Origin of the sequence: Pseudomonas fluorescens (genome assembly GCF_000730425.1) — a bacterium.
GTDB lineage: Bacteria > Pseudomonadota > Gammaproteobacteria > Pseudomonadales > Pseudomonadaceae > Aquipseudomonas > Aquipseudomonas fluorescens_X.
Map to the genome: position 1 here is coordinate 397,097 of NZ_CP008896.1, position 56,543 is coordinate 453,639.

Annotated in this window: 55 protein-coding genes, 1 tRNA gene and 1 pseudogene (2 of these 57 running past the window's edge); 32 read left to right on the forward strand and 25 right to left on the reverse strand. The window is 59.9% G+C overall.

Going from position 1 to position 56,543, the window contains the following annotated elements:
• Positions 1-165 carry the end of a fimbrial protein gene (locus HZ99_RS28250; RefSeq protein WP_144243140.1) on the forward strand. The gene continues 201 nt to the left of window position 1, outside the view, so the window shows 165 of its 366 coding nt (coding positions 202-366); its start codon lies off the left edge, out of view; the stop codon is at positions 163-165.
• A 150-nt stretch (positions 166-315) separates the two neighbouring features.
• Here HZ99_RS28250 and HZ99_RS01600 read toward each other — a convergent pair whose 3' ends face one another.
• A complete protein-coding gene (locus HZ99_RS01600) occupies positions 316-1,233 on the reverse strand; it encodes a LysR family transcriptional regulator (RefSeq protein ID WP_038440847.1) in 918 nt (305 codons plus the stop codon).
• A gap of 66 nt (positions 1,234-1,299) precedes the next feature.
• Between HZ99_RS01600 and HZ99_RS01605 the strand changes: the two genes are divergently transcribed.
• The 4 genes from HZ99_RS01605 (at position 1,300) to HZ99_RS28265 (ending at position 4,052) form a co-directional block, all read left to right on the forward strand.
• On the forward strand, positions 1,300-1,917 hold the full coding sequence (locus tag HZ99_RS01605; protein ID WP_038440849.1) for a LysE family translocator: 618 nt from the start codon (positions 1,300-1,302) through the stop codon (positions 1,915-1,917).
• 569 nt (positions 1,918-2,486) lie between these two features.
• Positions 2,487-3,095: a LysE family translocator gene (locus tag HZ99_RS01610; protein ID WP_038440851.1), complete on the forward strand. Its 609-nt coding sequence runs from the start codon at positions 2,487-2,489 to the stop codon at positions 3,093-3,095.
• Positions 3,096-3,284: 189 nt separating this feature from the next.
• Positions 3,285-3,731: a hypothetical protein gene (locus tag HZ99_RS01615; RefSeq protein WP_038440852.1), complete on the forward strand. Its 447-nt coding sequence runs from the start codon at positions 3,285-3,287 to the stop codon at positions 3,729-3,731.
• 78 nt (positions 3,732-3,809) lie between these two features.
• A complete protein-coding gene (locus tag HZ99_RS28265) occupies positions 3,810-4,052 on the forward strand; it encodes a hypothetical protein (protein WP_144243141.1) in 243 nt (80 codons plus the stop codon).
• Here HZ99_RS28265 and HZ99_RS01620 read toward each other — a convergent pair.
• Together HZ99_RS01620 and HZ99_RS01625 are read right to left on the reverse strand one after the other, a co-directional pair.
• A complete protein-coding gene (locus HZ99_RS01620) occupies positions 4,043-4,387 on the reverse strand; it encodes an antibiotic biosynthesis monooxygenase family protein (protein WP_038440854.1) in 345 nt (114 codons plus the stop codon). The genes HZ99_RS28265 and HZ99_RS01620 overlap by 10 nt on opposite strands.
• Positions 4,384-5,544: a cytochrome P450 gene (locus HZ99_RS01625; protein ID WP_200876627.1), complete on the reverse strand. Its 1,161-nt coding sequence runs from the start codon at positions 5,542-5,544 to the stop codon at positions 4,384-4,386. The genes HZ99_RS01620 and HZ99_RS01625 overlap by 4 nt, the downstream gene beginning before the upstream one ends.
• A 74-nt stretch (positions 5,545-5,618) precedes the next feature.
• On the opposite strand from HZ99_RS01625, the gene HZ99_RS01630 reads away from it, so the two are divergent.
• Positions 5,619-6,389: an ArsR/SmtB family transcription factor gene (locus HZ99_RS01630; protein WP_038440858.1), complete on the forward strand. Its 771-nt coding sequence runs from the start codon at positions 5,619-5,621 to the stop codon at positions 6,387-6,389.
• A 350-nt stretch (positions 6,390-6,739) separates the two neighbouring features.
• Here the strand turns inward: HZ99_RS01630 and HZ99_RS28270 are convergent, their stop codons facing one another.
• Positions 6,740-7,099, reverse strand: a complete 360-nt coding sequence (locus HZ99_RS28270; RefSeq protein WP_115284147.1) for a hypothetical protein — start codon at positions 7,097-7,099, stop codon at positions 6,740-6,742.
• A 288-nt stretch (positions 7,100-7,387) separates the two neighbouring features.
• Here HZ99_RS28270 and HZ99_RS01640 point away from each other — a divergent pair, with 288 nt between their 5' ends.
• From HZ99_RS01640 to HZ99_RS01665, 6 genes are all read left to right on the forward strand, one after another.
• Positions 7,388-8,062 carry a response regulator transcription factor gene (locus HZ99_RS01640; protein ID WP_038440862.1) on the forward strand — a complete coding sequence of 225 codons (675 nt, stop codon included), beginning with the start codon at positions 7,388-7,390 and terminating at the stop codon, positions 8,060-8,062.
• On the forward strand, positions 8,055-9,374 hold the full coding sequence (locus HZ99_RS01645; RefSeq protein ID WP_038440864.1) for a sensor histidine kinase: 1,320 nt from the start codon (positions 8,055-8,057) through the stop codon (positions 9,372-9,374). Before HZ99_RS01640 ends, HZ99_RS01645 begins: the two co-directional genes overlap by 8 nt.
• Positions 9,375-9,568: 194 nt before the next feature.
• On the forward strand, positions 9,569-10,357 hold the full coding sequence (locus HZ99_RS01650) for an APH(3') family aminoglycoside O-phosphotransferase (protein ID WP_038440866.1): 789 nt from the start codon (positions 9,569-9,571) through the stop codon (positions 10,355-10,357).
• 68 nt (positions 10,358-10,425) lie between these two features.
• Positions 10,426-11,281 (forward strand): IS5 family transposase gene (locus HZ99_RS27510; protein ID WP_115284148.1). Its coding sequence is split into 2 segments (ribosomal slippage): positions 10,426-10,779 and positions 10,781-11,281, totalling 855 coding nucleotides; the frame shifts between segments, so codons are not numbered across the junction.
• 252 nt (positions 11,282-11,533) lie between these two features.
• Positions 11,534-11,800: an IS66 family transposase gene (locus tag HZ99_RS27515; protein ID WP_404942446.1), complete on the forward strand. Its 267-nt coding sequence runs from the start codon at positions 11,534-11,536 to the stop codon at positions 11,798-11,800.
• A gap of 328 nt (positions 11,801-12,128) precedes the next feature.
• Complete coding sequence (locus HZ99_RS01665; RefSeq protein WP_038440870.1) at positions 12,129-12,527, forward strand: MliC family protein; 399 nt, start codon at positions 12,129-12,131, stop codon at positions 12,525-12,527.
• 392 nt (positions 12,528-12,919) lie between these two features.
• Here HZ99_RS01665 and HZ99_RS01670 read toward each other — a convergent pair whose 3' ends face one another.
• Positions 12,920-13,231 (reverse strand): co-regulatory protein PtrA N-terminal domain-containing protein, encoded by a 312-nt coding sequence (locus tag HZ99_RS01670; RefSeq protein WP_051902995.1) that lies wholly within the window; start codon positions 13,229-13,231, stop codon positions 12,920-12,922.
• A gap of 223 nt (positions 13,232-13,454) precedes the next feature.
• Here HZ99_RS01670 and HZ99_RS28275 point away from each other — a divergent pair.
• Positions 13,455-13,593, forward strand: a pseudogene (locus HZ99_RS28275) (DUF4113 domain-containing protein); the annotation flags it as partial.
• 100 nt (positions 13,594-13,693) lie between these two features.
• Here HZ99_RS28275 and HZ99_RS01675 read toward each other — a convergent pair.
• Positions 13,694-13,780: transfer RNA gene (locus tag HZ99_RS01675), tRNA-Leu, on the reverse strand.
• Positions 13,781-14,161: 381 nt separating this feature from the next.
• Between HZ99_RS01675 and HZ99_RS01680 the strand changes: the two genes are divergently transcribed.
• Genes HZ99_RS01680 through HZ99_RS01690 form a run of 3 tightly spaced genes read left to right on the forward strand, consistent with a single transcriptional unit; the run spans position 14,162 to position 16,591 of the window.
• Positions 14,162-15,349: an NAD(P)/FAD-dependent oxidoreductase gene (locus HZ99_RS01680; RefSeq protein WP_115284149.1), complete on the forward strand. Its 1,188-nt coding sequence runs from the start codon at positions 14,162-14,164 to the stop codon at positions 15,347-15,349.
• 27 nt (positions 15,350-15,376) lie between these two features.
• A complete protein-coding gene (locus HZ99_RS01685; RefSeq protein WP_038440874.1) occupies positions 15,377-15,751 on the forward strand; it encodes a hypothetical protein in 375 nt (124 codons plus the stop codon).
• A 21-nt stretch (positions 15,752-15,772) separates the two neighbouring features.
• Complete coding sequence (locus HZ99_RS01690; RefSeq protein ID WP_038440876.1) at positions 15,773-16,591, forward strand: methyltransferase domain-containing protein; 819 nt, start codon at positions 15,773-15,775, stop codon at positions 16,589-16,591.
• Positions 16,592-16,621: 30 nt separating this feature from the next.
• Here the strand turns inward: HZ99_RS01690 and HZ99_RS01695 are convergent, their stop codons facing one another.
• Positions 16,622-17,233: a TetR/AcrR family transcriptional regulator gene (locus HZ99_RS01695; RefSeq protein WP_038440878.1), complete on the reverse strand. Its 612-nt coding sequence runs from the start codon at positions 17,231-17,233 to the stop codon at positions 16,622-16,624.
• A gap of 15 nt (positions 17,234-17,248) precedes the next feature.
• The gene (locus tag HZ99_RS01700; RefSeq protein ID WP_038440880.1) at positions 17,249-18,469 is read right to left on the reverse strand and encodes a multidrug effflux MFS transporter; all 1,221 of its coding nucleotides are present in this window, start codon (positions 18,467-18,469) and stop codon (positions 17,249-17,251) included.
• A 262-nt stretch (positions 18,470-18,731) separates the two neighbouring features.
• On the opposite strand from HZ99_RS01700, the gene HZ99_RS01705 reads away from it, so the two are divergent.
• The 10 genes from HZ99_RS01705 to HZ99_RS27340 all read left to right on the forward strand — a co-directional run bounded on the left by HZ99_RS01705 (position 18,732) and on the right by HZ99_RS27340 (position 31,960).
• On the forward strand, positions 18,732-20,792 hold the full coding sequence (locus tag HZ99_RS01705) for a TonB-dependent receptor (RefSeq protein WP_038440881.1): 2,061 nt from the start codon (positions 18,732-18,734) through the stop codon (positions 20,790-20,792).
• 265 nt (positions 20,793-21,057) lie between these two features.
• The gene (locus HZ99_RS01710; protein WP_235205551.1) at positions 21,058-21,594 is read left to right on the forward strand and encodes a fimbrial protein; all 537 of its coding nucleotides are present in this window, start codon (positions 21,058-21,060) and stop codon (positions 21,592-21,594) included.
• 99 nt (positions 21,595-21,693) lie between these two features.
• Positions 21,694-22,344 (forward strand): molecular chaperone, encoded by a 651-nt coding sequence (locus HZ99_RS01715; protein WP_235205552.1) that lies wholly within the window; start codon positions 21,694-21,696, stop codon positions 22,342-22,344.
• A 63-nt stretch (positions 22,345-22,407) separates the two neighbouring features.
• The gene (locus tag HZ99_RS01720; protein WP_258869456.1) at positions 22,408-24,963 is read left to right on the forward strand and encodes a fimbria/pilus outer membrane usher protein; all 2,556 of its coding nucleotides are present in this window, start codon (positions 22,408-22,410) and stop codon (positions 24,961-24,963) included.
• A complete protein-coding gene (locus HZ99_RS01725; protein ID WP_038440885.1) occupies positions 24,960-26,015 on the forward strand; it encodes a fimbrial protein in 1,056 nt (351 codons plus the stop codon). The genes HZ99_RS01720 and HZ99_RS01725 overlap by 4 nt, the downstream gene beginning before the upstream one ends.
• 28 nt (positions 26,016-26,043) lie before the next feature.
• A complete protein-coding gene (locus tag HZ99_RS01730; RefSeq protein ID WP_038440886.1) occupies positions 26,044-27,216 on the forward strand; it encodes an EAL domain-containing protein in 1,173 nt (390 codons plus the stop codon).
• 144 nt (positions 27,217-27,360) lie between these two features.
• Positions 27,361-27,987, forward strand: coding sequence for a response regulator transcription factor (locus HZ99_RS01735; RefSeq protein WP_038440888.1), 627 nt, complete (start codon positions 27,361-27,363; stop codon positions 27,985-27,987).
• 161 nt (positions 27,988-28,148) lie between these two features.
• Positions 28,149-30,020, forward strand: a complete 1,872-nt coding sequence (locus tag HZ99_RS01740) for an ATP-binding protein (RefSeq protein ID WP_235205553.1) — start codon at positions 28,149-28,151, stop codon at positions 30,018-30,020.
• A gap of 280 nt (positions 30,021-30,300) precedes the next feature.
• On the forward strand, positions 30,301-31,515 hold the full coding sequence (locus tag HZ99_RS01745; protein ID WP_038440890.1) for an EAL domain-containing protein: 1,215 nt from the start codon (positions 30,301-30,303) through the stop codon (positions 31,513-31,515).
• 22 nt (positions 31,516-31,537) lie between these two features.
• Positions 31,538-31,960, forward strand: a complete 423-nt coding sequence (locus HZ99_RS27340; RefSeq protein ID WP_144243142.1) for a histidine kinase — start codon at positions 31,538-31,540, stop codon at positions 31,958-31,960.
• Between the two features lie 69 nt (positions 31,961-32,029).
• Here HZ99_RS27340 and HZ99_RS01755 read toward each other — a convergent pair whose 3' ends face one another.
• Complete coding sequence (locus HZ99_RS01755) at positions 32,030-32,887, reverse strand: hypothetical protein (RefSeq protein ID WP_144243143.1); 858 nt, start codon at positions 32,885-32,887, stop codon at positions 32,030-32,032.
• A 206-nt stretch (positions 32,888-33,093) separates the two neighbouring features.
• Between HZ99_RS01755 and HZ99_RS01760 the strand changes: the two genes are divergently transcribed.
• Positions 33,094-34,221 carry a GGDEF domain-containing protein gene (locus tag HZ99_RS01760; protein WP_051903001.1) on the forward strand — a complete coding sequence of 376 codons (1,128 nt, stop codon included), beginning with the start codon at positions 33,094-33,096 and terminating at the stop codon, positions 34,219-34,221.
• Between the two features lie 2 nt (positions 34,222-34,223).
• Here HZ99_RS01760 and HZ99_RS01765 read toward each other — a convergent pair whose 3' ends face one another.
• The 6 genes from HZ99_RS01765 to HZ99_RS01790 all read right to left on the reverse strand — a co-directional run bounded on the left by HZ99_RS01765 (position 34,224) and on the right by HZ99_RS01790 (position 42,232).
• Positions 34,224-36,410 (reverse strand): GAF domain-containing protein, encoded by a 2,187-nt coding sequence (locus HZ99_RS01765; RefSeq protein WP_038440895.1) that lies wholly within the window; start codon positions 36,408-36,410, stop codon positions 34,224-34,226.
• 85 nt (positions 36,411-36,495) lie between these two features.
• Positions 36,496-37,347, reverse strand: a complete 852-nt coding sequence (locus HZ99_RS01770) for a CAP domain-containing protein (RefSeq protein WP_038440897.1) — start codon at positions 37,345-37,347, stop codon at positions 36,496-36,498.
• A gap of 80 nt (positions 37,348-37,427) precedes the next feature.
• Positions 37,428-38,756, reverse strand: coding sequence for an MFS transporter (locus tag HZ99_RS01775; protein WP_038440899.1), 1,329 nt, complete (start codon positions 38,754-38,756; stop codon positions 37,428-37,430).
• Positions 38,757-38,940: 184 nt separating this feature from the next.
• A complete protein-coding gene (gene lhgO / locus HZ99_RS01780) occupies positions 38,941-40,134 on the reverse strand; it encodes an L-2-hydroxyglutarate oxidase (protein ID WP_038440901.1) in 1,194 nt (397 codons plus the stop codon).
• A 112-nt stretch (positions 40,135-40,246) separates the two neighbouring features.
• Positions 40,247-40,957 carry a FadR/GntR family transcriptional regulator gene (locus HZ99_RS01785; RefSeq protein ID WP_038440903.1) on the reverse strand — a complete coding sequence of 237 codons (711 nt, stop codon included), beginning with the start codon at positions 40,955-40,957 and terminating at the stop codon, positions 40,247-40,249.
• Between the two features lie 54 nt (positions 40,958-41,011).
• Positions 41,012-42,232, reverse strand: coding sequence for an MFS transporter (locus HZ99_RS01790; protein WP_038440905.1), 1,221 nt, complete (start codon positions 42,230-42,232; stop codon positions 41,012-41,014).
• Positions 42,233-42,351: 119 nt separating this feature from the next.
• Between HZ99_RS01790 and HZ99_RS01795 the strand changes: the two genes are divergently transcribed.
• Positions 42,352-43,257 (forward strand): LysR family transcriptional regulator, encoded by a 906-nt coding sequence (locus HZ99_RS01795; RefSeq protein WP_038440906.1) that lies wholly within the window; start codon positions 42,352-42,354, stop codon positions 43,255-43,257.
• A gap of 27 nt (positions 43,258-43,284) precedes the next feature.
• Entirely contained in the window at positions 43,285-43,968 is a 684-nt protein-coding gene (locus HZ99_RS01800) for a GNAT family N-acetyltransferase (protein WP_038440908.1), read from the forward strand.
• A gap of 74 nt (positions 43,969-44,042) precedes the next feature.
• On the opposite strand, the gene HZ99_RS01805 is transcribed toward HZ99_RS01800, so the two are convergent.
• The 6 genes from HZ99_RS01805 to HZ99_RS01830 all read right to left on the reverse strand — a co-directional run bounded on the left by HZ99_RS01805 (position 44,043) and on the right by HZ99_RS01830 (position 48,315).
• Positions 44,043-44,441 (reverse strand): hypothetical protein, encoded by a 399-nt coding sequence (locus HZ99_RS01805; RefSeq protein ID WP_038440910.1) that lies wholly within the window; start codon positions 44,439-44,441, stop codon positions 44,043-44,045.
• A 32-nt stretch (positions 44,442-44,473) separates the two neighbouring features.
• Positions 44,474-45,730 (reverse strand): 3-phosphoshikimate 1-carboxyvinyltransferase, encoded by a 1,257-nt coding sequence (locus tag HZ99_RS01810; RefSeq protein WP_038440911.1) that lies wholly within the window; start codon positions 45,728-45,730, stop codon positions 44,474-44,476.
• A 101-nt stretch (positions 45,731-45,831) separates the two neighbouring features.
• A complete protein-coding gene (locus tag HZ99_RS01815; protein ID WP_038440913.1) occupies positions 45,832-46,389 on the reverse strand; it encodes a UPF0149 family protein in 558 nt (185 codons plus the stop codon).
• Positions 46,390-46,473: 84 nt separating this feature from the next.
• Positions 46,474-47,166, reverse strand: coding sequence for an anti-sigma factor (locus tag HZ99_RS01820; protein WP_038440915.1), 693 nt, complete (start codon positions 47,164-47,166; stop codon positions 46,474-46,476).
• A complete protein-coding gene (locus HZ99_RS01825; RefSeq protein WP_038440917.1) occupies positions 47,163-47,702 on the reverse strand; it encodes a sigma-70 family RNA polymerase sigma factor in 540 nt (179 codons plus the stop codon). The genes HZ99_RS01820 and HZ99_RS01825 overlap by 4 nt, the downstream gene beginning before the upstream one ends.
• A 91-nt stretch (positions 47,703-47,793) precedes the next feature.
• On the reverse strand, positions 47,794-48,315 hold the full coding sequence (locus HZ99_RS01830) for a DUF3455 domain-containing protein (protein ID WP_038440919.1): 522 nt from the start codon (positions 48,313-48,315) through the stop codon (positions 47,794-47,796).
• Between the two features lie 203 nt (positions 48,316-48,518).
• Between HZ99_RS01830 and HZ99_RS01835 the strand changes: the two genes are divergently transcribed.
• Entirely contained in the window at positions 48,519-49,304 is a 786-nt protein-coding gene (locus tag HZ99_RS01835; protein WP_038440920.1) for a sulfite exporter TauE/SafE family protein, read from the forward strand.
• A gap of 149 nt (positions 49,305-49,453) precedes the next feature.
• Here the strand turns inward: HZ99_RS01835 and pcsA are convergent, their stop codons facing one another.
• Together pcsA and HZ99_RS01845 are read right to left on the reverse strand one after the other, a co-directional pair.
• Positions 49,454-50,173 (reverse strand): phosphatidylcholine synthase, encoded by a 720-nt coding sequence (gene pcsA / locus HZ99_RS01840; RefSeq protein WP_038440921.1) that lies wholly within the window; start codon positions 50,171-50,173, stop codon positions 49,454-49,456.
• 151 nt (positions 50,174-50,324) lie between these two features.
• Positions 50,325-51,263, reverse strand: a complete 939-nt coding sequence (locus tag HZ99_RS01845) for a class I SAM-dependent methyltransferase (RefSeq protein ID WP_038440922.1) — start codon at positions 51,261-51,263, stop codon at positions 50,325-50,327.
• 192 nt (positions 51,264-51,455) lie between these two features.
• On the opposite strand from HZ99_RS01845, the gene mdeB reads away from it, so the two are divergent.
• On the forward strand, positions 51,456-54,134 hold the full coding sequence (gene mdeB / locus HZ99_RS01850) for an alpha-ketoglutarate dehydrogenase (protein WP_038440923.1): 2,679 nt from the start codon (positions 51,456-51,458) through the stop codon (positions 54,132-54,134).
• A 147-nt stretch (positions 54,135-54,281) separates the two neighbouring features.
• Here mdeB and HZ99_RS01855 read toward each other — a convergent pair whose 3' ends face one another.
• Positions 54,282-54,770: a DUF1289 domain-containing protein gene (locus tag HZ99_RS01855; protein ID WP_038440924.1), complete on the reverse strand. Its 489-nt coding sequence runs from the start codon at positions 54,768-54,770 to the stop codon at positions 54,282-54,284.
• Between the two features lie 36 nt (positions 54,771-54,806).
• Positions 54,807-55,697, reverse strand: coding sequence for a LysR family transcriptional regulator (locus HZ99_RS01860; protein WP_038447780.1), 891 nt, complete (start codon positions 55,695-55,697; stop codon positions 54,807-54,809).
• Between the two features lie 112 nt (positions 55,698-55,809).
• Between HZ99_RS01860 and HZ99_RS01865 the strand changes: the two genes are divergently transcribed.
• Positions 55,810-56,543, forward strand: the 5' portion of a protein-coding gene (locus HZ99_RS01865; protein WP_038440925.1) for a zinc-binding alcohol dehydrogenase family protein. It continues 277 nt past the right edge of the window; the window shows 734 of its 1,011 coding nt (coding positions 1-734); the start codon lies at positions 55,810-55,812; its stop codon lies beyond the right edge, outside the window.

A 56,543-nucleotide genomic window follows, 5' to 3' on the forward strand; every position in this document is an offset into this window, starting at 1 on the left:
CCTGCCTTTTATGGCGCTAATCCGAGAGATGAAACTGGATGGAGCATTCCGCTGAATGGCAGCGGCATAGCAGCCCACGGCTCGGCTTCTCACCAAAGCAACACTATCCAAGTGAACCTGATCGGTACGCTCTTTATTCCGAGCTGGGAGTTTTGCTGGGGCTGACTTAGGTGAAATGGAGAGACCAATGGCAGAACCAGCGAGTACTGTCGCCAGCGAAGTGCTGGTGAAGCACGGCGTGGCCATGGCTGCATTTATCAGTTCGATCCTGTCCTTGGGTTTTCTGAAAAGACCTAGCGCGAGGGCATCCTTGTTTCAACCCGCCCCCTGCAACCATTCAAGCAGTTCCATTTCCACGCTGCCTGGCTTGGGAGGGGAGGGAGACAGCAGGCAGTACCGTGAGCCATCTTCAACAAACCCCAATGGCGCGGCTAGCACACCGCTTTGGATTTCATCACGCACCAAGTGCCAAGGGCCAATGGCTACCCCAAGGCCTGCAACGGCTGCCTGGATGCTGAAATAGAAGTGCTCAAACGATTGCATTTCCACCGTTGGCGTGGGCAGTCCTGTTGCGTGAGCCCACTCCTGCCAAGCCGTTGGCCGGCTAGTGGTTTGCAGCAGTGGGGCCGAGGGGAGCAGGGATTTACTGTTTTTGCCAAACCACTGCTCTACCTTTTCTGGCCGGCAGACGGGGCCGACTTTCTCTGGGAATAGTGCCTCGGCATGATAGCCGGCAGGCCGGGGAAAATCGTCGCGGCGAATGGCCAGATCGATGCCCTGGTTGAATGAGAAGGGGCCGCCGCCGGCCACCAGATGAATGTCCAGCCCTCGATGCTGGCTTTGGAAGTCGCTCCAGCGAGGGATCAACCAGCGCATCAGCAGCGTAGGCTCGCAAGACAGGACAAGCTGACGAGCTCGGCGGGCGTCGTGGCGTATGTCGCGAACGGCCTGGTTCATCAGCCCCAGTCCTTCATTGACGGCTTTTGCCAGGCGCCGCCCGGTATTCGTTAGAAAAACCCTTCGGCTACGCCGCTCAAACAGGTCAACGCCCAACTCTTCTTCAAGCAGGCGCACTGCGCGGCTAATAGCGCCGGGCGTCAGGTGCAGCTCGTCAGCCGCACGGGCGAAGTTTTCGAAGCGTGCGGCTGATTCAAAACAGCGCAAGGCGAGCAGAGAAGGTAGGCGCGCCTCAGAAATCAGTGAGTTGTAGTCACTATTTTCTTCAGAAATCATCGTTATTACCAAGGCAGAGGATCTGTAAATATTGCCTTACACCACCAGTCATTCAAAGGGTACAGCATGGGCGAATGGATAGCAGTAATCACCATCACACTACTTGCATGCATCAGTCCAGGACCGGATTTCGCCATGGTGTCTCGTAACGGGTTGCTCCTGTCGCGAAGGGCGGGCGTTCTCACCGCGCTGGGAATTGGCTTGGGCGTGCTCGTGCACGTGGGCTACACCCTGCTCGGCTTGGGGTTGGTGCTGCAACAGACGCCTTGGTTGTTCAATGTGTTGAAGCTGGCGGGAGCGGCCTACCTCGTTTACCTGGGGATCAAGATGCTTCGCTCAAAGCCTGCAAATGAACAGCTGGATGCACCACCTCCCGCCATGTCTGATCGGGAAGCGCTGCGTACGGGATTTTTCACAAATGCGTTGAATCCTAAAACCTCGATCTTCATCGTCAGCCTGTTCATGGGAGTGGTACGACCGGACACCACTTTGGCAGTGCAGATCGGGTATGGGCTATTTATCGCAGGGGCGCATGTCATGTGGTTCAGCCTCGTTGCGCTGTGTTTTTCCGCTGGGACGGTGCGCGCGAAATTATTGGCCGCGCGACAATGGGTTGATCGGATTTTCGGCGTGCTGCTTGTGAGTTTCGGGATAATGCTGACAATCACTCAATATTCGGGATGAGTGGGGGGATACTGCTGAAGTCACTGTTTTTTGCCTTGCCGATTTTTATCGCCCCCATTGCCTGGGCCCGGGCGCTGCGCTGGACTGGCAACACAAGGGAAGCTATCGACCTGGCGATCTCAATAAACCGCAAGACACGCTCGTCAGGCAGCTCTCGGGACGCAATGCAGCAATCATAAGAAACTACAATAAATTCAAATCCGTATGGGTCAAGTTCGACGACAACGGCCAGGTCCGTCAGGTGTTAATCGTACCTGAGGGAAGACTGACTACTGGGCAAAGCGCGAAAATCCTGCAGGTCTGGTACCCCCATGCCTATGGGGATTTTGACTGTGGGGAGAGGTAGAAACAGAGGGGCTGATCTCCATACGTTTTCAGCGCCGCAGCCCATGTCCGATGAATCACGCAGTGTTCTCCAGCGTTGTGTCCATCGCACGTGGTTCGACAGCCCCAATGTTTGATCGTGGGTGATTTTAATTGTATCTCTCGATCTGCCCCTAGCTGTACGGGGCGAGGCGCCGCAGAACCCTCTACTGTCAAGGCGACAATAATTCGCCGGATGACGCACCATGTTCATGTCCACCAGCTTGCTTTCTGCCTTCGCGCTGTTTGCCTTCGTCTCTTCGATTACCCCGGGGCCCAATAACACGATGTTGTTGGCGTCGGGCGTGAACTTCGGTTTTCGCCGCTCGATTCCCCATGCCCTCGGGATCAGTGTGGGCTTTATGGTGTTGGTGATTTCGGTCGGCCTGGGCCTGGGGGAAGTGTTCAAGGCGCTGCCTTGGGCCTACACCGCACTGCGTTATATCGGGGCGACTTACTTGTTGTACCTGGCGTGGAAGATCGCGACCTCCAGCGCGATGTCGGACGACACGGACGGCAAGCGCAAACCCATGACCTTTCTCGCCGCCGCAGTGTTCCAGTGGGTCAACCCCAAGGCCTGGGTCATGGCGTTGGGGGCGATCACCACCTATACGCCGGCGGAAGGTTACTTCACCAATGTGCTGGTCATCGCCGTGGTGTTTGCACTGGTCAACCTGCCGAGTGTGTGCGTGTGGGCGGGGTGTGGCACCGGCCTGCGCAATGTCTTGCGCGAGCCGCGCTGGTTGAAGCTGTTCAACTGGTCGATGGCCGGGCTGTTGGTGCTGTCGTTGTACCCGATGTTTTTCCTCGGGTGACAGGTTCGGGATATAAACCCGCCGGGCCTATCGTGAAACACTCTAATGAACTGTGAGAATTGACAGTACCGGGCAGCCAGTGTTTTGCGCACTATTAATTGCTGTCTACGGTTTTCGGGCCTTCCAGTGAATGTTGCTTTCTTGGGGCGGCGTTAAACCATCAATTTTGAGTCAATGGAGTGTCACCCAATGTCGAAAGAAATCAGCCCGCCAGGCCCGCAAGCGTTGCAAGCCAATCCTGAAGTTGGAGGCTCTGCAGAGGCTTTGAAAGCCCCGCCATCTCAGTTGGCCTATCTCAAGGACAGCTCCGTTAATCCATCCAGGTATTTGATGATGGCCAACGGATACGTCATGACCACCAAGGATATCAACCAGGCCTCGAAATTCCTGGTCATCAGTTATGGCGACGGAAACTGGTACATCATGACCGTCGATAGCGCGGAGTACCTGTCATTTACCGATCGCAGCTACCTCTATGCTTATTCGGCCTGGAGCAATGCCAGATACGTGACCCTTGACCCCGTGAGCTTTAAAAGATACCCCGGGCTCTACCTGCATAATGGTTACGTCTGCTGCAATGGCGTGAAGGACAAGCCAGATAGCCTGATGAGCGTCCACCCCGAACTGATTCAGTAACGGTTTGACAGACGCCAGACTGTGCGCCTGATAAGTATGCGTCCGGCCAAGTCGTCTATCTGCGTTGAGATCCAGCACTTGCGTGGCACTGTCAAAGTGATCGGGCCAACAGAAAATGCTGCTGCTTGCGTGACCTTTCTTCGAGACCTGCTGTGCTTATTTGCCAACCGCCGCGCCACGCGCATGAAAGTTCTTGTGCATGCACAGCTTGAAACGCTGGGCAGCGCTGTCGCGCTACCTCGACTTTATTGCCGCATAACTGGCTTGCGCCAAGGTGCCGTTGAAGTGGAAAAGATCACGAAGCAGTTCTTTCATTCATGAGCTTCTTTGCTATCGCTCGGCGCTTGGACACGATCCTCAAGACTATAATCTCGAACTACTTGGGCTATACGCAGGTGATAGTCATCGAAAACCTGCCTGCGGCCAGCCAATTGGGCCGCACGATGTAGCTCAAGGCCGCGCCACCGCTTAATAGCTTCCTCGTCACGCCAAAATGACAGTGAGAGAACCTTTCCTGGTTCACTAAGGCTTTGGAAACGCTCAACTGAGATGAAACCATCCAGCTCTGCTAGCAATGGTTTCAGTTCAGCGGCCAGGTCAAGATAGCGCTGGTATTGCTCCTCGTGGGGCCATGCTTCAAAAATTACTGCGATCATTGCTGAGTTTCCCGATCACGATAGAACTGAGGGATGCGACCATTTAGGGAGGGCAAATAAATCCACCGATAAAGACGAGCAGATGAGGCGGGTTGTCGATGCAGCCATGCCAAAATCGCCTCAGAGGCGATCGTCAATGCAAGTTGCTGGCCTGGACATTCATGTCTTCCTGAGCCGAAGCTGAAGGTTCGTCGTTGCGTTCGTTTGACCAAGAGGCTATCGGGGTCTGGGTTCGCGTAGGAATCCCTATTGGCTGAAGCGAGCAACACTAGAACAGTATCACCTGCCTCCAAGACGCTGCCCCCGATAGTGCATCGCTTCGCAACGAATCGCCGGGTGTTTTGCACGGGCGAGTCGTAGCGCGCTACCTCTTCCACCAAGTCTGCAACGAGCATCGGCGTAGGTTGCATGTCTTTAATCAGATCAGGGTTTCGATGGAGCGCTACAAGGGTATTGCCGATCAGGCCCGCGGTGGCTTCGCAGGTCTGTGACAACAGGCCGATCAGGTTAGCGATCAATGCATCATGATCTCTCCAGGCGGTGGCTTCGCATCCGCTACGGATATGGCTCAAGAAGCGGCTACGGTCATCGTCGTTACTCAGCAGCGCGCTGAATAATTGACTAAGCCGAGTGGCGCTGGAATTAGCTTCGCCGAGTTGAATTTCATCGCTTAACGGCGACAGGCAGGCGACAAAATCCCGTGTCAGCCTCGCTACTTCCTGTAGCCGGCTGGATGGAAGGCCTATCAACGCGGCAATGACGGAAACCGGTAACGTGAACATCAACTCATCTAGGTTTTCGACCGGGTTATCGAGGGTCTCGACCACGCGTGACACGATGTCTGCGATGCTTTCTGTCCCGACAGAGGCCAAGGCCGGTTCGATAGCCATCCTGGGGCACAGGTGCTGCGGACCCTCGTTCATGCGCATCAAACGACCGAAAATCATTCCTGCCACGCCTTGCGCAATGGCAGGAGGAATCGGCTCGTTTAGCGGACGCACCCGACAGTCGGGATGCCCCAGAATGACTTCGACAGCTTTGGCACTACTTGCAATCCATAAACGAAGATCTGCATCGAATAACAGGCCGTTTTGTCGCCTGAGGCCTGAGTAATAAACGTAGGGATCAGCATGGGTAGCTGCTTCAAAAGGCGTCATTTCGCAAGTCCTGTTCAAAGAGAACAGCTACTATCGAGCACTCTTCATGGCGACGATTCGCTCAGGAACGAAATATGGACGCTCAAAGCAATGACATCGCGATTTCTCGGGTAGCCGGCGCTATAGCCGAACCTGCGAGGACGAAAATGCTTTGTTCGCTGATGGACGGCCACGCCCGTACCAGTACCGAAATGGCCGTAATCGCCGACGTGAGTGCATCCACGGCGAGCGCGCATTTGGCAAGGCTAAAAGAGGACGGGTTGGTAAAGTTGCACACGCAGGGCAGGCATCGCTACTACAGTCTGGCTGACGCGCAAGTGGCCCAGGCTATTGAGGCCCTCATGGCGATCAGCCAAAACGCAGATACGCGATATGTGACCACGACCCCAACCCGATTGCAGTTCGCGCGTACCTGTTATGACCACATGGCAGGAACACTGGCTGTACAACTGCACGATCATTTCATGGCGTCAGGCTGGTTAACCGTGCCGGTTTCTGGGGAGGGTATGTATCAGCTTACGATGAGCGGCGAAAAAGCCATGGCCGGTCTCGGTATCGAGATAGAAAATGTAAGGGCACAGCGGCGTCGTTTCGCGTGCTCCTGCCTGGACTGGAGCATGCGGCGCCCTCATCTTGCCGGAGCACTTGGAGCGGCTTTTCTACAGACTGTCATAAGCCGTAAGTGGGTTATCCAAGACCTTGATAGTCGGGCACTCGCCTTGACATCCAAGGGACGAAAGGAGCTGTCTGGCCGATTCGGGATCATGCTGGAAAACAAAGAGATGGAGAGATCAGTGGTGCGGAATGCGATACGCCCCACCGAGCCGGCTTTGCCGGCACGATAATGACTGATCCCTTCAACGTGTATTAGCGGGACGCTTACCCTGATAAAGCAATGCCAGTAGTACCGTTGTGCATCACGCGCACTTTGCCTCCCATCTAAGTGTCAGACCGGTGAAATGGTGGCCAGCAGGCCAATCCCAATGGTCAGTGCCAGAAACCCGAACAGAAAAATTGCCATCTTAGCCATGGGGCCTCCAAAAGGCAGAAGGGTGGCAGGAAGGGGTCCTGCCGATGAGCCATTGTCGGGGTTACGATCTGTTTGGTACAGATGCAGGTGATAAAGAAAAAAGCGTATCAGATGCAGCGTGCAGGCTTGTGCGCTGGGGGTTTGGCTGGGCCTTGGAGGTGCCGATCAGACTGCTCGGGGCAGTTTTTTGGCACTTTGGGCGGGTTCAACTGTTGGCAGGATGTAGTTGAGCCATTGCGCGCCACGTGAGCCTGGCAGGCTCTGCATCGGGGCGGTGTTTGTCGATTCCGTTCCATTGATTGGGTAGCAATTGTCACTGCTGCGCCTGCCGTCGGGGTAGACAATAAAGCCCCCGCGACCGCTGTCACAGTGGTGCAGATGCACCGGCGACAGTTCTCGTTGCTTATCAATGCGAGCATTCAGATGGACGATATAGACCCCCATCGCAATCGACACACTCACAATCAGCCCCAGGCATATCGCTAACTGCCAGGTGTAACTGGCGCTCGCGTTATTGGAGTGCATGGGTGACACCGCATGCAGCCGCCTGCTCGATACTCTGGCCCACCAGCAACCGGCTACCGCCTAATTGCCCGCGAGACGGAAGGATGCTGGCTATCAGGCCGAGGAGAATCAAGGCCAGCAGGACTCTTTTGACCATCGCATAAAGGTTCATGGCAGTGATGACCTCGGGATATGAAGGCACCAGCTTAGGGAGTGCAGGGTTAACGCGAGGTAAACATCCACGGGAAATCGCTCGACTTCCGTTATCCTTCAGGCCTCTGCGCAACACCTGTCCGAGGGGACTTTCCCGTGCATATTCACTTGCTGCTGGTCGAGGACAACCTTGACCTGGCCACCACCGTCATCGAGTACCTGGAGATCAGCGGCATGGTCTGCGACCACGTCAGTAATGGCCAGGCCGGTCTTAACCTGGCGCTCGACCAGCATTACGACGTCATTCTCCTGGACATCATGTTGCCGCGTCTCGACGGCCAGCAGGTGTGTGAGCGGCTGCGTCAGCAAGGCAGCCAGACGCCGATCCTGATGCTCACTTCACTGGACGCCCTCTCGGACAAGCTCGCCAGCTTTGCGGCGGGCGCCGACGACTATCTGGTCAAGCCATTCGAGCTGGCCGAGCTGGTGGCCAGGATTCGCGCCCTGAGCATGCGCCGCAGCAGCCAGACCAGCCGCCTGCAGGTGGACGACCTGGTGATGGACCTCACCACCCGCAAAGTCAGCCGCGCCGGTCAGGTGCTGCACTTGTCGCCGATCTGCTGGAGCTTGCTGGAATACCTGATGCGCGCCAGCCCTGAACCCGTCCCCCGGGAACGCCTGGAAACCACAATCTGGGGCGATGAGCTACCGGACAGCAATACCCTCAAAGTCCACATGCATCGGTTGCGCAAGGCGGTAGACAAACCCTTCGGCCGGCCACTGATCCACACCCTGCCTGGGGTCGGTATCCAGGTGAAGCCAGATGCGTAACGGCCTGAGCCTGAAGTGGGTGATCAGCGGCAGCTTCCTGCTACTGATTGCGGTGGTGTTACTGATCTACAGCCAACTGCTGCCGGTGTACACCGTGCGTGGCCTGCTCTATACCGCCAGCGCGATGATGGAGGAAGAGGCCCAGTATTTTGTCAGGCATTACAAGAAGGACCCGAGCACGCCCCCCCCGGACAACTACTTCTTTAAATCTGCCATCGGCAAGGAGGCCTTGCCGGCCAGTGTGCGTCAGATGCTTGAGGCGCCGCCGAGCATGTCTTTCGGCGCCGTCCAGGTGTTCGGTGATCTGGATTCCGATGATGAAGACGCTGACGTGCGGGCGGTCCTCTCCCAACCCCTGGGTGATGGCAAGACCCTGTACATGTATGACATCGACCATGATCACGAAGAGGGCGGTGAGGTCGAGACGCCGCTGTCGGATGCCTACTTTGACCAGGTGCTGCAGGGAGTCACGTTCATCAGCCTGGCGGTGTTCGTGCCGGCGCTGATCATCATCGCCCTGCTGGTCTGGTGGTTGGTGCGACCGCTGGGGCGCCTGGCGCAGTGGTCCAGTACCCTGAAAAATCCGCACGCTATGGCCGGTGAGCGCCCGGATTTCAGCTTCAAGGAGTTCAACATGCTGGCGCACGCCCTGGCTGAAAGCGTTGAGCAGGTGCAGGCCGCCAGCCAGCGTGAAAGCCGCCTGCTGCGCTACACCAGCCACGAACTGCGAACCCCGCTGGCAGTGCTCAAGGCCAATATAGAGCTGCTGACCCTGCAATCGGGCGGTGTCCTGCCGTCCTCTTTGCAACGTATTGAGCGCTCGGTGCTGAACATGCAGCTGATCGCCGAAACCTTACTGTGGATGAGCCGCGAGCGTCCCGAGCCATTGCCGGAGGAGGAGATTGATCTCAGTGCGTTGGTGGCCGACCTGATTGACAAACATCGCTACTTGATCGGCAACCGGGATATCGAGCTGCTTATCGATATCCACCACGAACCTTGTCGACTGCCCCCCACCGCATGCCGCATCGTGATCGGCAACTTCCTGCGCAACGCGCTGCAATACGCGGAAGAAGGCCAGGTAGAAATCAGCTTCAACTACCCCCGGCTGCAGATTGCCAACCTCATCAGGGAGGCCAAGCCGATGGAGGAGTCCAGCGATTTTGGCTACGGTCTGGGGCTGCAACTGATGCGTCAGTTATGCGCGAAGCTGGGCTGGCATATTGAAGTGGTCCTTGAGCAGCAACGTTTTACGGTCGTTCTTGAATTCACGACGTTGCAAGCCATCGAGAGCCAGGGCCCAATGGCTTGAAACGTTCATGGATAGCGTTCGCCGGTTGCTACCCAGATCAAAGGGGGGAGGCCGACTAGTAGGTTCCAGTTAAATTTAGTTAAAAGAGCACTAGGCTCTGTACGAAAAATCTCGAAATATTATTTCATAGCGACGGCTTCCGGTTCACTGTAAAGCGGTCTGCGTATTCACCTTGTATCCACCGTTCCGAGTACATGTCATTGCAGACTCCTTTCGAGTTACCCGTCGCCATTGCCCAATTTATTGGTAGTAATCAACTTGTAGCCGACGAGGTGGGCGAGTCTCCCGCCAACGTTTACGGCTTCACCCGAGGCAATGAACGTTTTTTCCTTAAAACCTGCGCTGCGGTCTATACGCCCACGACCTACAGCGTCTTGCGTGAAGCTCGCGTGCTGCAATGGCTGGATGGCCGGCTGAGCGTTCCCGAGGTTGCAGTCGTTGCCGAAAGCGATGCAGGGGAGTTCATGATCACGCGTTGTGTGCCTGGAGAACCGATACAAGCACGCTGCGACGATCAGGACGCAATGTTGGCGCTGTTGCGCGAGGCACTGCGGCAACTGCAGGCTGTGCCGATCACCAATTGCCCGTTTGACTCAAGTGTTTCGGTGCGCCTGAATGAACTGGGGTATCTCATCGCTCGCGAACTGTGTGCTGATGATGTCGACCTGGAGCAATGGCCGAGCCTCGGCACACCCAGGAAATTGCTGGCCCACCTGCACGCCACACGACCGGTCGAGGAGAAGGTGTTCAGTCATGGCGACCTATGTGACACCAATGTTTTCGTCGACGCCCATGAGCAGTTGCATTTCATCGATCTGGGGCGTGGCGGTATCGCGGATCGCTGGCTGGACATTGCGTTTGCTCATCGAAACCTGCGCGAAGATGTTTCGGACAATGCTGCAAACAACTTTCTTCGGGGGCTTGGCGAGCCCGACCAGTCCGCGAAGCGTGTATTTTTCGAGCAGTTGGATGAGTTGTTCTAGGTTTTGAACGAAAACCCTTGAAACACCAAAATGGGTAAAATCGCCGCCATCAACGGCAGGAGCCCCTGATGACCAAGCGATACAAACTCAGCGATTCATTTTGGGAAATGATCGAAGATCTCATCACCCAGGATCAGAAAACGGGACGTCCACGACACGATGACCGACTGATGCTCAACGGCATCTTGTGGGTGCTCTGCTCAGGTGCCGCATGGCGCGATATGCCCGAACGTTTTGGCCCTTGGTCGACGGTTTATCAGCGCTTTCGCGACTGGCGAAATCAAGGCACGTTTGACCAAATGCTCAAGCGCCTGCATATCAGGCTCAACGAGCAAGGGTTGATCGATCTGGACACCTGGATGATCGACTCCACCGCGGTACGCGCAACCCGAGCCTCTTCCGGCGCTGGGAAAAAGGGGGCCTGAAGAACCGCTAGACCATGCACTGGGCCGCAGTCGCGGCGGCCTCACAACCAAGATTCATATGCTCTGCGATTCGAACGGAATCCCTCTGTGTTTCAACCTGTCAGGTGGACAGGCCAGCGATATTGCTCATGCGCAGCCGTTGCTTGATCAGGTTCAAGTCCCAAGCAGCCAGAGGGGACGACCTCGCAAGCGCTGTCGCTGGCTATTGGCGGACAAGGGATACGATGCCGAACACCTTCGGCGCTATTGCGACCGCTACTGGATACAGCCGGTGATTCCTTTGCGCACGATGAAGCGTAAGCCCAAGCCTGGCTTGCCTAGACTGTTCGACAAACCCAAGTACCGACAGCGCAACATCATCGAGCGCATGTTTGGCTGGCTGAAGGAGAACCGGCGGATAGGCACGCGTTACGACAAGCTGGCGAAAAGTTTTGCGGCAATGGTCTCTTTGGCTTGCACCATGCGGTGTTTACGAGATTACTTTTCGTACACTGCCTAGTGTGTTTATAATCCTAGCCACACAAAAGTGATAATGATTTTCAGTTGAAGTGTTATCTGTGGGAAATTTCTCCGATATCTGGGTGAAAAATCACCTTTGCTGCGAGGTGCGTCACTTGTTTGCTTGGGGGGCGCCCAATTCAGTGGTTGAGCGGCCATAAAGTTCATGCCGCCGACACACTCGCTCCCGGCACCGGCACCGGCACCGGCACCGGCAAAACCAAAACGGCACGCCTGTGGACGTATGTCTGCGATGATCGTCCCGTCGGTTACACGACACCCGCGGCGGTGCGCTTTACTTACTCGCTGGATCGCAAGGGCCGCCCCCCGTGCTCACCTCGAAAACTTCAGCGGGATCTTGCGCGCCCACGGCTACGCCGGCTTTGCTCAGCTCTATGGCTCGGGCAGTGTTCAGGAAGTGGCATGCCGGGCTCACGCTACGCGCAAGTTTTACGACGTGTACAAAGACCAGCTCTCACCACTTACGCCCAACTTAACCCATCGCATGCTCAACGAGTGATCGCTATCACCGACACGGGCGACCGGATTGATAGCGCTACGGGCGCGCCATGAATATGCCAAAGAGGTTTCAGACACGAAATAAAAGGAGTGGCCGACGCCGGATGCATCAACGCCAACTGGAATACCCAATCCGTAGATCAGTCCTATATGCCCAGTCAGGCCTCCTGCCTGGGTGTCCATTAATCTAAAATGGCTAAAATAAGTGCGAAAACAATTTAAATAGATAGATGAAATAATCGAGCAGGGCGCTAGAGGGCGCCTGGGTGAACCTTCTCAGGTTTAGTTAGTCTCTACATATCTCATCTAGCCAACCAATAAGGTGCTCCATGAATCTGCGATCCGTTCTATTACTGGCCAACTGCGCCCTGATCGTCACGCCTCTGACGGCCTGCGCCGTAGAGAAGACGCCAGTCGAGCCGTCCTCGCGATCTTATCAAAGTGATGTCGTGACATACCGCTGTGAAGGTGGAGTCACTCTCCAGGCGGCTTACCTGAATATTGAAGGTGGCGAGTCCTTTGCGACTCTCAATTACAAGGGCGAGCTAGTGCCAATGCATGTCAGTTCGGCGGGTTCGGGGACGCTGTATGTGGCCAACGATGAGCAAAACAGCTATCGCTGGCATACCAAGGGGGATAGGGGTGTCCTGTCGTTTCTTGAGGCCGATCACACCGCTACCGAGGAAACCTTGCTCAAGGATTGCAGCGCCATTCCCGCAACTGAATAACCGTATTGCAGATGATGGGATTGTGTACGGTTGGCAGGACGCCGGGGACGGGTGGTTTTGCTGTCTAATACTACCTAATGGTGCCGCGCATTCATTGGGTTTAAGCGCGCTTAAATGACGGTAGGGTTTTAGACAGCGGATCGCTGAAAGCCACGACGCATGTGGCCTATGCACTGCTCCCGCCCATACTGCTGCAGTAGCAGCGTTTGACTGGAACGTTGATGTAATCCGTGGCCGGGGCCAGCCATTCCCGGGCCAGGTCCGCTGTCAACACCACGGGCCGTGGGCCACTTTCTCCACGTGAGCTTTGATCGGGGCCGCTCTATCTTTGGCCAATGCGGGCAGCATTCAAAAAAACTTATATACCTGCATCAGCAGCAACTATTAGCCAATCAGCAGGCTGGTTTAACCGCTGTTGTTGCGGCACCCTCCAACACTTTGTCTTCGGCGACATTGAGTTTATCTGCCGAATCTTCGTAGGTCATGCGCGACGGCATAATATCGCAAGACTTGATAGGAGCAGCCATATTTCCCTTTTTTTTGATGTCTAGCGGAATATCGAAGTGGTGCTTCGCAGTACAGGCAGCCATGGCCTGTTCATTTTTAATTGTTCGTTCAAAAATACGATCACTCCCTCCTTCGGCCAACACTATGGAAGATATAGAGAATATCAATGCGGCCAGACTCAATTTAAATAATTTCATGAAAGATTCCTCACCTTGCTTGATTGACTTGAGGATAAACAATTGATCTTTACAAGAGCATCGCGACAATATTACTTATATGCAATTTAGGGGGAGGGTTGGCGTATGATACAACTTGATGTTGGAGGCTTGTGGGGGCCGGCTAAGACGTGAACTAGGCAGTCAGGGGCTGTAAATCGGTAGATGGTATCGTCTGGGTTAACGCCACCCTTTGAGCGATGCGACGGTACTGGACCAGATCAATGGACGATGGGGAAGGAGAACGCTGCGGTATGAATCCTGACTGGGGAATGCGCCGGGAGATGATGAGCCAGAGCTACACGACCAGGCTTGATCAGTTGTGGTCTGTTGCGTGCAAATGAAGGGATTGTGCTCGGTCGGCAGGACGCCGAGGAAAGGATAATTGCGGAACAGAAAAGATAAAGGCCTGCATGAAGTTCATCATGCAAGCCCTCGATATCATGGTGCCCGAACCCGGAATCGAACCGGGACGCCCTTACGAGCGGGGGATTTTAAGTCCCATGCGTCTACCAGTTTCGCCATTCGGGCGGCAGCGCGATGAAGCAACTCAAGAGGCTTTGCCTGGCAAAGTGCTTGAGCGGTGCAGCAGGCTAGGGAATATATAGATCCAGGCACCTTGGCGCAAGTTTACGTGCGGTCTTTTTCTGCCTGATTGCGTGTGCCGGCCCAGGAAAAAAGCTCGCCATATCAGTCATCTACATTTGCCAGGGGGCGCGCGGCCTGCGGGTGGATCGCGGCGGCGGGGACGGTAATCTTGTGCGTGTTCGCGCCTTGTTTCACCTGTTGGACGGCGGCACCGACCTTTTGCGCGATGACCACAACAATCGTTATTTCCTTTTGGTCCTGCCTGTGCGTGATTGTTAACTAAGGTCCCTTGCAGGCGTTTCAACCATGCAAGGAGGCAGTCGCGTGATACGGATAATCGTCGTGGGTGGTGGCCTTGGTGGGACCATGCTTGCCAATCAGTTAGTGGCAAAGCTCTATCCCGAGATCGTCAGGGCACAGGTGAAAGTCAGTCTGCTCTCAAACTCGGCTGAGCATTTTTACAAACCTGCCTTTATGTACGTGGCGTTTAACCAGTTCTTTGAAGAGGAGCTCAAGCGTTCAGAGCGCTCTTTGTTGCGGCCGGAGATCGATTTCCAGGTCGATGAAGTGACCCGCTTCGATTTCCCTGCACAGGCCCTGCATACCCGCAGCGGCAAACGCCACGGCTATGATTACCTGGTGATTGCCACGGGATGTGTGCCGGCCCCGGAGCGGATTGAAGGGCTCAAGGAAGCCGGGGATCACTTCTACCAGTACGAGCCCGCACGGCAGTTGGCCCGGCGCCTGAACACCATAACCCGCGGGCGGATTTTCATTACCGTGTCTTTTCCCCAGACCCCGAATGTTCCTCATCAATGCGGGATTGCTCCGGTTGAAACCACCCTGATGCTTGATGATTTTCTGCGTCGCCGTGGCGTTCGCGACCAGGTAGAGATCGTCTACACCTACCCCTCGACGGCGCAGCTGTTGCGCAACTGCCTGTTCTTGCAGCGACCGACCGGCGAAATACTGCCAAGCCTGTTTGAACAGCGCGGCATCAGGTTTCAACGGGGCTTTACCCTCAGCAAGGTCGATCCCGAGCAACGTATTGCCTATTCCGCAGAGGGCGACGTCCAGCCATTCGATATTTTGATGGCGACGCCGCCAATACGCGCAGTGGATGCGGTAATCGAGTCGGGCGTATCGCAAGCGCAAGGCAATGAGGGATGGCTGCCCACCCATCATGAAACCCTGCAAGTCTACGGCCTGGAAAATGTATATGTGCTAGGCGATACGGTCGATCTGCCCGTCAGTAAGGCGGGAGGTGCTTGCCATCATCAAGCACCGGTCATTGCAAACAACATTGCGGGTGAAATTCGCCATGGTGTTGCGGGTGCCATATACGACGGGCGAGTCCAGGCCATCGCGCAAATGGGACTGAATGTGGGGATGCCCCTTTGGTACGACTACACGCATGACGTCGTACCGACCCCACCGAACAAGCTGGCAGGCTTGCTGCGAAATGGCTTTAACCGTGGCCTTTACTGGGCCGTGGCTCGCGGAATGCTTTGACTCAACACAATGGAGGGAGTCGTTGTCATGGACGCAACATCATCTGATGGTGCCCAACCGGTTACGGATCCAGATGTGGCCCTGCGCGCTATTTTGGGCGCGCTTCAGCCGTTGGTCGATAACGGTCGGCTGGATAATCTGGTCGATTTGCTCTCGATTGCTGCTGACCTGGTCGATCTGTTGGATGGGGCGATGGTGGAAAAACTCGCAAGGTTGTTTGAGCAAACCGCCAGCGTGAGCTGGGATCTGGGCAACGCAATGCGTATGGCCAAGTCACAAACGCTGGCTTTGGAACAGCCCGAGAGCCTGTACGGCTTGCTGATCCTACTTCGCGAACCGGGCACCCGGCGGGGCGTAGGTCTGATTCTGAGAACGCTGAACGTCATTGGAAGACAACTGTGACACGACCTGGAGGTCCACCTCATGATCGCTGATGCTTCACAAAAAAAAGGTACCAGTACCCAATGGGACCCAGCGTCCTACCTGAAGTTTGCCCGGCTGCGCGAGCGTCCTGTGATCGAACTTCTCGACCGTATCCACCTTGAGCGGCCGCAATGCATCTACGACCTGGGTTGTGGCACGGGCATTGCCACTCAACTGCTGGCCAAGCGTTGGCCGGAAGCTGAACTGACCGGTGTCGACAGCTCCGCCGAAATGCTCGCTGAGGCCACTTACCTGCCCATCAAGGCCCTGTGGCAGCGCCGTGACCTGCAGGGCTGGTACGCCGAGCAGCCTGCGGACCTGCTGCTGGCGGCGGCTGTTTTGCACTTTATTGAAGGGCATGATGAGCTGTTGCCCCGGCTGCTGCGGCAGCTCAAACCCGGCGGCTGTTTTGCCGCCCATATGCCCAACTGGCGCGATGCACACTGGTATCGGTTGATGCTCGACACGCTGGAAGACGCGGGACCTGGAGGCGTGCCACTGGGCACCCGCCAACTGCGCCAGGCGATGTCTACCCGGCCAGTGCTCTCGCTGGATTGCTACTACCGTTTGCTGGCGCCCATGACCCAGGAGCTGGATATCTGGGAAACCGAGTACCTGCAAGTGGTCCAGGGACAATCGCCGATTTTTGACTGGGTCAAGGTCTCGGCCTTGCGCCCGGTGTTGCTGGCGCTGGATGATCAGGATCGGGCGCGCTTTCTCTATCACTACCTTGAGCGAGTGCACCAAGAGTACCCGCCTGAATCAGATGGGCTCACGTTGTTCCCCTTCAAACGGATATTTATTGTGGCGCGGGTCTGAACCTGACACATGCCAGGTCCTGCCTGGTGTTTATCCGCGCAGGCGCTGGATGATTTCATCGTAGCCAACCGCGCGCGACAGTCGTTGCAGGGCATCCAGGCGGCGGGAATACGCCTGTGTATCACCGTAGGTCAGCTCCACATGCAGGCTGTCGAGCGTCACCAGGTAAGCCTCAGCCAGAATCTCCCCGGCCTGTGCGTCTATGTCCGGATAGGCCTTGAGCAACCCCTGTTGGAAGTGGCTGCGGATCATGGCCATATAGTCATTGAACCCGGACATGACCACGTCCCTCAGCGGTGCCGGAGGGTAAAAGGCGGCCCTCAACAAAAAACGCAGGGATTCATTGCTGTTGTGGCGGCGCTGCAGGTTGTCGATGTAGACCTCGCCGGGGGCCTTGATCGATCGTGAGTTTTTCGCAAATTGGCTTTGCACATAATCGCGTTCGGCCTGCAGTGCGAGTTCAAGCGCGACCACGTAGAGCGCATCCTTGCTCGCAAAGTGTGCGTACAGAGAGGCCTTCTTGATGCCCGCGCGTAGGGCGATGTCGTTCAACGAGGCCGCGTCGTAGCCATGTTCGGCAAATTGCTCCAGCGCCAGGTGCGCGATGCGTTCGGCGGCCGAGGTCAGGGTATTGGACGTCATGGTGTAGCTCCTTAATCAGTGCCCGGTCAGATCAAAGGCATCGCCTGCACTGCAAGGCAGGCTGATCGCCGTCAGCAGGCAGGTCAGCAACGCGCTGGCCAACAACAATGTGGCCCAGGCTACGGGTCCATGGGTCAGGGCCAAGGCCGAGAGCGGCGTCGCGCTGGCGGAAATGGACAGTTGGAACGCACCCAGCAGTGCGGCGGTGGAGCCCAGCGCGCGTTTTTGCGAGGACATCACCAGCGACATCAGCGTGGACTCAGCGATGCCCAGGCCAAACAGGGCCACAGCCATGCCCGCCACTATACCGGGCAGAGCCAGGCTGGTCAGGGTGGAAACCACAGCGATTGCCGAGCCAGCGGCCATGCACGACACACCGATCAGTGACAGGCGGCTCAAGCCAAGCCGGCTGACCAGTTTCCCGGCGCTCATCGCCCCGATCAGGATGGCGATGCCGGTGACGCCGAACAACAGGCCAAAGGCTTGCGGACTCAGGCCGTAGGTCCGCTGGTAGACCAGGGTCGCGCCGCCGATGTAGGCAAACAGAAAAAAGAACGCCGCGGCGACGGCGAGGGTCGGGCGCAGGAAATTCCGGTCCCTGGCAATTGCCAGGTAAGTGCGGCATGCGGCGCCCAGGCGCAAGGGGGCTCTATGGCGCAAGGCCAGGGTTTCTGGCAGCGACAGCCAGCTGTTGCCGAGTACCGCCAGGCCAAAGGCGGCGAGTACCAGCATCACCGCACGCCAGCCGTAGTGGGTATCGATCACCCCGCCCAGTGCCGGGGCGAAGATCGGTGCAACCCCTTCGATGGTCATCAGCAACGCAAAGAGCTTGGTCGCGGCCACGCCCTCGCTGACGTCCCGGACCATGCTCATGATCACCACCAGCGTCAGTGCGCTGCCAAGTCCCTGGACGAAGCGTAGGGCGATCAGCGTCTCCAGTGTTGGAGCCCACGCTGCGCCTAATGAGCACAAGGTAAACAGCACCAGGCCGGCCAACAGGGGCCGCCGGCGCCCGTAGGCGTCGACGATGGGCCCGAAGATCAACTGGCCTGCGCCCATGGCCAGGAGGAAGAACGTCAGGGTCAACTGCACGCTGGCGAAGCTGCTCTGATACTCGCGGGCAATCTCGGGCAGGCTCGACAAGTACATATCGACAGCCGATGGGCCGAGGGCGCCGATCAGTCCAAGACCCATAGCCAGCCTCAGGGAAACCCTGTGGGTGGGGTACGAATTCATACGGCCTCCAATGCTAAGAAACATCCTACCGGTCGGTAGGTTTTGCGTAGAGTACCGGCACGTCATAGAACGGTCAATGCGGGCAATCGCCAGAAGGTTCGAGGGTATCTGCATCGGTACACTGCAACTGCTTTCTATGAATGAGAGTCGTTATCAATTGTATTTCTTTAATTTTTTGATTGAATTAGACTCCCGCCGGCTGGGCACAAGCAGCGTTCCGGGCATCAGAAAAAATAAAAAAACAGGCGTAGGGGAGCAGGGCGTGACTTTCAAGAAAACAACAATGGCGGTGGCCGTGGGTTCGGCTATCTGCCTGTGCAACGGTGCGTGGGCGGGCGAACAAACAAGCTCGCTGGAGATTGCGCCAATCACCGTCACCGGTGAAAAAATCAACCGCAGCCTGGAACAGACCCAGTCGAGCGTGGTGGTGGTGACCGAGCAGCAACTGCGTGAAAAACAAGACCGTGACCTGGTGGATGTGTTTGCCCGAACGCCGGGTGTGTATAACCAGTCCGGCAATGAAAACTGGGGGATCCGCGGCGTGCCCGTGTCCGGTTTCGACGACCAGGGTCCGGCCACGCTCAACGGTGCGGTGTCGGTGTTCGTCGACGGCGCCGTGCAACCGAACCGAGCCCTGACCCTCAGCCCGATGCCGCTGTGGGACGTCGACCAGGTCGAAGTGTTCCTCGGCCCGCAATCCACCACCCAGGGCCGTAACTCGTTGGCCGGCGCGGTGGTGATCCAGACCCGCAACCCCACCTTCGAACCGAGTTTTTCCGCGCGCACCCACATGGGTAACTACGGTGAGCGCGGTGCGGCGGTGGCCGGTGGCGGCGCGCTGGTCGATAACAGGATCGCCGGGCGTATTGCCGTGGATTACCAGGAAGGCGATGGCTATATCGACAACATCGCCCTGCATGACGACGCCAATCCGACCCGCACCGGCAATGCCCGGGGCAAGCTGCTGATCCTGCCCAATGACGATCTGGATGTGCTGCTGACCTACGCCCATGGCGAGAGCCGCAAAGGTGACAACTCTGCCATGCGCCAGAGCGACAAGATCCGTTATTACAAGATGACGTCCAACACCAAGGCCTATGACAAGCTTGAGCAAGACACGCTCAGCGCCAAGCTGGACTACCGCCTGGACGATCACTGGTCGCTGACCAGCCTGAGCGCCAATACCCGCTCCGACTATGACGCACGCCTGGACTTCGACCAGTCCGCCGACGCCAACCAGGTGGTGCTACGCACCCAGGACGGTGACTTGTTCAGCCAGGAACTGCGGCTGAACTATAGCGGCGATACGGTGAAGAGTTTTGTCGGCGCCTACTACGGCCACAACACCAACAACTTCCACGATCGCCTGCTGTTCGACAACGCCCTGTTCGGCACCGCCAAGGGCGAGACGACCATTGAAAGCAAGGCCGTGTTCGGTGAAATCAACTGGACATTTGCCCCGCAGTGGACCTTGGTCACGGGTCTGCGCTACGACCACGAAACCAACGATACCGATATCAAGCAGGACGATTTTTCCAGCCCTGGCAAGGTCAGCAAGTCGTTTGATGCGCTGTTGCCCAAACTGGGCCTCGACTATGAGCTGGCCGCCAACCAGTACCTGGGTGTGATGGTGCAGAAGGGCTATCGCGGTGGCGGCGTCAACGTACGGGCCGGTGGCGGCCACGAGGGCTACGACCCGGAATACACCACCAACTACGAGTTGTCCTACCGTGGCGCATTCTTCGACAAGACCCTGCGCACCCGCGCCAACCTGTATTACACCGACTGGAGAGACCAGCAAGTCAGCGTATTGGAGCGCAACACCGATTTCGTCCAGGTGTTCAACGCGGGCAGCAGTGCTATCAAGGGCCTGGAAGTGTTTGTCGAAAAAGACCTTGGCGAGCCGTTGACCCTGACTGCCGGTGGCTCGATCACCGCAGGCAAGTACAAGGACTTTGTGACCGGTGACGGCCGCGATATGAGCGGCGAGGAGTTCCTCTATTCGCCCAGGTACAAACTGTCCCTGGGCGGCATCTACCGCTGGAATGACCGCCTGACCCTGAACACCGACCTGGTGTACCAGAGCAGCGCACCGTCGGAGTATGAGTTCGATACGCCAGGCCAGGTCACGGGCGAGCGTCGCAGCGACAGTTACTGGCTGGTCAACTTCAACACCGAGTACAAGGTCAGCAAGAACGTCGCGGTTTCCGGTTTCGTGAAAAACGCCTTTGACAAGGAATACATCACTAACAACCGCAGCGGCGATATTGTCGATGTAGGTGCGCCGCGCACGGTCGGGCTGGTGTTGCGCTACGACATGTAAGGTAAAACGCACTGGGCTTGCAGGGGGGCTGGCTTGCCGCCGACGGCGGTGGGCCAGCCCATGGCAGTGCAAATTCGTCCATGTATTCTCTTTTCGGTACCTCGACAAGGAAATTTCCGAGAGCTTCGTAGGAAGCGTTCCGTCTGCTGCCCCGCGGGTAGTGTTTAGCATTCTCCAGGCAAAGAAAGCTCCTGTTGCAAGTCGGTGGGTCGACCCACGACCCCTGCGCAAGAGGCCTTGTTTATAGAGAAAGCGGAGCCCTACCTTGAAAAGTTTAAGCAAAGTGATATTGCCCCTGGCCGGCCTGATGATTGCCGGTTCGCTGCCGACAGCGAACGCTGCCAACGGCACCGTGAGTTTTACCGGTGAGATTGTCCAGTCGACCTGCTCGGTTGTTTCCGGTGACCAAAGCAAAACCGTGGTACTGGGCAAGTACCCGACCAGCGCGTTCCCCAAGACCGGTGCCACCAGCGGTGCCAAGGCGTTCACCATCAGCCTGGAAAAATGCGAGGCCGGTGACTACTCCCTGCGTTTTGACGGCAATACGCCGACCGGCAATCCGGACCTGCTGGCCGTCACCGGTGGCGCCAGAGGGGTGGGTGTAGAGATCCTCGACAACAACAGTGCCATTGTCCCCATCACCCAGGACGTCGCCGCACCGGCGACCGTTTCGATTGCCGCCACTGGCACCAGCCCGGGCGCCGCGACCTTCAACTTGCGGGCTCGCTACAGGTCCTTTCAGGACGTTGTAACGGCGGGGCAGGCCAACTCCAACGCTACGTTTACCATTCAATACAAGTAAGCCGCAGGCTGGCGGTACTGATGAGTCGCAAAAGGCTCATCGTCATCATGAGTAGTGGTTATGAAAGTTGCAGTCTGTTGTGCTCTGCTTATGTTTTCGATGAGCGCTTTTTCCGGTATTCAAGTGGGTGCGACACGCGTCATCTATAACGGCGCAAGTCAGTCTTCTTCATTGTCGATAAAAAACGACAGTGAAGACACTTACATGGTGCAGACCTGGCTGGATACCGGTGACCCGACACAAAACCCCAAAGGGTTGCCGATTCTGGTAACACCACCGATATTGAAGTTGGCCTCCAACAAAGAAGCCGTCTTGCGTTTTATTTATTCCGGCCAGGGCCTGCCGCAAAACAAGGAGTCGTTGTTCTGGATCAACATCCAGGAAATCCCCCCGGCCCCCAAGCTTGAGAACGTGCTGCAGGTCGCCATTCGTACGCGGGTCAAGCTGTTCTATCGCCCGGCGGCGCTCAAGATCGACCTGTACAAGCAGGCGCAAGCCCTTGTCTGGCGGCGCCAGGGCAATGAGTTGCTGGTTAGCAATGGCGGCCCGGCCCATGTCACCCTCGGCCTGTTGAAGTTTGAAAAAGCCGGCCAGATCGCCTGCGCTGTCGATGGCGGCATGCTGCTGCCAGAGGGCAGCCTGCGTATTGAATTAGCGTCTGCGTGCCCAACTGACAGTGAGTTTTCATTCAGTTTTATCAATGACTACGGTGGTCACACCGAAATCAAAAATATCAGGCTCGACCGTTAAGTCTGTCATGAGGTAGTTGTCGTGGTGTTTATCGCAACGCGCATAAGTGTGGCTGGCCGTCAGGTGGGGTTATATGTTTCCTGCTTGCTTCTGTGTGAAGTTTCGACTGCGCAAGAGCAATATAATGCTTCGTTCATTCGGGGCGATGCGGCCGTTGAAATGGTCAACTTGCTGGCTTCCGGCGATGACATTCTTCCAGGAACTTACCCGTTCGATATTTATTTGAACGACCAGCAAATCGATCAGCGTGAACTGACGTTTTCCCGGCAAGGAAAAGACTCGCCAGTGGCACCTTGCTTGACGCTGGGCGATTACCGCGAATATGGCGTGCATTTGCCTGCCTCCCCTGGATCTGGCGGTTGTTACGATCTGGTGGGGGCCCTGGGCGATGTGAAGATGGCGATTGACGCCGGCATTCATCGGCTGGACCTGTACATACCGCAGCTTCACCTGGTGGATCGCCCCCAGGGCGCGGTCTCGCCCAAGTTGTATGACCAGGGCATCACTGCCGGATACCTGAACTACAACCTCAATGGCACGCAAAGCCGCAACAAAAACGACGCCTCCAGTACCCAGGCCGATTACTACTTTGCCAGCGTCAACAGCGGCCTCAACCTGGGCGGCTGGCGATTGCGCAACGATTCGACGGTCGACCGCCAGCCCCTGGCAGGCACGCAATGGCGCAACATTGCGACGTGGGCCGAGACCGATCTTGTCCCGTGGCGCAGCCGTTTGCTGATCGGCCAGGGCAGCACGGATAACGCCATGTTCGACAGTTTTTCCTTCAGCGGTATGCACCTGGCCAGCAGCCGCGAAATGTTGCCCGAAAGCCTGCGCGGCTACGCCCCGGTGATTCGCGGGGTGGCGGCGAGCAATGCCCGGGTCGAGATCCGGCAGAACGGCTACACCGTCTACAGCACCCAAGTGCCGGCGGGCCCCTTTGCCTTGCGCGATGTGTATCCGGGCAGCCTCAGTGGAGACCTGCAGGTCAGTGTCATCGAAGCCGACGGCTCTAGAAAACACTTCACCGTGCCGTTTTCCGCCGTGCCCAATATGCTGCGCGACGGCATCACTGACTACCAACTGAGCCTGGGTCGCTATCGCGATGGGCGCAGCGGTTACCAGCCTCGATTTGTCCAGGCGGGGATAGCGCGTGGCCTGTCCAGGGAAGTCACGCCCTATGGCGGGCTGCTGGTGGCCGAGAACTACCGTGCCGCGGTGGTTGGCCTGGGCAAGAACCTGGGCCTGTTGGGTGCCATCTCCCTGGACCTTTCGCTGTCCGACACCGACCTGGCTGCCGGAGACAGCAAGCGTGGGCAAAGCCTGCGTTTTCTGTACTCCAAGTCTTTGAACACCCTGGGGACCGAGTTCCGCCTGGCCGGCTATCGCTACTCCACTGCCGGATACTATGACTTTGCGGACGCCGTGGCCGAACGGGACCGCTGGGACAGTGGCCTGTACCGGCACGACTACCTCGACGACACCCAAGACTATCGTGGCGTGCCCGACTGGACCGAGGCGCGCAAGCGCAGCTACTACTCCAGTACGTTCAACAACAAACGTCAGCGCCTGGATCTGTCGGTCAACCAGCGGGTCGGCAACGCCTCCAGCGTGTACGTCAATGTCAGCAATCAAAGTTACTGGGGCGAGGCCGGCCAGGACCGCACGCTTCAGGCAGGCTTCAACAGCGTTTACAAAGACATCAGCTATGGCGTGTTTCTCCAGGATACCCGCAGCAACATGGGCTATGACGAGCGCAGTGTGAACCTGACGCTTTCGGTGCCGTTGGGCTCAGGCTCGCGCTACCTCAATTCCACATCCAGCGTTAACCACACCCAGCGCACAGGCAGTACCTACAACACCGGCATCAACGGCACGCTGCTCGATGACAGCCGTTTGAACTATGGCGCGCAGGTCAGCCATAACGTGCAGGCCGGTGCCAGTAGCTCCGTGAGCCTGGGTTATCAGGGCAGTAAGGGCAATGTCGACTTCAACCACAGCTACGGCCGCCAGTTCCAGCAAACATCACTGGGCGTTTCCGGTGGGTTGGTGGTGCATGCCGGTGGCGTCACCCTCAGTCAGCCGTTGCATGACACGCTGGTGCTGGTCGAGGCCCGGGGCGCCGAAGGCGTTGGCCTGGACAACCAGGGAGGCGCGGCTATTGATAAGTCCGGGTTTACCGTCATGACCTCCGCGACCCCGTACCGGCAAAACCGCGTGGCGCTGCGCACCGAAGATATTGGCGCCGGCCTGGAAATCCCAATGCCGGCGCGTGAAGTGGTGCCCACCCGTGGCGCGATTGTGCGGGTCAGATTCGACACCCACCAGGGGCGCAACCTGTTGGTGCACAGCACGCTGGCGGACGGCTCCGTCCCGCCCATCGGCGCCACGGTGTTTGGCCGCGACGGCAGAAGCAACGGTGTCGTAGGGACCGGGGGGGAAATCTTCATTGCCGGTGTCGCTGATGGCGATCGCCTGCTGGTGAAGTGGGGCAGCGAGGCCGGGGATGCCTGTTCATTGGTGGTGCCTGCGTATCACGGTAACGCACAGCAGCCTGTTCAGGGCTATGACACCGTTTCACTGATCTGTAACACCGCGCCCGAGGCATCGAGACCATGACGTTTACGTTGAACACAGTCCGCAACCTGGGGTGCTTGTTGCTCGCCCTGTGCTGGTCGCAAGCCGGATTCTCCATGACCTGCACCACGGCGCTGGGGGCCAATACCGAGGCGCTGAATATGGGGCCGACAAAAGTGTCCATGGCTCAGGTCAAGGCCGGCGCCGAGATCTGGCGCTCGGCGACGATCACCCGGCAATTCATGTGCTACGACACCCCCCGGACCCTGAACCTGGACACCCTTAGCGGGTTCTTTTTCCTCGATCCGCTGATCACCGTGGCCGGGTTGGACCCATCGCTGGAGATTGGCGTGACCTACAAGGGGCGCAACACCAGGGCCAGCTATGGCTCCAGAATCAACATCGGCCAGGCGGTGAACTGCACGCCGTTTTGTGATCCCGGCAATTCCCTGGCCGGCTTGAATCGGTATTACGCACTGCCTGTGACGGTAGCGTTTCAGGTGTACGTGAAGTTGACCGGAATAGCCCCGCCGGGCAGCGGAAAAATAGCCAACGCCAGCACCTTCACGGTATTGAAGCTGGCCGGAAGCGACGATAAGTTCGGCAGCCTGCCGGCATCCAACTTTGCTACCACGCTATCGGGCCTGAACGGGGTTTCATTCATGTCCTGCCAACCCACGATCACTGTGGCGGGCAACAACGGCGCGGCCATCGACTTCGGCTCGGTCTCCAGCAAGGACTTCGTCGCGGGCAAGATCGGCAAGCAGGTGCCGTTTTCAGTCAACGTGAACATGAGTGGTGCCGAGAATGGCCAGGCCTGCCCTGGCTCAACGATGCAGGCGACATTCAGCACGACCCACACCGTGCGCAACCAGACCACGATCATGCCGTCCAGCAACAGCCGTTTTGGCATTGTGGTGTCCAGGGCCGCGACACCCTTGGAGCCGATTGTCATGAACAAGGTCGTGGATCTGGCGTTGGTCAATGGCAGCCTGGTGCAAAACCGCTTCATGGCGGGTATTCAGTGGTTGACGGCGTCTCCTCTGGTAGGGCCGTTCAGCGCCTCTGCGACTGTGGACATCACCTTTAAATAAACGGCTTGATCGGCCTGGAGTACCCCCAATGATGTCGTTGCGAGTGTTGGTGCTGGGGGCTCAGGCGTCTTCGCGCAAGCCTATGGTTGAGGCGCTGGGCGCCCTGGGCACACGGGCGATCTATCAGGCCGGCCACTGCGAAAAGGCCATGGCGATTCTGCGCCAGGTCGAGGGCGCCGACATTGTGCTGTGCGAACTCAATAGCCAGACCCTGGAGCATTTCGACTTTTTGCTGGCCGCGGCCAAGGCCGGGTTGGTCCGCGCCGTGGTGTTGTACTCGCAGTTGGAACCGTCCCTGCACCGTGCCATCGAGCGCATCCATCTGTTTTCGAGGATCAGTCTGATCGGCGTTATCGGGCGACAGGCCACCACTCGGCATCTGGAGTTGATTCTGGCGAGCTACATTCGCCGCAAAACCCTATTGCGCTCAGCCCCACAAGCACCGTTTACGTTGCCTACCGAACAGGAAGTCAGGCACGGACTGGCTGGCGGGCAGTTCAAGGCCTGGTTCCAGCCCAAGTTCAACCTGCTCACTCAGCAGCTTTGCGGTGTGGAGGCGTTGGTTCGCTGGGAACACCCCAGTCGGGGTGTGTTGTTGCCCCGGGAATTCCTCTCGGCCGTGCTGGCTTACGACCTGATCGATGAGATGTTCAAGCAGGTGTTCGCCCAAGGCTTGGATTTGCTGGAGGCCCTGGGGCGGCGTGGCCGCTACCTGGAGGTCGCGTTCAACCTGCATGCTTCGCAGCTGGCCAGCTTCGACTTGCCCAGCCATGTCGAGGCCGCATTGATCGAGCGCGGGCTGCCGGGCAGGGCGGTGCTGTTTGAAATCGCGGAAAACGGGTTGCTGGACATGAGCCTGGCGACCATGGGCAGCCTGCTGCATCTGCGGGGGTTGGGGTGTGGCCTGTCCATTGATGATTTTGGGGTGGGGTTTTCCTCCCTGACCTTGCTCTGCCAACTGCCCTTTAACCAGCTCAAGCTCGATTCATCGGTGGTTCAGGACCTTTCGGACCAGAACAGCCAGGCCATGCTGGCCAGTGCCGTTGCGCTGGCCAGGGCGGTCGGAATGAGCCTGGTGGTAGAAGGTGTCAGCAGCCAGGCCATCCAGGACACCGTGATCGCCATGGGCGGCCTATTCGCCCAGGGGTTTCACCTGGCCAAGCCGATGACTGCCAAGCGGCTCCAGCAATGGCTGGAGTAGCGCGTCCAGACGCTGTGCTGACGTGCATCTGAATAAAAAAGTAGCGGTGGCGTGGGGCGGACTAAGCTTGTAGGGCATTCGGCCACTTGATGTTCCACCTGCTTTGTCATTGCCACCCGAGCAACCTGGATAAGTGAGATAACTATGCGCAAAGCGTTGGTCGTGGACGATCATCCGATCGTTCGTGCAACCGTGAAGATGGTCTTGCAGCACGAGCATTTTGACCCGATCGTCGAGGCCGGCGATGGTGCGGATGCTGTGCAGCAGGCCCGCCAGTTACAGCCGGACCTGGTGGTACTGGACATTTCGATGCCCAAGCTCGATGGCCTGGAAGTCATCCGTCGTATTGTCGACCTCAATATTGGCGCACGGATCCTCGTGCTCACGTCTCTTGAGCCTTCGTTGTACCTCAAGCGGTGCATGGTTGCCGGTGCGGCGGGCTTTCTGTCCAAGATCGATGACCTGGATGATTTGCAGCGAGCGGTCAAGGTCCTGATGTCTGGCTATACCCATTTCCCCAACCTGAACATCGGCTCGGTGCGTCGCAGCGATAACGAAATGAATGAGGCGCGGGTGATCGACAGCCTTTCGGATCGTGAACTGGTGATTTTCAAACACCTGGCATTGGGGCGTAGCAACAAGGAAATCGGCGATTCGATGTTGCTCAGCAACAAAACCATCAGCACCTACAAAACTCGCCTGCTGGAGCGCTTCCAGGTCACTTCGGTGGTGTCGCTGGCGGAAGTCGCCAAGCGCAACAGTATTGTGTGATGTACACCTTCAGGGCTCTTCTCATCGCGACACTTCTGGCCTGCTTGCCGTCCGGCGGTCAGGCCGAAAGCAGCACCCACGGGGCGCTCAGCCCTCACGAATTTGATCTGAGCCTGAAGGTGCACACGGACGCCAATGCGGCTTTTTACTGGGGCATGGGGTTGACCAGCCTCTTGTCGATTGCCTGCTGGCACGCTGCGCTGTTGATCTGGCGGCGGCGTAAACAAGACGGCAACCGTCTCCTGGCAGCGCAAGTGGCTTCAATGCGGCCCATGCTCGAAAGCACCCCGCACCCGGTATTTATCCGCGATGCCCAGGGGCGGTTGGTGGCGTGCAATGAAACCTACCTGACGTTCGTGTCTACGGGCCTGGATCAACTGCTGGGCAAGAAGGTCACCGAAGGCAACTTGATGGCGCCGGAGGAAGCCGAGCAATACCACGCGTTCTACCTCAAGGTGATGCGCAATCGCGTGCCAGAAATAGGCGGCGGTATCCTGGTCGCGCCGTTTGGTCAGACGGTGGCTATTTTTCACTGGATATTTCCCTGCCTTGATGCTCAAGGGAACGCTATCGGCGTCATGGCAGGTTGGATCGACGTCAGTGACCGCCAGCAATTGGTCGACCAACTCAAGGCCTCGCAAAAGGAGGCGGAGGATGCCAACAAAGCGAAGACGACCTTCCTGGCGACCATGAGCCATGAGATCCGCACGCCCATGAACGCTGTGCTGGGGATGTTGGAAATGGCCTCCAAGCGTGCGGAGCAAGGGATTGTCGACCAGGTTTCGCTGGATGTTGCATCCAGTGCCGCCAACGGCCTGGTGGATCTGATCGGCGATATTCTCGACATCGTGCGCATCGAATCAGGCCAGTTGAGCCTGACTCCCGTTCGGGCAAACCTGCAGGACCTGGCCAGGTCAGTGGCACGGATTTTTGATGGGGTGGCCCAGCAAAAGCTTCTGGACTTGCGGGTCGAACTCGACAGCCGGGCGGATTGTGACGTGTGGGTCGACGCGTTGCGGCTCAAGCAAGTCCTTTCGAACCTGCTGAGCAATGCCATCAAGTTCACCGTCAGCGGCGAAGTCCGTTTATCGCTGCGCTGCGTTGCGGTGGCCCAGGGCAAGGAGCTGGACTTGATCTTCAACGTGATGGATACCGGCATCGGCATCTCCCAGGACGATCAAGCCCGGTTGTTCAGCCCCTTCAGCCAGGTTGGAAGCCCGGTTGATTCGATGCGCACCGGTTCCGGACTGGGGCTGACGATCACCCGTACGTTGTGCGAGATGATGAATGGCCAATTATCCCTGACCAGCAGTCTGGGCAACGGGACCGATGTATCGGTCGCGCTCAGGTTGCCGATACTTGAGCCTATCGCATCCCTTCCCGAGCCTGCCGTCGAGCCGGTGCTGCCTGCCAGGTGCCTGAGGGTGCTGGTGGTGGATGACTACCCGGCCAACCGCGTGTTGTTGTCCCAGCAGTTGACCTACCTGGGGCACGATGTCAGTGATGCCGAAGATGGTGCTCACGGGCTGCGGGGGTGGCGCAAGGGGGATTTTGACGTGGTGATCTCTGATTGCCATATGCCAATCATGAACGGTTATGAGCTGGCGACGGCCATTCGTGCAGAGGAGGTTCGGCTGCAGTTGCAGCGCTGCCTGATTATCGGGCTGACGGCCAACGCCCTGCCAGGGGAGAAGCAGCGTTGCCTGGATGCCGGCATGGATGATTGCCTGTTCAAGCCCATCAGCCTGCGTGACTTGAGCGAGCGCCTGTTATTGGCCCATCCCTTGACGCTTGCGAGCGATCGCCAGGCCGCCCGGGTCGGGCAAGGACAGACCCTTGATCTCGGCACCTTGAGGCAACTGGCAAAGGGGGATGAACAGGCGGTCGGCACCCTGGTACGGGGCTTGGCCGATAGCCTGGACAGCGACAGCGAGCGCTTGGTCGAGCGCCACGCCGCAGGCGACCTGAAGGCGCTCGCCGAGTTGGCCCATCGCGTCAAGGGGGGGGCAGGATCGTGGGCGGGCAGAATGTGATCATTCATTGCACGCGGCTTGAGGCCGCCTGCCAGGTTGCGGAGTCTGTCCAGCTTGAAGTTGCGGTCACTGAACTGACGCAAGCGATGCTGACCCTGAGTGATGAACTCAAGGCCTCAGGTTGAAGCCAGGGGACGATGGGGAGGAGAACTTTCCACCTAGGACCGGAAACTTCCGAGACAGGCATGGAACTTTCCTTTTCCATTTAGGAGCCTTCCTAAATACCTTGGCTGAGGGTGACGTGAGAATGGCCGGACTTCCTTCTCATATGTGATTTGTCATGTCCTTTCTACCGATTCGTGTTCTGGTCGTCGAGGAGCACCCCTTCAAGCGGCTCGTTGCCACTCAGGCCTTTGAGGAGGCGGGGTGTGACTGCGTGCTGGCTGCGGCCGACGTGGAGGCAGCCCTCAAGCTGCTTGATCGCGCCGGGCCGGTAGACATTGTGCTATGTACCTTGAAGGAGGAGGGCATGCAGGGGCTGACGACCCTCGAAGCAATCAGCCGCACCCGTCGGGTCAAATCAATCATCATTTGCAGCACCCATGCCCAGGACCTGCACGAGGCCATCGAACGCATGATCGGCCTGCTCGGGGTCAGCGTCCTGGGGTACATCGATTGTTCGGTGCGTACTGGAGTGATCGCATCGCTGTTGACCCTCTACCTGGAATCGACGATCGCTGTCGGGAATGTCGTGCCGCAGAAGCCTCGGCATGCACCCGCCAGCAAGGCACGCCTGGCACTTGCCATCGCAGGGAATGAACTCAAGGCCTTTTTCCAGCCCAAGTTCAATCTGACGACCGGTGAAGTTGACAGCCTTGAGGTCCTGACGCGTTGGGAGCATCCGCAAGACGGCGTGTTGTGCCCGGCGGATTTTCTGCCACGCCTGGTTGAATTCGGCTTGATGGACGAGCTGTTTTTTGCCCAGCTTGACCAGGCGCTGGCGTTCCTGCAGACAGCACAGGAGCAGGGCCATACCCTGTCGCTGGCGTTCAATCTGGAGGCTGGGCAACTGGCACATCAATCCCTGCTCCCACGGCTGTGCAACGCACTGGAGCAGTACGCGATCGATCCGTCTCGACTGACCTTCGAAATCACTGAAGGCGGGTTGCTGGAAGTCTCCTCCAGCGTACTCGAAACCCTGATTCGCCTGCGGATGATGGGCGCGGGCCTGTCTATCGATGACTTTGGTATCGGTTACTCCTCGTTGGAGCGCCTGTGCCAACTGCCATTTACCGAGATCAAGCTCGATGCCCGTTTTGCCCGCGACCTGGAGACCAGCTCCCGTAACCGTGCGGTGATCAGCAGCACGCTGGCACTGGGCCAGGCGCTGGGCATGATGGTCGTGGTGGAGGGCGTCGAGCATGAAAACCAGCGCCAGCGCTTGCTCAAGCTCGGTTGCACCCTGGGGCAGGGCTATCTCTGCGCCCGGCCCATGAGCGCCTCGGGTGTGCTCTCGTGGCTGGAACTGACGCTGGCGTCACGCAGCACTCTCTGATGTTTCGACAGTAGGGCTTTACATGTCTGATCCACGTCTGCGCATTGTGCTGGTCGATGCCGACCCCGCCCGGCGAATGAGTATTGAGAAAGACCTCGGGTATCTGGGGTATCACCGGGTTGTGCCCGTTTCATCATTGCAGGCGTTGATCGTGCTGCTGGACAACGCTATCGACACATTTGGCCTGCTGGTGATCAATGAAGAAACCGTGCAGGCCGCCGGGGCCGGGTTCAATCAGCTCCTGGCAGACTACGCCTGCATCAGGCATTCATTGATGTACAAGGGAGCAACCCTTCAAGTGTCTCCCGGCACCCACACCCTGTTCCCACGGTATGGCTTTATCGCCTCTGGCGTTCCGGATCGGTCGATCCTGGCCCAGGTCATGAAACAGATCGATGGCCAGGCCAGGCATGGCGTTGCCCGTGGGTTGCCCGTACCGGGCTGAGGCCGCCATCGGCCAAGCAGGCCGGGCACCGTGGCAATGGCCAGAAAGCCGCCAGATTGTTCCAGGCGCTCAGCGCAGATCGAAACGGCTGTTCAGGAATCGCTCGTGGTTTTCCTCCGCCAGCGCCATGATCCGCTCCCGGACTTGCGCCGTATACGCATCCCATCGGGCTGGGTTGTAGCGTCTGATGGCGCGCAATACATAGTATTCAATGCTGTTCATGACATCGTCAGGGCGCTGGGGAGTGAACGCCTTGAGCAATGTGTAAAAGGCGTGGTAGTCGATTCTGTGGTTTTCTATCGATACATCGTTCGAATTGAAGAGGGTGCGCGAATACGCGATCACCTCCAGCAACGTATTGACCTCATGCTGTGTTCTTAGATGGCCCAATGGGTCAGGACGCGCCAGTGCATCCTGATGCTGGTCAAGAATCATCTGCTCGGTAATTTCTTCGAACCAGTGCTTGTGGTTGTATTCGGGCAGGCCTTTGATGGTCTCACCGTTCGGGCCGTGCAGATAGGTCAGCGTGAACTGTGTGGTGTGTGCCCTGATTTTGTCCCTGATGGCTTCCTGATCGTTATTGAGACTGCCTTTGATCACCGCCTTGAGTCGCTTGTCCAGTTCGGCTTGTGACACGTCGCCGTCATTGACCGCCAGTGCAGAGAAGAACGGAAACTGATAGGCGTCATGCAACTCATTGCCGTAGGTATAGAAGCCGTACATGCAAGCGGCCTGATTCATCCAGGCTCCGGAAACGATGCACTTGACCGCAGACTTCGGCCCGTTGCCGTGGTCCGGGCGCACCACCATGCCGATAATGGTCTTTGCCAACTCGTCTTCAACGAAAACATAAATGAACGGAATAAACTTCCCCATCATTGAACCTGTGCGTATGACTGTTTTTGTTCCCATGATGCCGATGTTCATCGTGATGTTCCTTGCAATGGGGAAACCTGACGGCTGAGAGCGTCATTGACGTTGCGTTATCGGCCCCTGGGCATGAGTCTTTAGCCTCAGCGCGAATGGCTTTAATACGGGCGTTACGCGGTACTTTCAGCGGATTTCGCTATTCTGACTGCTGGCAGGGTGCCACAATGCCATTTTGTCGCGGCACTATGGATCAGGCGAATCAAATGGATGGCCATGGACGTGAGCAGGACCAGGATTTTTTCATCGAAGAGCAGGTGCGCACCGATCGCCTGCATCAACTGTTTCGTCAATCCTTCTCTGCGGTTTTAGGCAGCTACCTGGCCGCGGGCATGCTGTGCTGGTTGTGTTGGGACCGGCTTGATCCCCGCCTGATGATCGGCTGGCTGGTATTGCTGGCAGGCTCGTCACTCCTGCGTTTGTCGATGTTCCTCCGGTACTTTCGCAGCCCCCGCAGCGAGCGCACGCCGCAGCGCTGGGAGCGCCATTATTGGCTCACTCTGGTGCTGTCGGCCGGAATCTGGGGGATGGGGGCCTTTGCCGTGATGCCCACCGATGACCGCTTGACCCAGGCGCTGGTCATGCTCTTTGCCGTGGGCATGTCGGTCAGCGCGGTGTCGTGCTACTCGGCTTACCGTTCCATGACCCTGGTGTCCATGGCCCTGGTGTTGTTGCCGTGTACCCTGTGGTTGCTGGTGCAGCCTTCCAAGATGCAGATGGGCATGGCGATCGCCGTGCTGGTGTTCTCGTCATTTGTCGTGGGCGCCTCGCGTAAATTGTCCGAGGCTCTGGAAACGGCGTTTCGCCTGACCCGTGAAATAGAGCGGGCCCACAGTATTTCAACGCGCGCGGCCCAGACCGATGAGCTCACCGGGCTGATGAACCGCCGGGCGTTCTTCGACAAGGCTCAGGTGCTGTATGACCAATGCAAGCGCACCCACCAGCCGCTGTGTGCGTTGATGCTGGACATGGATCACTTCAAGGCCATCAACGACACCTACGGCCACCAGGCCGGGGACCGGGTTTTACGGCAGATTGGCCAGGTCATCAGCGCCTCCTTTCGCCAGGCAGATATCTACGGCCGCCTGGGGGGGGAGGAGTTTGCGGTGCTGTTGCCCGACACCACGCTCGAAGTGGCGCGGGACATCGGCGAGCAACTGATCCGCGCCATTGCCGGCTTGACCATCGACCCGGTTCACGGATTGAGTGCGAGTCTGGGCGTGGCTTCGACCCATGCCGTGGGTGATGACTTGCAGCACCTGATGAACACTGCCGACAAGGCGTTGTACCGAGCCAAGGCCATGGGTCGCAACCAGGTGGCGGTTGCGTCCTAGCTTCAATCCTTGCCCATGGCCTTGGCCAGCACCCGTGAGATCTGGTCGGCAGAGTAGGGTTTGGCCAGGAACTCAAAACCGTCATAGCCACAATTGGCCAGCTCTTCGCTGTAGCCGGATGTGAGGATCACCGGCAGGTCGGGCCGGCGCCGGCGCAGTTCCCGTGCCAGCGCCACGCCCCCCATGCCCGGCATCACCACGTCGGAAAACACCCCATCGAACGCCCGGGCATCCGGGCCGATCATCTCCAGGGCTTCTTCGGCATGGGTGGCCCAGATGGTCTGGTAACCCAGGTCCTGCAGGATCTGGTTGGCGAAGCGGCCCACTTCCAGGTTGTCTTCCACGATCAGGATGCGTCGCTGCATGGCGTGCGGGTCCAGCTCAAGTGGCGCCCGCACGGCGCTGTCGAGGATCGCCTCGGGCTCCACCTGCGGCAGATACAGGGTAAACACCGTGCCTTGGCCGAGCACGCTGGCGACATCGACGTTGCCTCCCGATTGCTTGGCAAACCCGAACACCTGCGACAGCCCAAGCCCGGTGCCTTTGCCGACCTCCTTGGTGGTGAAGAACGGTTCGAAGATGCGTTCAAAGGTCGTCGAGTCAATCCCGCTGCCGGTGTCCGCCAGGGAGATCGCCACGAAGGGCTTGCCTGAGCCGCCATGCCCGCGAATGCTCGGCAGCGGTTGGTCCCTTTCCAGGCGCAACACCAGCGTGCCCTGGCCGTCCATTGCATCCCGGGCATTGAGGGCAATGTTGATCAGGGCCGTTTCAAACTGACTGGAGTCCGCGCAGACGTAACAGTTCCGTGCTGGCAATTGGACGCTGACATGGATCCGCGCGCCGGTGACCGTCTCCAGCATGTCGCCGATGTTTTGTACACGCAGGCCTACATCGAACACCTGCGGGTTCAGTGGTTGGCGCCGGGCGAATGCGAGCAATTGGCTGGTCAGCTTGCTGGCACGTTCCACCGTATCGGTCACGGCACTCATATAGCGCTGGCGGCGCTCTTCGGGCAGGTTGGGCATGCGCAGGAAGTCGACCGAGGAGCGGATGATTGTCAGCAGGTTGTTGAAGTCGTGCGCGACACCACCGGTTAACTGGCCAATGGCTTCGAGCTTCTGGGACTGGCGCAACGCTGCTTCAGTCTGGTTGAGCTGGGTGGTGCGTTCCATGACCCGTTGCTCCAGGGTCGCATTCAAATCGGCCAGCGCCGACAGGCCCTCGCGGACGATGGCATCGGCACGCACCCGTTCGATGTGGGCCCAGGAGCGCTCCGTGACTTCACGCAAGAGCGCCAGGTCATAGGACGACCAGCGGCGCGGGACGCGGTCGTGAATGGCCATGAGTGCGGTCAGGCGTCCGGACTTGATCAGCGGCATGCAAAGCGTCGCCGTCACGCCAATGGCCTGGAAGGTCGCGGCTTCCTCGGGTGTCAGCTCCGTCAGGTTGTCATTGATGATCAACGGCTCGCCGGCCTGCAGGCGCCTGACTGCCAGTTGGCCGAAGTCAGCCAGGCGGTAATGGCCCACGATGCTGGGCGAACCCTCTGCTGCCCAGTTGCCGCGGATGGTAAAGCCGTTTTCGTCGGCCTCCATGTCGGCATAGGCGCAGTTGGACAGGTTCAGGTGACTCGCCACTACCTGGGTGGTGGCCGCCATGATCGCCGCCGGATCGCTGGCGTTGGCCACACCATTGCTGATCGCATCCAGCACGGCGAGGCGGCGGGCCATGAACACTGAGTTGGTGGTTTCGGTCACGGTGTCGAGAATGCCCACGACCTTGCCGCCGGCATCGCGGATGGGGCTGTAGCAAAACGTGAAATACGCCTGTTCTGGCGCACTACCGCGCTCGATGATCAACGGGAAGTCTTCGATAAACGTGGCGTGGCCGGCGAATGCTGCGTCGGCGATCGGGCTGATCTGGCTCCAGGCTTCCTGCCAGAGGGTACTGAAGGGCTGGCCCAGTCCTTGCGGTTTATCGCCAAGGATCGGCAGGAACGCGTCGTTGTACAGGGTAATCAGCTCGGGGCCCCAGACCACCGCCTGGGGGAAATGGGAGGCAAGACTCAACGAAACAGTTGTCTTGAGTACATCCGGCCAATGATCCATCGGCCCCAACGGGGTGTTGGCCCAGTCATGGTGGCGAATTTGGCCGGCCATTTCGCCGCAATCTTGCAGCCAGTCTGTCATTTGCTGATTACCTTATTTGTCGCACTCTGCGGTATTGCATCGCAATGCCCAGCAACAGACCTGAACCGCTGCGGTCAGTTCAGCGCTATTGCGTACCGAGTAGTGCCGTCCAGTAGATGCCGGCGTCGCTCTTGGGATCCAGCCCATAGGCCGCGCCCAATTCGCGAAACTGCGGGTTCATCAGGTTGGCGCAATGACCGGGGCTGGCGAGCCAGCCGTCGACCACTTTGCGCGGCGTATCCAGGCCGGCTGCAATGTTTTCACCGACCTGCTGGGCTGCATAACCTGCCAGTTCCGCCCGGTCGCCCGGGGTGCGGCCGTCGCGGTCCAGGTGGTCGAAGAAGTTATGGTTGGCCATGTTGCGTGCATGACTGTCAGCTGCGCTTGCCAACTGGGCGTTCCAGGCCAGCGGCGTGGTGGCAGCGAAGGCCTGCTCGCCACACTGGCGCGGTTGCTTGCGGGCGGCGTTGACCATCTCCAGCAACTGCGGGCCAGCCTCCTGCGAACTGGCCAGGCCGCGACTCAACAGTGGGCGGGCGAGGACAATGCGCCAGTCCTGGCCATTGTTGCTGACGCCGATATCGACGAATTGCGGGTCCAGCACCACCCGGCAGAAACTCTCGCGCACCGCTTTCATCGCCGATTGCCAATCGCGCGGCCCGGACAGGCTGATCGCCTGCACATTGACCATCGGGTAGGCCACCTGGGCCAGGGCTTGCTGCAAATCGCCGACATTGTTGACCGGCAACACCAGGCGCGGGTCGACCGCCAAGGGTGGCAACTCCTGGGAGCCCTGGTCGCCACAGCGCTGCACCTGGCTGCGGTATTGGTTGATCGAGTCGATCAATTGACTCTCTTCGCTCGCCGACGCCGTGGCGCAAAACACCAGACTGGCGGCCAGCGTCGTAACACCTATCATCAATGACAGCGCGCGCATGGACGTTTCCCTTGAGCATGAAAGTGCCCATGATGCGCGATGAAGGGGCGCAGATGCACCCCTTGGGCAACATTTTGCCCTCAGTTCTTGAATGTCGAGTGCTTGCGGCCCTGGTCACACAGGGCAAATACCACCACCAGCACCGACGCGATAGCGAGGATGATCACTACGCCGTCCGTCGAGTGAGTGGTCGAGGCCGCGACCATCGACAGGGCACCCAGCGGCGCCAGGCCACCGGCGATGGCCGTACCGATTTCACGTCCGGTCCCGAAGCCCGAGGAGCGGGTCTGGGTCGGGAACTGACGGCTCAGGAACGAACCCTGGGGGGCAAACATCATCGGGGCGAGGATCCCGGTGCCGATCCCGATGGCCAGGTAGATCATCAGGCTTTCACCAGTGTTCAACAGCGCCAGGAACGGGTAGGCGAACAGCAGCGAGAGCACACCGCCAAGTACCAGTACCGACTTGCTGCTCCACTTGTCACACAGCCAGCCGAAGCACGGCACGGCGACAATGGCCACCAGGCTGGCGATGGTCACCGACAGCGAAGTGACATGCACGTCGACACCCTTGAACTGGGTGAGGTAGGCCAGGGAAAAAGTCTTGAAGATGTAGCTCAGGGCGTTGTAGCCAACCGCCACGAAGAACACCACCGCCAGGCCCTTGAGGTCATTTTTGAACAGGGCCTTGAGCGGCGAGACCTTGGCCTTGGCCGGCTCTTTGCTCAGCTCCTTGAACTCCGGGGTTTCCGGAATGCTGCTACGCACCCACAAGCCAACACCCACCAGGGCGATGCTGCAGATGAACGGAATGCGCCAGCCGCCGGCCAGCAGGAACTCATTGCCATTGATGGTCAGCAGGTACACGGTCAGCGATGACAGCAGCAAGCCCAGGTTCAACCCCAGCGCCGGCCAGGCCCCCTGGCTGCCGCGCTTGCCTTCTGAGGCGTGCTCGTAGGAGGTGACTGCTGCCCCCGACAACTCGGCACCGGCGCCCAGGCCCTGGATGATGCGGATAAACACCAGAATGATCGGCGCCCAGATGCCAATCGAGGCGTAGCTGGGGATCAGGCCGATCAGCGTGGTGCACACGCCCATCATGCAGAACGTCAGCACCAGCACATGCTTGCGGCCGAACTTGTCACCCAGGTAGCCGAACAGGATGCCGCCGAAGGGGCGGGCGATAAAGCCGATGGCAAAGGTAGAGAAGGCCATCAGGGTCGCGGTTTTCGGGTCACTGTTATCAAAGAAGATCTTCGAAAAGACAATCGCTGCCATGGTTGCGTAGAGGTAGAAGTCGTACCACTCCAGCATCGAACCGAAAATGGTGGCGGCAGCGACCTTGCGCAGGCGCTTCTTGGTGTGTGCCGGGGTTTCCACCGTGGCCGGGTTGTGGGCTGTTGCCGTCATGCTGTACTTCCTTCTCAGTCATTGTATTTATTAGGGTGTTGCGAACGCGCTCAACTGTGGGAGCTGTCGAGCCTTGGCGCGGCTGCGATAGCGGTGGGGCAGGCGATACATGTGTTGCCTTTGCCGCCGCGATCGCAGCCTCGCGGGGCGAGACAGCTCCCACAGGGGATTTGTGTCGGGGCTTTCAGCTGGGCTTGAACAGGCGGTCGGCGATCATTTCGCCGATCGGAATGGCCGAGGTGGCCGCCGGTGAAGGCGCATTGCACACGTGCAACATGCGCGGCGTCTGGGCGAACAGGAAATCGTGCACCAGGGTGCCGTCGCGCATCACCGCCTGGGCGCGGATCCCGGCTTCGTAGGGCAGCAGGTCATCGAGTTCCAGGGACGGGCAATACTTGCGGCATTGCTCCAGGTAGCCGGACTTGAACAGCGAGTTCTTCATTTCCACGCTGCCGGAACCGAGGTTCTGCCAGAGGGTTTTCCAGAAACCGGGGAAGCGCGCGTACTCGGCCACATCCTTCCAGTTGACCGAAAACTTCTTGTAGTTCTCCCGGCCCAGGCCCAGTACGGCATTGGGGCCGACGGTGACGCTGCCATCGATCATGCGGGTCAGGTGCACCCCCAGGAACGGCAATTGCGGATCCGGGATCGGGTAGATCAAGTGGCTGACGATGTTGTTTTTCGACGCGGGCAGGCGGAAGTATTCACCACGGAACGGGATGATCTGGTGGTCGATATCGATCCCGGCCAGGGTCGCCAGGCGGTCTGACTGCAGGCCGGCGCACACGACCAGGTGCCGTGCTTGCCAGGCGCCGTCGTGGGTGCTGATGGTGACTTTGTCGGTGTCTTCAGCGATGGCGGTGACGGTTTTTTCCAGGCAGATCTCACCGCCCTTGCGGCGAATCACCCCGGCCATGGTTTCGCAGACCTGGCGATAGTCGACAATCCCGGTGGCGTCGAGGAACAGCCCGCCAAGGCCGATGATATTCGGCTCGCGGGCACGCAGTTGATCGGCATCCAGGCGCTCGACGTTCATCCCATTGAGTTGTGAGCGTGCATACAGCGCTTCCATGCGTTGCACTTCCAGAGCGCTGGACGCCACCAGCAACTTGCCGCACACCTCGAACTTGATTCCATGTTCGCGGCAGAACTGTTTGGTGGCCTCGGCGCCGCGCTTGCACAGATCCGCCTTGAGACTGCCCGGCGCGTAGTAGATGCCGGCATGGATCACACCACTGTTGTGGCCGGTCTGGTGCCTGGCCAGCAGCGCTTCCTTTTCCAGGATCACCAGTGACGCATTGGGCTGGCGCTTGAGCAGCTCCATTGCGGTGGCCAGGCCGACAATGCCACCGCCGATGATGCAAAAGTCATAAATCATGTGTGGGGCTACCTAGATCAGTGTATTTCAGTCTGCTTATCAGGTTGTCAGACTAATGGTGTTGTTAAAAAAACGGCGCGCCCGCAGGCACGCTTCACGGGTGTGGGATCAATCAGTGGGTAGCGGGCAGCTCCAGTTGCAGGCGTTTGGCGGCCGCCCGCAAATGCGCCTCGGCAGCCGCGGCGGCGCCTTGGGGGTCGGCGTCAACGATGGCCTGGTACAAAGCCTGGTGTTCCTGGGTGGCATCCGCCGAGCCGCTGGCAAAGCGCGATGCGGAGTTTTCCCAGGCGGCCTTGCGGGCGCTGGCCAACTGGCTGCGCAAAAAGTCGTGGAAGGCGACGAAGTATTCGTTTTTGCTGGCGTCGGCGATGGCCCGGTGAAATTCCACGTCGGCCAGTGCAGCGGCTTCAAAGTCCGCGCGCTTGTCGTGCATTTCCTGCAAGGCCTGTTTCATGCGCTGCAGGTCGCCGGCGTCGCGGCGTTGGGCAGCAATGGAGGCAGCCTGGGTTTCGATCCACAGGCGCACTTCGAACATTTGCGCGAGGTCGGGGCGCCGGCCGTTCTTCTCCGGAAAACGGAACACCGTGCCGGCCGGGGTCTGCGAAATGAACGAGCCCAAGCCTCGCCGGGCGGTCAGCACGCCATCGGCCTTGAGCTGGGCAATCGCCTCGCGCACCACCGAACGGCTGACATTCAGTTGCTCTGCCAGTTGCTGCTCGGTAGGCAGGCGCGACTCGGGCGCGAGGTGTCCGGAGTCAATCTCGGCCCGTATGGCGCTGACAACACGCACGACGAGGGAATCTGGACGCTGGAGCTCAAGCATGGCAAAACCTAGGTAATCAGGTTGTCAGACAATAGCCGTTACGATTTTCCCTTGTCAAGGCGCCGTGCTGGCCTGCAGCGTTTTGACCCGGTGGGCGACGGCCAGCAACAGCGCCAGCACGACCAGCCCCGATGCGACCCCGAAGGCCATGCGCAGGCCCAGGCCAACCGCTGTGGGCAAGGCCGAATGGATGTCGCCGGTGCCCCAGGCAAACACCGCACCCAACGCCCAGGCGCCGAGAATCAGGCCCAGATTGCGCGACAGGGTCAGCCAGCCTGCAATCACCCCGCGTCGATCCGCCGACACGTTGCTCATCACCGCCGTGTTGTTGGCCGCCTGGAATTGCGCGTAGCCCAGGGTGAGGGTCGCCAGCGCGCCGATATAACCGGCAGTGCCCAGGGCAACCAATGCCAGCGCCAGGCAGCCGGCCAGCATCAACAGCAGGCCGCCAAGCGTCGTGGCGTAACTGCCGCAGCGGTCGGTCAGACGTCCGGCCGGTACTCCCGCCAGCGCCGCGATACAGGGGCCGACGGCCATTGCCAGGCCCATCTGTGCGGGATCGAGTCCTACCCCATGGCTCAGGTAAAACGGCCCGGCAACCAGGGTGGTCATCATCACGGCAGCCACCAGCGTACTCAGGCCCAGCCTGGCGCCCAGGGCTCGGTCATGGAGTGTCGCGAACACACTAAAGCGACCGGCGCCCATTGGTTGTGGATCTCTATCGGCCCGCGCGCGTTGCACCAGCACAAAAGCGAGGGCGGCCAACGGCAGCATGATCAAAAACAGTGCGCGCCAGCCAGACACGGCAATCAGCGCGCCACCGATGGCTGGCCCCAAGCCGGTACCTACCGCAGACAGAGTCCCCAGCAAACCCATGGCGCGCCCGGTCTGGGCCTTGGGCACGGTGGCCGCGACCAGTGCCATGGTCATGGCCATCATGATCGCCGCGCCCACCCCTTGCAGCGCCCGCGCGCCAATCAGCATGCCAAGGGAGGCTGCGACACTGCACAGGGCGCACGCCACGGCGAACACCAGCACACCCGCCAACAGCAGGCGGCGATGCCCGAAGCGGTCCCCCAGGCGCCCGACGCTCACCAGCACGGCGGTGATCGCCAGCAAATAGCTCAGAACCACCCATTGCACTGCCCCAAAGGCAGCAGCAAAGGTCTCGGCCATCTGGGGCAGGCCGACATTAGCAATGCTGGTGCCCAACGAGGCCAGCAGCATGCACATTGACAAACCGGCGAGCGCGCCGCGTGGGGTAGGGGGCGTCATGGGATTTCCTTGTTCTGCACCGTGGCCGTTGCCCGCACTCTACGGCGGCGCCTAACATGGCGGAAGACGCAGCGGTTGCACGTTATAGGTGCGTCAAACGCCTGATGAGGATTACCGCCATGTCGCTTCCCGACTTCAACCTGCTGATTACCCTGGACGTGCTGCTGGCCGAAGGCAGCGTGGCCCGTGCTGCCCAACGCCTGGGCCTGAGCCCTTCGGCCATGAGCCGGGCGTTGGCGCGGCTGCGTGAAACCACCGGCGATCCACTGTTGGTGCGCGCGGGCCGCGGCCTGGTGCCGACGCCCCGCGCCCTGGCGTTGCGCGATCAGGTCAGCCAACTGGTGCAGGATGCCGAGGTGCTGCTGCGCCCGCTGCAGGGCCTGGACCTCAAGGGCTTGGTGCGCACCTTTGTGCTGCGCACCAGCGAAGGTTTCGTCGAAAGTTTCGGCCCGGCGCTGCTTGCCCATATCGCCGGGCAGGCGCCAGGGGTGCGCCTGCATTTTGTGCACAAGCCCGGTACGCCGCTGCGCGACAGCGGCGCGGACCTGGAAACCGGTGTGGTCGATAGCACCGCCAACCCGCAAGCCCTCACGCAATTACTGTTTCGCGACCGCTTTATCGGTGTGGTGCGCGCCGGCCATCCACTGAGCCAAGGCCCGATCACGGCCGCGCGTTACGCTGGCGGTCGGCATATTTATGTGTCCCGACGCGGGCGTGAGCGCGGGCAGATTGACGATGCGCTTGAGGCACAGGGCCTGACGCGAGACATAGCGACCATCGTCACCGGGTTCTCCACGGCCGTGGCGCTGGCGCATAGAACCGACCTGATCGCCAGTGTTCCCGAACGCTACACCAGCGGCCTGCGCGATGGGCTGTTCAGCTTTGCCCTGCCGGTGGAGGTCCCGCCGTTCAGCGTGGCGATGCTCTGGCATCCGCGGCTGGATGCCGACCTGGCCCATCGCTGGTTGCGCGGCTGTTTGCGCGAGGTGTGCGGCGCAGAACAGGTACAATCCCCACAGCCTTGATGCGAAACACCAGGAAACAGGAATTCGATGTTCACCCTTACCCATTACGCAACCCCATGTCCCGAGCCCGTCAACAGTCAGATCCTGCAGATGGTGGTCGACTACCTGACCGATATCAGTAGCGTCGCCATTCCCCCGAGCAACCTGTTGTACAACATCTACCAGTATGCAATCGGCTACGAAGTGCACCTGTACCTGGAGGCGGTGGGTGGGGCCAAGGGCATTGCGGTCGAGCTGATCGTCGCGATGGACCGGCAGGACCCGGCCAAGGTCGTCGGCTTCTTGCTGTACCTGCCGGTCAAGGACGATCCCCAGGCTTGCGGCGTGGCGTATATGGCGGTGCACGCCAGCCATCGTCGCCAGGGTGTGGCGCGGGCGATGATCGATGAGATGCTCGGCCGTTACCCCCACGGCGAACTGACCTGCGCCGTGGAAAAAGTCCCGGCCTTCACCTCCATGGGCTTTCAGGTGCGTGGTGTGCGTGGCACCCAGGTGTTGATGAATACCCGCGACTACAGCACCGGTGGCCTGATGGGGGTGTTGGATGTGGCGTCGATCTACAGCTCGCTGGAGGTGCGGCAAATCCACACTTACCTGCTACACAAACACGGCAAGCGCGCGATGATCGACGCCGAAAAACAGCGCGACCGGCATTTCGACCAGATGACCCGCAAGGCCCGGTTGTTTGTACAGAGCTGCTTTCCCGTGTAGGAGCCGGCTTGCCGGCGATGGCCTCCTTGAGCTCTGTGCACATCCAAATGCCGTCATCGCCGGCAAGCCGGTTCCTACAGGGATGGGGTGTCGCGAAAAAGGTCGTGGGCATCGAGTAACCGGTACGCAATTTCCGGCCGTTTCTCCAGCCCTTTGCGAATCGCCGCCGGAATCGACTGCCGGGTCTTGCGACACAGCCCCGGCAGTTCGTCGATCACGATCTGGATCCCGCGCATGCTTTTGACTTCGGTATGGCCAGGGGCGATATGCACGCGGATGCCCAGTTGCTGGTGCATCAGGTGCTGCATACGTTCCAGATCGGCCAGGCTTTGCAGGTTTTCCAGGCGTTCGAGCAGCTTTTTTTCTTCCTGGCGGGTCAATTGCAGGATGCGCTGGTCGGTACCGGGTGCCTCGAGCAATTGCTCGCGCTCGCAGTCACATACAGCAGGTGGGCAGGGTTGGCGAATTGTCATGATCACTCCCTCCCCACGCTGTTGATGACGGCTTAGTAGGTCAGTTGCACGCCCAGGCTACCCAGGGCATTCCAGTATTGAGGGTAGGTCTTGCCTACGCAGTCGGGGTCCTGGATCCGGATGCCCGAGACTTTCAGGCCCGCCAGTGCGAAGCACATGGCGATACGGTGGTCGGCATGGGTGTCGATCAGCGCGGTGCACGCGGTGCCGGCCAGTGTCGGATCGCTGGCCACCAGCAAGTCGTCACCGATAAGGGTCGCCAGCCCCGGGCGGATCTCGTTGAGACCGTCATGCAGCGCCTGCACCCGGTCGCATTCCTTGACCCGCAGGTTGGCCAGTTCGGTGAAGCGCACCGGGGTGTTGTTGAACGCCGCCAGCACCGCCAGGGTGGGGATCGCGTCCTGCATCTGCGAGCCGACCACCGTGGCCGGCATCTGCGGGAACCGGGCGATCACGGCCTGGGCCTTGGCGTCGGGTTGGGTGAAGTCCTCTGGGGCCACGCCCAGGTCGATACGGCCGCCGGTGAGTACTTCGGCGGCCCACAAGTAGGTGGCGGCAGATGCATCGGGCTCGATCAGGTAATCGTTGGCGGTATAGCCGGTAGGGGCCACGCGCCAGGTGCTGTCGTTGAGCACGTCCACCTGGGCGCCAAACGCGCGCATGCAGTCCAGGGTCAGGTCGACATAGCCACGGGCGCCGATGTCCTTGCCGGTCAGGGCCACTTCGATAGGCGCTTCACCGCAGGCGGCGAGCATCAGCAGTGCCGACACGTACTGGCTGGACAGGCCGCCGTCGATTTCGAAGCGCTTGGCCTGGACCCGGCCGCTGCCATGCACAGTCACCGGCGGGCAGCCGGTGGGGCTTTGCACCTGGATGCCGTTGTGGTTCAGGGTCGCCAGCAGCGGGCCGATAGGGCGCTTTTGCATGTACTCGTCGCCGTCGAGTACCACAGTGCCTTCCACGGTCGCCACGGCGGCCGTGAGGAAGCGCATCGCGGTGCCGGCATTGCCGAGGAACAGCGGCTGCGCCGGCAGTTGCAGCTTGCCGTGGCCGGTGACGACGAAGGTGACGTCATCCGGTTCATCGATGGTCACGCCCATCTGGCGCAAGGCCACGGACATATGCCGGGTATCGTCGCTTTTGAGCGCGCCACTCAGGCGGCTGGTGCCCTTGGCCAGGGCTGCCAGCAACAGGGCGCGGTTGGTAATGGATTTGGAGCCGGGAGGCGCTACCTTGCCGTGCAATGGAAAGTTGGGCGGTGTCACGGTCACGGTTTTCTGCGAACTCAAGGTACAAGGCTCCTGATTCAAGGCGCGGTGGCTGGGAGTGGCCGGCTGGCGGAGACGAATAATCGACCATCCGGCAGGGCAGGGTCAAATCATGCGCGGGTTTAAGCGCGTTGGCTCAACCAATAGGCATACAAGGCCCTGGCCGCCGGTTCGATGCGCGCCACGTGTTGTTGATGGGCCGCGACATCCAGGTCTGCCGGCAATTCGAAGTTGTCCTGTTCGGCACACCAGGAGATGGTTTCCAACTGGGCGGCTTGCTCGGCTGGCAGGGTGGGCCATTGGCTGATCGCGGCGCCACGGATATAGCCAAAGCACCATTCCTCGGCGAGGGTCAGCGCCTGGCCCTGGTGTTCGGTTTGTTCAAAGCGCGCCTTGAAAGCCTGGGCGTCGGTGGCCAGTTGCTGGGCGATGTTCGTGAGATGGCGCGTGCACAGGTCGATAAATTGCCCGAGTTCTTCCTTGCTTTCCCACGCTGGGTGCTCGCCGCCCCAGATGGCCGGGAACCAGATGGCAACGTCCACCGGAGCCGGGCCGCAGGCCAGGGCGGTGAAGTAGCCATCGAGCTCGGCCAGGTTCAACACCGAGTTATCGTCGCCGTACTTCAGGAGGATGTCTTCGATGAACTCGAAATCGGCAGGGGCGAGGGCGTGGTCGTGCATGAACATATCCTTTGAGCGTCAAGCGCCGCAGATAAGGCGGCGTAAAGCGCGGAGGATGGCGCGAGTCGGCGTTTAAATCCAGTGCTAGATCACCTTCACCGCACGGCCAATCGCCTGGATCGGCCCGGTGGGCTTACCGGTTGGCGAGCCATTGGGGCCTTCCAGGGTCATCTCGAATAACTGGTTGGGTACCAGCGGTGGCAGTTTGTCCAGTGGGATCGTCAGGCTCTGGCCCGGTTTGACCAGCCCCAGGGAAACCGGACCTTGCCAGTCATCGCCCTTGGTCCAGAACTCCAGTGCCTTGTCGGCCGGTATCTCCATCATGCCCAGGGGAATCAGCTGGATTTGCTGGTGGGTGCTGGCCTGGATCACCCAGCCGGGCGCCTGGCTTTGCGGCGCCATCAGCACCACCACGTAGGCGGTCGGGTGGACGGCGGCGGGGCGGCTCAGTAGCAGTGCGGCCAGGACCAGGCTGGCCAACAAGCCAGCACCGGCCAGGCCGCGCCACAGTGCCAGCAGGTTCCACCATGGCACCGGCGATGCCTCGCCCACGGCACGATGGCCCAGGCTGCGTTCAATGCGTCGCCACAGGTAGGGTGACGGCGCCACCGGCTCGGCCAGTTCGGTCAGGGGCAACAGGCGCTGTTCCCAGGCATCTACCGCCGCGCGCAAAGGCCCATCGTGTTCCAGGCGTTGCTGCACCTGCAGGCGTTGCTCGGCTGCCAGGGTGCCCAGCACGTATTCGCTGGCCAGTTCGTTCAATTCGTCGGGGGTCATGCCAGGCACTCACGCAGTGCCGCTAGGCTGCGTTTGATCCAGGCTTTGACAGTCCCCAGCGGGGTGCCCAGTTTCTGTGCGATTTCACGGTGGGACAGGCCATCGACATACGCATGCAGCAGGCAACTGCGACGCGACGGTTCCAGGTGTTCCAGGCACTGGTAAACCTTGGCGCTACGGGCACGGTACTCGAAATGCTCGGCACTGGTTTCAGCCTCCAGCGTGTGTTCATGCTCATCACTGAGTGCGACTTCGCGGCCCTTTTTGCGCACGACGTTGAGTGCCATATGCCGGGTCACGCTATAGACCCAGCCACGGGCCGAGCCCCGGCGTGGATCGAAACCGCCGGCGCCGTTCCAGATATTGATAAATGCCTCATGCACGATGTCCTCCGCCAGGGCCGTGTCCCGTGCAATGCGCTTGGCCACGCCGAGCAGACGGGCGCAATCCTGTTCGTACAACTGACGCAAGGCGTGCTGTTCGCCGCGGGCGCAGGCCAACAGGCAGGCTTCATAGTCAAAGAGAGGTTCGGGCAAGGAATGGGGCCGCCATTTCAGGGTCAGTCCCCGGCCCAGAGTGGCCGGGGTGCTATCGCAGCAGCTTAGACGAGTTTTTTTGCCGGGCGCATCATTTGGCCACCCAGAAGATGTAGTCCGCCTGGTACTTCACCACTTCCTGCTGGCCCTTGTTGGCGGGGCTGCATTCAGTACCCGGCGCCACGCCACCCTTGAGCGCTACCCGTTGGATATAGCTGACACCGCTCATTGCACCCTGGCCCTCAGCCGGGTTGGCCTTGACCAGTTGGTAGGGCAGGTTACCCGCGCTGGACGGCGCCACGGCCAACTGCGTGCCAATGACTTTCGAGCCGTCCTGGGCCTGCCAGGTGGCCGGCGGGCCAAAGTAGGTGCCCACCTGCTTGCCGCTACGGTCATTGAGCACCGCCTTGGGGCCGACGAAGGCCCATTCGGTCTGGCCGGTAGCGTTGGCCTTGTCGCGGCATTCGTAGGTGATTTCGCCGACACCGGTGGTTTCCATGGTCACCTTGTGTCCGTCCGGTACCTTGATGCTGTCGGGCAGGCTGGCCTGGGCAAAGGCCGCCGGGGTAGCGAGCAGCAGGCCGGCCAGGCAGAGCAGGGGTTTAGTGTTCATCGGTGTCTCTCCGTAAGGGTGAACAGCAAAGCAGCGCTGTGGCTACTCCCTGTACTACTCACGGCACGGTCGGCTGGATGCACGGCGCGATAAATAAATCGGTGAGATACAAAAGGAATAAAGTCAGATCGTATTGATATAAGTCGTTATAAGAAAAATCGCTATGCTGCCGCCAGAATTTTATAAGGCCGCAGGTAGCTGTAATGGATGTGGGTAATGTTGGTTTTGTGGTTGCAGGCCTGATTGTTGGTTTTATTGTCGGCATGACCGGTGTCGGTGGTGGGTCGCTGATGACCCCGATCTTGTTGTGGTTCGGCATCAACCCGGCCACGGCCGTGGGCACCGACCTGCTGTATGCCGCCATCACCAAGGCCGGTGGGGTGCTGGTGCATGGCAAGAACAAGAACATCGATTGGACTATCACCGGCTGGCTGACCTTGGGCAGCGTTCCGGCCGTGTTGCTGACGCTGTGGTTCCTCAAGAGTCTGCACACTGATCCCAGCGCGATGAACGAGGTGATCAAGCAAGCCCTGGGCGTGGTGCTGTTGCTGACCGCCCTGGCGATTCTGTTCAAGAAAAAACTCCTGGCCTTTGCCCAGCGCCATGCGGGTGACCACTACCATATGAGCCCGCGCAACCTTAACGGGCTGACGGTGTTCACGGGGGCAATCCTTGGCACCATGGTGGCTCTGACCTCCATCGGTGCGGGCGCCCTGGGCACCGTGGCGCTGTTTATCCTGTACCCGTTCCTGGCCACCAAGCGCCTGGTGGGCACCGAAATCGCCCACGCCGTACCGCTGACCCTGGTCGCCGGCCTTGGGCACGCGAGCATGGGCAACATGGACTGGCATTTGTTGGGGTTCTTGCTGATGGGCTCGCTGCCGGGCATCTATGTTGGCAGCCATATGTCAGGCCGTGTACCGGACGAACTGCTGCGCCCGTGCCTGGCGGTGATGCTGGGGTTGATTGGCTTCAAGCTGGCGTTCTGACCCAACCCACATTCGGCTATCGACCGTAGGGTGCCAGGTACCGAGCGTTATCGTTGACGGTTATCGCTGGCAAGCCAGCTCCTACAAGGGATTGTGGGTTTTTGCAGGAGCCGGCTTGCCGGCGATGGCGCCCGCCAGGGCGCCGCACATCACGCCTTGCGTTTATCCAGCCACTCCACCGCCGTGCGCCAGATACAAATCCCCAGGAAATACGCCGACATCAACAACCACAAGCCCAGGGTCAGTTTGTTGGTGTACGGCTGGTCGATCACCAGCAGCAGGCTGCAGAGCAGCCACACCGTGGTCACTGCAATATTGATCGGCATGAAGCGCTTGACCCGGAACGGGTGCAGGAACTTCATCGGCGTGACGGTCAGCAACGCCAGGCCGATCACCGTGGCCAGGGTGACCCAGGCGTCCGGGTCGATGATGTAGACACACAGCGCCACCACGTTCCAGGCGGCGGGGAAGCCCTGGAAGTAGTTGTCCTTGCTCTTCATATTGACGTTGCAGAAACAGAACAGCGACGACACCAGGATGACCGAGACGGTAAACAGGTGGGTGAAGTCCGGCAGGTCGATATAGCGGTAGATAAACAGCGCCGGAATAAACACATACGTCAGGTAATCGATCACCAGGTCCAGCACCGAGCCATCGAAACTTGGCAGCACGGTCTGCACATTGACCCGCCGCGCCAGCGAGCCATCGACGCCATCCACGATCAACGCCAGGCCCAGCCACAACAGGCAAGCCTTGGGTTGGTTCTCCAGTAACGCCAGTGTCGCGAGGAAGGCCAGCACCACGCCGGTGGCGGTAAAACCATGGGCGCCCCAGGCTTTGAGCCTGGCTACATGCAGGGTCGATATCACAGAAGCGTTCTCCAAAAAGGTGAAACGGGGCAGCCGACGGCGGTTTGGCGTCGAATCTGGCCAAGGGGTGCAGGTATCGACCGGAAAGATGGAGATAAGGTTCACCACCACGGCGTCAGGTTTAGCGTAGCAAGCGTTGACGGATTCGGCATCAGCCCTGACGGAACACCAGGGCCTTCAAGCCGCTTTGCGGATCGATGTCGGGAAATTCCGGCGGGTTTGCCAGGCGCTGCTCAAACCGCAGCCCAGGCGCTTCGCGGGTGACGCCTTCGATCAGGAAGTCTTCGCCAAACGCCGGGTCGTTCATGCAGGCCAATACCGTGCCTTGGGCGGTCAGCAGGTCCGGCAGGCGGCGCAGCACGCGCTGATAGTCCTTGGTCAGCAGGAAGCTGCCTTTCTGGAAGGACGGGGGGTCGATGATCACCAGGTCGTAGGGGCCGCTGCCGGTGACCTTGGCCCAGGACTTGAACAAGTCATGGCCCAGGAAACTCACCTTGCCCAGGTCATGGCCATTGAGCCGGTGATTGTCACGGCCCCGGCTCAGGGCGCCACGGGCCATATCCAGGTTGACCACATGCTCGGCGCCCCCTTCGATGGCGGCCACGGAAAACCCGCAGGTATAGGCAAACAGGTTCAACACCCGCAACCCACGGGCGTGCTCGCGGACCCAGTTGCGCCCGTAGCGCATGTCGAGGAACAGCCCGCTGTTCTGCTTTTTACCCAGGTCGATGCGATAGCGCAGGGCGCCTTCGGTGATGGTCAATTCCTCGACCCTCTCCCCCCACAGCCATTCGGTGGTGCTTTGCGGCAGATAGCGATGTTGCAGCGCCAGGGTGTGGGCGCCGGCCTGTTGCCAGGCGCGGCTTTCGCAGAGGTCGCGCAACTGCTGTTGCAGGGCTTGCAACTGCGCCACCTCGGGTTCCTTGAACAACGCGACCAGCACCACGCCTTGCAACCAGTCCACGGTCAATTGTTCCAGCCCCGGCCAGCAGCGACCACGGCCATGGAACAGGCGCCGGGTTTCTGTGGGGGCGTCGCGCAGGGCTTCGAGCAGATGGGTGTGGAGCAGGGCGAGGGCGTCGGGGGTCATCGGGCAGTGTCGATCATTGAACGGGCGGCATTTTAAACACAATTGCGGTGTTTCAGGTGGTTGAAGCACAACGTGCTTTCAATCGGCCCTGTTTAAGCGTTTTGTGCTGCAAATCGCCCGCAAGCCTACCCAGAACAGTCAAAAAATCCTTTTGGGCAGACATAAACTGGAAAAAACAGCCTGGAGGTGCCCATGAACGGCTTCGCAAAGACAGTCAATCAAACAGCCATTGACCAGCAGGAACTCACCGAGTGGCGCGACGCCCTGGAATCCTTGGTGCGCCACGCCGGCCCGGAACGTGCGCGGCAGATCCTCGATATGCTGGCCGACGCTGGCAATACCCCGGCCATTGGCTGGAAGCCGCGCCATGGCACACCGTATATCAACAGCATCAGCGTTTCCCAGCAGCCACACTTTCCCGGCGACCTGGCCACCGAAGAGCGCCTGGCCTCGCTGGTGCGCTGGAATGCCCTGGCCATGGTGGTGCGGGCCAACCAGGCCTATGGCGAACTGGGCGGTCATATCGCCAGTTATGCCAGCGCGGCGGATTTGTTCGAAGTGGGCTTCAACCATTTTTTCCGCGCGCGCCACAACGATGTGGGTGGCGACCTGGTGTTCTACCAGCCCCATTCCGCCCCCGGCATCTATGCGCGGGCGTTTCTTGAAGGTCGTTTGAGCGAGCAGGACCTGGCCCACTATCGCCAGGAACTGGGCGCGGTCAAGGCCGGTGCCCGTGGTCTGTCCAGCTACCCCCATCCGTGGTTGATGCCGGACTTCTGGCAGTTTCCCACCGGCTCCATGGGCATTGGGCCGATCAGCTCGATTTTCCAGGCGCGCTTTATGCGTTACCTGCACCATCGTGGTTTGCAGGACACCACGGACCGCTACGTCTGGGGCGTGTTCGGCGACGGCGAGATGGATGAGCCGGAGAGCATGTCGGCCCTGACCCTGGCCGCCCGCGAAGGCTTGGACAATCTGACCTGGGTGGTCAATTGCAACCTGCAACGCCTCGATGGTCCGGTGCGTGGCAATGGCCGGATCATCGACGAGTTGGAGGCGCTGTTTGCCGGTGCCGGCTGGAACGTGATCAAGCTGGTCTGGGGTTCGGACTGGGACGCCTTGCTGGCCAAGGATACAGACGGTGCATTGGTGCGCACCTTGTCCCAGACCGTGGATGGGCAGTTCCAGACCTTTGCCGCCAAAGATGGCGCCTATAACCGCGAGCACTTCTTCGGCCAGAGCGAGTCGCTCGCCAAACTGGTGGCGGGCTTGAGCGACGAGCAGATCGACCGTCTCAAACGCGGCGGCCACGACATGTTGAAAATCCATGCGGCCTATCACGCCGCGCGGCGGGTCAAGGGGCGCCCCACGGTCATCCTGGCCCAGACCAAGAAAGGCTTCGGTATGGGTGAGGCCGGGCAGGGCAAGATGACCACCCACCAACAGAAAAAAATCGACCGCGACGCGTTGATCGGCTTTCGCAATCGCTTCCAGTTACCCCTGAGCGACGAGCAGACCGAATCCCTGAGCTTCTACAAACCCGCCGCCGACAGCGTGGAAATGCGCTACCTGCACCAACGCCGTGCGGCCCTCGGCGGCTATGTGCCCAGCCGCAGCCAGCGCGCCGAGCCGGTGCCTGTCCCAGCGGTGGATGGCTACGGCGGTTTCGCGACCCAGGCCGAGGGCAAGGAAATGTCCACCACCATGGCCTTTGTGCGCATGCTCAGCAACCTGCTCAAGGACAAGGCCCTGGGCCCACGGATCGTGCCAATTGTCGCCGACGAGGCGCGCACGTTCGGCATGGCCAACCTGTTCAAGCAGATCGGCATCTATTCCAGCGTCGGCCAGTGCTACGAGCCGGAAGACATCGGCTCGATCCTCAGCTACCGCGAAGCCACCGACGGGCAGATCCTTGAAGAAGGCATCAGCGAAGCCAGCGCCATCAGCTCCTGGGTCGCGGCGGCCACCAGTTATTCGGTGCATGGCTTGCGCATGTTGCCGTTCTACATCTACTACTCGATGTTCGGCTTCCAGCGCGTGGGCGACCTGATCTGGGCCGCCGCCGACCAACGCGCCCGGGGCTTTTTGCTCGGCGCCACGGCAGGGCGTACCACCTTGGGTGGCGAGGGCTTGCAGCACCAGGACGGCAGCAGCCACCTGATGGCGGCGACCGTGCCCAACTGCCGCGCCTACGACCCGGCGTTCGCCGGCGAGTTTGCGGTGATTCTCGACCACGGCATGCGTCAGATGCTGGAGCACGACGTCGACGAGTTCTACTACGTGACCCTGATGAACGAAAACTACCCGCAACCAACCCTGCCAGAGGGCGTCGAGGCGGCGATTATCAAGGGCATGTACCGCCTTGGCGGCGCGGCTGGCGCCAAGGTTCGCCTGTTGGGTTCCGGCACCCTGGTGCGCGAGGCCCAAGCCGCCGCGCAGTTGCTGGCAGACGATTGGCAGATCGACAGCGAGGTGTTCAGCGTGACCAGCTTCAGCGAACTGGCTCGCGATGCGCGGGAGGTGGAGCGCTACAATCGCCTGCATCCGCTGCAAAGCCCACGGCACAGCCACCTGGCGAGCTGCCTGCCGCAAGGCGCGCCAGTGGTTGCGGTGTCGGACTATGTGCGCGCAGTGCCGCAGATGATCGGCTCGTACCTGGGGTCGAGCTACACCGTCCTGGGGACTGATGGTTTCGGGCGCAGCGACACCCGCGTGGCGTTGCGCGACTTCTTTGAGGTAGACCGCCACCACATCGTCCTCGCCGCGCTGGCGGCCCTGGTGGAACAAGGCAGCCTGCAGGCGCAGGTGTGCCAACAGGCCATCGACCGCTACGGCCTGCCCACCGAGCGCGGGGCATCCTGGACCCACTGACCCCTCAAGGTAAATGAGGCACCCGTGTGGGAGCGGGCTTGCTCGCGAAGGCGGTGGGTCAGTCACCTATGCACCAACTGACCCACCGCCTTCGCGAGCAAGCCCGCTCCCACACAAGCCAGCTCCTGCAGGGTTTTGTGCTGGGCTTTAGAGCGTGGCAATCAACGCCGGCCCAAATGCCTCATGCAAAAACTGCGGCGCGATGTAACGCTGGTAATGCGCCTCTGACAACAGGAAAAACTCCCGATCAATCGCATCACGCAAATCCGCCAGGTGCCGTTCACGAAACTCCGGCAGCAACGCCAGGCCATAGGCATCGAGCCTGGAAATCACCCGCGCGCCCCGGGCAATCAACTGATAGGCCCAGCAATAAGGCGACTGGTGCGGCATAAAACGGATCTTGCGCGCCTCCAACTGCTGGCGCAGGCGCGGGGCATCGAGCACCTGCAACTTGCTGGTCATGACCTGCACCAGCAGTTGTTCGAGGCGCAGCCACACCGCTTGTTTTTCCGCGGCGCTATAGCCATTCCACTGAATGACTTCATGGTGATAACGCTTGCAGCCACGGCACACCAGGTCGCCATAAACGGTGGAACACAGGCCGACGCACGGCGTCTTGATGGTTTGGTTTGGCATAAAAACCGCGTCTTTCCTAATCCACTATAAAAGGGTTCACAAGCGCTCCAGGGCGCTGAACTGCTGGTTCAACCATTGATACAACTGGGTCACCGCCCGCGACATCTGAGCGCGATGGGGGCAGGCGAAGCTCAACGGGTACACATCGCCGGGAACCTGCGGCAACAGCACCACCAGCCGATGTGCCTGCACATCGGCGTACACATCCAGCCAGCATTTGTAGGCGATGCCTTCACCGGCGACGGCCCAGCGCCGTACTACATCGGCGTCGTCGCTGAACAGGGGGCCGGTGACGTGCACGGTCTGCTCGCCCAATGCCCAGCGGTCATGCAGGCGACCGTTTTGCAGGTACAGCAGGCACGGGTGGCCGGGCAGGTCGTCGACGCACGACGGTGCGCCATGGCGTGCCACGTAATCCGGCGACGCTACCAAGACCCGGCGATTCCAGGGCGCCAGGGGCAGGGCGATGTAATTGGCGTCCTCGTTCCAGCCGTAACGCAAGGCCACGTCCACCGGGTCGCGAAACAGGTTGGTGACCTGGTCCGACACCAGAAAGCGCAGGGTCAGCCCAGGGTGCAGGCGGCGGAACTCGGTGAGCATCGGCAGCAGAATATTGCGCCCCAGGTCCGACGGCGCAGCGATCTGCAACGTACCTTGCAGCGGCGCGTTATCGCCGCGCAAGCGCTCGCGCCCCAGCGTCAACTGCTCCAGCACGCCACGGGCAGTGGGCAGGTACTGTTCGCCCTCGGCGCTCAAGCGCAGGCTGCGGGTGGTGCGGGTAAACAGGCGCACCTCCAGTTCCCGCTCCAGGCGCTTGATGGCTGCCGCGACCTGGCCCGGCAACAGGTTGGCCTCAACCGCTGCTGCGGTGAAGCTGCCCAGTGCCGCGCTGCGCAGGAACAGCCCGAGATCATCGATGCGGATCATTTTCACTCCAGCGATGAAAGTGTTGCTGCATTTTGTCGATTTTTCTTCGCCCTGGGAACGGTAAAGATGCAAGCCATCGAGGGCCATCGCCCGTCATCAACCGTGAGTCCCCATGAAAGCAATCACCTTTACCCAGCATGGCCTGCCCATCGACGATCCGCGCTCGCTGATCGATGTGACGATCGACGCGCCCCAACCGGGCCCCAGGGACCTGCTGGTGCAAGTGCAGGCAGTGGCGGTCAACCCGATCGATACCAAGGTCCGCTCCGGCGCCTATGCCCAGCAATCGAACATCCTCGGCTGGGACGCGGCGGGCATCGTGAGCCAGGTAGGCGCCGACGTCAGCCTGTTCAAGCCGGGCGACGCGGTGTACTACGCAGGCTCCCTGATCCGTGCCGGCAGCTACAGCCAATTGCAGGTGGTTGACGAGCGCCTCGTCGGCCACCGGCCCCGTACCGTAGACGCCGCCCACGCCGCCGCCTTGCCGCTGACCTCGATCACCGCCTGGGAGTTGCTGTTCGACCGCCTGGGCGTGACCGAAGGCGGTGGCCGGGACGATGTACTGCTGGTGGTCGGTGCCGGCGGCGGCGTGGGCTCGATCCTGGTGCAACTGGCCCGTCAACTCACCCACATGACCGTGATCGGCACCGCTTCGCGCCCGGAGACTGCCGAGTGGGTCCAGCGCATGGGCGCCCATCATGTGATCGACCATCGCCGGCCCCTGCTGGCCCAGCTCCAGGCGCTGGGAATTGCGGCGGTCAGCCATGTCGCCAGCCTCACCCATACCCAGGAATATCTGGCACAGCTGGTGGAAGTGCTGCGCCCACAAGGGCGGCTGGGGCTGAT

Excerpts from the sequence above, each read along its gene's own strand:
- HZ99_RS27515 (WP_404942446.1), top strand. The coding sequence starts at position 11,534 with ATGATCGTCCCGTCGGTTACACGACACCCGCGGCGGTGCGCTTTACTT.
- HZ99_RS01690 (WP_038440876.1), top strand. The coding sequence starts at position 15,773 with ATGATCGCTGATGCTTCACAAAAAAAAGGTACCAGTACCCAATGGGAC.
- HZ99_RS01695 (WP_038440878.1), bottom strand. The coding sequence starts at position 17,233 with ATGACGTCCAATACCCTGACCTCGGCCGCCGAACGCATCGCGCACCTG.
- HZ99_RS01830 (WP_038440919.1), bottom strand. The coding sequence starts at position 48,315 with ATGAACACTAAACCCCTGCTCTGCCTGGCCGGCCTGCTGCTCGCTACC.
- HZ99_RS01630 (WP_038440858.1), top strand. The coding sequence starts at position 5,619 with ATGGACGCTCAAAGCAATGACATCGCGATTTCTCGGGTAGCCGGCGCT.
- HZ99_RS01685 (WP_038440874.1), top strand. The coding sequence starts at position 15,377 with ATGGACGCAACATCATCTGATGGTGCCCAACCGGTTACGGATCCAGAT.
- lhgO (WP_038440901.1), bottom strand. The coding sequence starts at position 40,134 with ATGATTTATGACTTTTGCATCATCGGCGGTGGCATTGTCGGCCTGGCC.
- HZ99_RS27340 (WP_144243142.1), top strand. The coding sequence starts at position 31,538 with ATGTCTGATCCACGTCTGCGCATTGTGCTGGTCGATGCCGACCCCGCC.
- HZ99_RS01700 (WP_038440880.1), bottom strand. The coding sequence starts at position 18,469 with ATGAATTCGTACCCCACCCACAGGGTTTCCCTGAGGCTGGCTATGGGT.
- HZ99_RS01735 (WP_038440888.1), top strand. The coding sequence starts at position 27,361 with ATGCGCAAAGCGTTGGTCGTGGACGATCATCCGATCGTTCGTGCAACC.
- HZ99_RS01725 (WP_038440885.1), top strand. The coding sequence starts at position 24,960 with ATGACGTTTACGTTGAACACAGTCCGCAACCTGGGGTGCTTGTTGCTC.
- HZ99_RS28270 (WP_115284147.1), bottom strand. The coding sequence starts at position 7,099 with ATGCACTCCAATAACGCGAGCGCCAGTTACACCTGGCAGTTAGCGATA.
- HZ99_RS01800 (WP_038440908.1), top strand. The coding sequence starts at position 43,285 with ATGTTCACCCTTACCCATTACGCAACCCCATGTCCCGAGCCCGTCAAC.
- HZ99_RS01650 (WP_038440866.1), top strand. The coding sequence starts at position 9,569 with ATGTCATTGCAGACTCCTTTCGAGTTACCCGTCGCCATTGCCCAATTT.
- HZ99_RS01605 (WP_038440849.1), top strand. The coding sequence starts at position 1,300 with ATGGGCGAATGGATAGCAGTAATCACCATCACACTACTTGCATGCATC.
- HZ99_RS01665 (WP_038440870.1), top strand. The coding sequence starts at position 12,129 with ATGAATCTGCGATCCGTTCTATTACTGGCCAACTGCGCCCTGATCGTC.
- HZ99_RS01815 (WP_038440913.1), bottom strand. The coding sequence starts at position 46,389 with ATGCACGACCACGCCCTCGCCCCTGCCGATTTCGAGTTCATCGAAGAC.
- HZ99_RS01760 (WP_051903001.1), top strand. The coding sequence starts at position 33,094 with ATGGATGGCCATGGACGTGAGCAGGACCAGGATTTTTTCATCGAAGAG.
- HZ99_RS01615 (WP_038440852.1), top strand. The coding sequence starts at position 3,285 with ATGTCGAAAGAAATCAGCCCGCCAGGCCCGCAAGCGTTGCAAGCCAAT.
- HZ99_RS01775 (WP_038440899.1), bottom strand. The coding sequence starts at position 38,756 with ATGACGGCAACAGCCCACAACCCGGCCACGGTGGAAACCCCGGCACAC.
- HZ99_RS01845 (WP_038440922.1), bottom strand. The coding sequence starts at position 51,263 with ATGACCCCCGACGCCCTCGCCCTGCTCCACACCCATCTGCTCGAAGCC.
- HZ99_RS01790 (WP_038440905.1), bottom strand. The coding sequence starts at position 42,232 with ATGACGCCCCCTACCCCACGCGGCGCGCTCGCCGGTTTGTCAATGTGC.
- HZ99_RS01610 (WP_038440851.1), top strand. The coding sequence starts at position 2,487 with ATGTTCATGTCCACCAGCTTGCTTTCTGCCTTCGCGCTGTTTGCCTTC.
- HZ99_RS01855 (WP_038440924.1), bottom strand. The coding sequence starts at position 54,770 with ATGCCAAACCAAACCATCAAGACGCCGTGCGTCGGCCTGTGTTCCACC.
- HZ99_RS01785 (WP_038440903.1), bottom strand. The coding sequence starts at position 40,957 with ATGCTTGAGCTCCAGCGTCCAGATTCCCTCGTCGTGCGTGTTGTCAGC.
- HZ99_RS01600 (WP_038440847.1), bottom strand. The coding sequence starts at position 1,233 with ATGATTTCTGAAGAAAATAGTGACTACAACTCACTGATTTCTGAGGCG.
- HZ99_RS01805 (WP_038440910.1), bottom strand. The coding sequence starts at position 44,441 with ATGACAATTCGCCAACCCTGCCCACCTGCTGTATGTGACTGCGAGCGC.
- HZ99_RS01755 (WP_144243143.1), bottom strand. The coding sequence starts at position 32,887 with ATGAACATCGGCATCATGGGAACAAAAACAGTCATACGCACAGGTTCA.
- HZ99_RS01730 (WP_038440886.1), top strand. The coding sequence starts at position 26,044 with ATGATGTCGTTGCGAGTGTTGGTGCTGGGGGCTCAGGCGTCTTCGCGC.
- HZ99_RS01835 (WP_038440920.1), top strand. The coding sequence starts at position 48,519 with ATGGATGTGGGTAATGTTGGTTTTGTGGTTGCAGGCCTGATTGTTGGT.
- HZ99_RS01715 (WP_235205552.1), top strand. The coding sequence starts at position 21,694 with ATGAGCGCTTTTTCCGGTATTCAAGTGGGTGCGACACGCGTCATCTAT.
- HZ99_RS01860 (WP_038447780.1), bottom strand. The coding sequence starts at position 55,697 with ATGATCCGCATCGATGATCTCGGGCTGTTCCTGCGCAGCGCGGCACTG.
- HZ99_RS01620 (WP_038440854.1), bottom strand. The coding sequence starts at position 4,387 with ATGATCGCAGTAATTTTTGAAGCATGGCCCCACGAGGAGCAATACCAG.
- HZ99_RS01770 (WP_038440897.1), bottom strand. The coding sequence starts at position 37,347 with ATGCGCGCGCTGTCATTGATGATAGGTGTTACGACGCTGGCCGCCAGT.
- HZ99_RS01645 (WP_038440864.1), top strand. The coding sequence starts at position 8,055 with ATGCGTAACGGCCTGAGCCTGAAGTGGGTGATCAGCGGCAGCTTCCTG.
- HZ99_RS01625 (WP_200876627.1), bottom strand. The coding sequence starts at position 5,544 with ATGACGCCTTTTGAAGCAGCTACCCATGCTGATCCCTACGTTTATTAC.
- HZ99_RS01745 (WP_038440890.1), top strand. The coding sequence starts at position 30,301 with ATGTCCTTTCTACCGATTCGTGTTCTGGTCGTCGAGGAGCACCCCTTC.
- HZ99_RS01795 (WP_038440906.1), top strand. The coding sequence starts at position 42,352 with ATGTCGCTTCCCGACTTCAACCTGCTGATTACCCTGGACGTGCTGCTG.
- HZ99_RS01765 (WP_038440895.1), bottom strand. The coding sequence starts at position 36,410 with ATGACAGACTGGCTGCAAGATTGCGGCGAAATGGCCGGCCAAATTCGC.
- HZ99_RS01820 (WP_038440915.1), bottom strand. The coding sequence starts at position 47,166 with ATGACCCCCGACGAATTGAACGAACTGGCCAGCGAATACGTGCTGGGC.
- mdeB (WP_038440923.1), top strand. The coding sequence starts at position 51,456 with ATGAACGGCTTCGCAAAGACAGTCAATCAAACAGCCATTGACCAGCAG.
- HZ99_RS01670 (WP_051902995.1), bottom strand. The coding sequence starts at position 13,231 with ATGAAATTATTTAAATTGAGTCTGGCCGCATTGATATTCTCTATATCT.